The sequence below is a fragment of the Flavobacterium sp. 1355 genome (assembly GCF_017833415.1).
GTDB lineage: Bacteria > Bacteroidota > Bacteroidia > Flavobacteriales > Flavobacteriaceae > Flavobacterium.
The window spans coordinates 115,344-155,975 of sequence record NZ_JAFICC010000015.1; the positions used below are offsets into that span (position 1 = coordinate 115,344).

A 40,632-nucleotide genomic window follows, 5' to 3' on the forward strand; every position below is an offset into this window, starting at 1 on the left:
CCGATCTGCATTTGCAGATTATTCCGGGTTCGGATATTATTCTGTACCACGCCATTGCAAAACGCATTATCGAAAAAGGCTACGTAGATCATGACTTTGTAAAAAACAATGCCGAAAATTTCAAACCATATAAAGATCTTGTTTTAGGAACTTCTTTAGAAAAAGCTTCCAAACTCTGTGGTATTTCGGTAAACGATATCAAACTCGCCGCAGACATTATCGGAAAAGCAAAAGGATTTATTTCGCTTTGGGCAATGGGATTAAATCAAAGTGCTGTCGGGGTAGATAAAAATACGGCTTTACTAAATTTATCTTTATTGACAGGACAAGTAGGAAAACCTGGCTCCGGCCCATTTTCCTTAACCGGTCAGCCAAACGCAATGGGTGGACGAGAAGTTGGCGGAATGGCAACTTTATTGGCCGCACACAAAGAAATTGCCAATCCGGAACACAGAAAAGAAGTTGCCGATTTTTGGGGAGTTGATGAAATTTCTGATAAACCGGGATTAACAGCAACCGAAATGTTTGATGCTTTGGAGTCTGGAAAAATGAAAGCGGTCTGGATTATCTGTACCAATCCTCTGGTAAGTTTGCCAGATTCCCGACGTATCGAAAAAGCACTTCAAAACGCTAAGTTTGTTGTCGTTCAGGATATTTCGCATAATGCCGACACGGCAAAATATGCTGATTTGTTATTACCTGCTGCCGGATGGTTAGAGAAAGAAGGAACCATGACCAACTCTGAGCGCCGTATTTCTTATCTTCCAAAAGGAATTAACGCGCCCGGAGAAGCACTTCCGGATATTGAAATTTTAATTCGCTTTGCTAAAAAAATGAATTTCAATGGATTCAATTTTAACAGTGCCGAAGAAATTTACAAAGAGCATTGTGCGCTTACCAAAAACACCAATATTGATATTTCTTTCTTAAACTATCATCGTTTAAGAAATGAAGGAACTTTTCAATGGCCGGTTCCTGATTATGGGCATCCGGGCACTCCGAGATTATTTACCGATAAAAAATTCTATACCCCATCAGGAAAAGCGATTTTTAATCTGCCCGTTTCTATTGAAAATACATCTGTTCAGCCCAATGCTGAATTTCCTTTTATTTTAACCACCGGAAGAATTCGAGATCAATGGCATACAATGACCAAAACCGGAAAAGTATCGCGATTATTAACGCATATTCCGAGCCCGGTTTTAGAAATAAATCCAATTGATGCTTTCAAAAATGAAATAAAAAATGGTGACATTGTTACCGTTAAAAGCAAAAATGGTGAAGTTCGTGTAAAAGCAAAAGTAACCGATTCTATAAAAGAAAAAGTAGTTTTTCTGCCTATGCACTGGGGCAAACAGCTTGAAAATGACTTAAACCGAACCAATAATTTAACCAATACGGTTGTTGACCCAATCTCAAAAGAACCAGATTTTAAATACACCACTGTTTCGATTACCAAATATGTAAAACCATTTCAGAAAATTGCAATTGTGGGTGCCGGAGCAGCGTCTTTCAGGTTTATACAAAATTACAGAGAATTCAACTCAACCGATGAAATCATTGTTTTTTCGAATGAAATAAACCCATTTTACAATCGCGTTCTGCTTCCTGAATATATGACAGGAGAATTTAGCTGGGAACAGCTTTTAAAAGTAAAAGATGGCGAGGCTTTCAATAAATTAAAAATTACCATGAAAGCCGGAGTAGCAATTGATAAAATTGATGCAAACCAAAAAACAATCGTCGACAGCCTGGGTGAAATTCACACTTTTGATTCGTTGATTTTAGCCACCGGAAGCCGTCCTTTTATCCCCGAAAATGCACAGCTTCATCTTCCCGGCCGATTTACCGTTAGAAGAAAAGAAGATGCTGACCGCTTAAAAAAACACCTCGACAGTACCAATCTTCCGCCAGAAGAGCAGCATGTTGTGATTATCGGAGGAGGTCTGCTAGGCTTGGAACTGGCTGCAGCATTAAAACACAAAAAAGTTAAAACAACAATCGTTCAGAGAGCTTCGCGCTTAATGGAAAGACAGCTGGATCTTATTTCGAGTAAATTACTGGCCGAGGAAGTACAGCTCAGGGATATTCAGATTTATTTTGATAATGAAGTGAGTACCGTCTTTGATACCGATAATCCAAACGAAATAGAAATCGCTCTGAAAAGCGGAAAAATAATAACAGCAAATGCTATTGTTTATACAATAGGAACGATTCCGAATATAGAAATTGCACGCGAAACAGGTCTTGCCTGCGGACGTGGCGTAAAAGTAAACCAATATCTGCAATCATCCCATCCTGATATATTTGCAATTGGTGAGATTGCAGAATTCAATAATAAACTTTTTGGAATTACCTCTGCAGCCGAAGAACAGGCTGATATTCTGGCCAACTTTTTGGCAGGCGACATCAGCAGTTATTATAAAGGTTCTATTTTAATGAATATTCTAAAACTGGAAGATATTAATCTATGCAGCATTGGGGATATCGAAATTCCCGAAAATGATGATTCTTATGAGGAAATTGTTTTTACCGATTTAAAACAGCGCTATTACAAAAAATGTATCGTAAAGAATGATTTGTTGGTCGGTGCTATTTTAATGGGCGATAAAAATGAATTTGCCGAATTTAAAACAATGATTGAAAGTAAAATCGAATTATCGGACAAACGAAATTCATTGCTAAGAGGAAGTTCAACAGCCAAACCGGTTTTAGGAAAATTAGTGTGCTCCTGCAGTCAGGTTGGAGCCGGAAATATAGAAGAGACCATAAAAAGCGGTGTAAATAATTTTACCGATTTGTGCAAAAATACAGGCGCAGGCCTGGGATGCGGCAGTTGCAAAACAGAGGTTAAAGAGATACTGGCAAAGTGTAAAGTTTAAAATTTTGTTCCAGGTTTTCTTTGTTTCAAGTTTCAGGTTAACCCCTTGCGCATAAACTTGAAACGTGAAACATGAAACTAAAAAACTAAAGAAAATGGAATTGACAAGACTTATAGTAAAAGGCGGCGTGATTTCGCCGGGAGAACTTAGAGAAATTGTAAACATCGCAACAGATCAGGGGCTGGATTCTATTTCTTTTGGATCCAGACAGGATATTATTTTTCCTAAAGGTTTTAAATCTTTTCATGAAGAAGATTTTGGAAAACATCACTTTGTTTACCCCGACCAAAAGAGCGGAAATAATATTGTTTCGTCTTATGTTTCCACTGATATTTTTAGAAATACAAACTGGCTCACCGGAACCCGCTTCTTGTATATTTTAGAAGAATTTAAAGAACACCCAAAACTAAAAGTCAATATCACAGATCCTAAGCAGCAATTGGTTCCTTTGTTTACGGGACACCTTAATTTTGTTGCATCAGAGCATGAAGATTACTGGTATTTGTACATTCGTTTGCCAAAATGGGAACAGATGGAAGTTTATCCGGTTTTGGTTTACAGCTGGGATCTGGCCAAAATATATTATGAAATAGAAAAAATTGTTGAAGAAGAGTCTGTTGGTATCGAAATGCTTTTTACGCTGGTCAGCGAAGCTTTAGACACTAATAACAGAACAATTGACAAACCGCTGAATGTTCCTTTTTATCCATTTCCGTATTATGAAGGAATGAATAGAATGGGCATCGATCAATATTGGCTTGGTCTTTACTGGAGAAATAATCTGTATGATCTGGATTTTTTAAAAGAAATGTGTGATTTATGTTTTGAATGTAAAATTGGAAAGATCTGCATCACGCCCTGGAAATCTTTTATCATAAAAGGAATTCCAAAAGACCGAAAACTCGAATGGGAAAAATTTCTGGGAAAAAAAGGAATAAACGTTCGCCATTCCCTGCTGGAATTAAACTGGCATTTGCCTGTTGCCACAGATTGGTCTTTGAACCTTAAAACTTTTTTGGTTCGTACCCTCGATCAATTTGACATCAGTACTTACGGACTTAATTTCGGAATTTCAGAATACAATCGCGACGGGCACTATTTTACATCGATCGTAATTGAAAAAAATGAGCTTCCGGCTGCTTTGGAATCCATTAAAATAAGGGATACTTATAATGTCTTATTTGCAAAAAATTTCGACCCGAATACACGCGAATATATTGTGCATTCACAAGACATCGACAAACTCGAACTGCCTACAATCTTAATTGAACTGAGCCGAAAATATTTTGAAGAGCTCGGAAACTCAATTCCCGAAATAGAAAGTCCACAGAAAAAAGAAAAACCTCAATTGGATATCTACCAATGCCAGGAATGTTTAACGCTTTACAATTCGGAATATGGAGATGAAAGCCAGGAAATTCCGAAAGGTATTTTATTTGAAAACCTGCCCGAAACATTTTGCTGCTCTTTATGCGAGGCACCAAAAAGCAATTTCAGAATTTTGGACACGAGCGATAGCGAACTGACGAAGTAAATTGTAGAAAATTAATCTCATAGGATAAATTATTAGGAGCTATTTCCCGCTATCCGTTCCAATCTTTTGTGTCTCGTTAAAGAAACGAGACACAAAAGGATTTCCACTTCTATCGGGGCTAGGGCACTCGTATTCAATAACACCCTTTTCATAAAATTAGATTTCTTTTTATTTAGACAGCAATTTCTTCTGTTTTTTCATGTAGAATTGTTAAGAGATTTTAGTTTTGAATTTTACTTAAAAAACTAATATTTTAGAATTCAGCGCATTAACGTTAAATTCTCTTCAAAAACTTAACATTGCAAAGCTTGTTTTATAACTATCTTTACTTAACTGAAACTTAACAATTTGGTTACATTGTTATAAATATACTCATCTAAATCACATTTATATGGAAAACAAAAATGACGAAACTACTCCTGAGAAAATCGATTCTCCAACTACAGAAAATGTAAATTCGGCTACAGAAAATACGCCTCCTGCAAAAACACCAGTTCGCAAAACTACAACTGCAAAACCTGCAGCTTCAGCAACCGCAAAACCGGCTGCAGCGAAACCAGCTGTAAAATCAGCAACTCCGACAGCCACGGTAAAACCAACTGTACGCAGAACCCCGGCAAAAAAAGTAACGGCTCCTGTAGTAAAACCAGTAGTGATAGAACCAATATCTGAATTAAAAAACGAAAATATATCTGAGGTTTCGGAAACAGAAGAAACTGTAAAAGATAAATCTAATAAAAAGAAGAAAAAAGTGAAAGACAAAGAAAAGGACAAAGCGAAAAAGAAATTAGCCAAGAAAAAAGAAGAAGCTAAAAAAGACAAAAAGAAAGAAAAAGCGAAAAAAGCAAAACTAAAAGCTGCCGCTAAGAAAAAAGAGAAAGCAAAAAAAGCAAAGGATAAAGCCAAAGCAAAAAAAATTGCCAAAAAGAAAGCGAAGTCCAAGAAAAAAGCAAAAGCTAAAAAGAAAAAATAATATTAAGAAGGTTTGACTTGAAAAAGTCAGACCTTTTTTTTTGTCATCCTGAGCGAAGTCGAAGGACCACACCAGAAACTCGACAAAGTAATTCGACAAAGAAACGCACCTAAGAAATGCACCAATCTATGCGGAGTTTCTGGTGTGGTCCTTCGACTTCGCTCAGGATGACAAAACTTTGCGGTTATCTTTGTCAAAGTTTCAAACTTTGACAAAGATTTCTTAACCCCTACCCCCCAATCGCAATCATACTGCGATTATCAAAATGCTTTTTAGGATCATCCATTTCATCAATGGTTACCATTCCGGCTCTAACTTTCTTTTTACTTTGAATAGAAGAAGAAATTAAATCCGTAATCGACTCGCCATTTCTAAAAGGCGTTAAGAGATCGGTTTCAGCATTAGAGAAAAGACAGTTTTTGATTTTTCCGTCGGCAGTGAGGCGAATGCGGTTACAGCTGTCGCAAAACGGATTCGTAATCGAACTTATGATTCCGAAATCGCCCTGAAAATCTTTTATTTTATAAGTTCTCGCAGTGAAGTTTTTTTCGTCTTCCAGTTTTATAATTTCTCCTGCAGTAAAAGTATTCCCAACCAAAGATAAAATCTCATTTTGCGAAACCATTTTGCTTCTGTCCCACTCGTTTCCGGCAAATGGCATAAACTCAATAAAGCGAACAGAAATCGGTAAAAACTGCGTTAGTTTGACAAAATCGACAATTTCGTTATCATTAAAACCTTTCATCAAAACCACATTTACCTTTACATGAAAATCGTGATTCAAAAGCAAATGCAAATTATCGATTACTTTCTGAAACTGATTTCTAAGCGTAATGGTATGAAATTTAGACGCAACCAAAGTATCTAAACTCAAATTGATCTTTTTAATTTTAAATTGCTTTAAAACATCGATATGACGGTCAATTAAAATTCCGTTTGTAGTGATCGAAAGTGAAATATCAAGAGAAGCCAGTTTGGAAATGATTTCGGGGAAATCTTTTCTCAAAAGCGGTTCTCCGCCTGTCAGTCTAATTTTGTCTACACCATTTTGTGCGAAAGTCTGAGCGATACCAAAAATCTCGTCGGCCGTCATTAAACTGGCTTTTGGAGAAAGCGCAATTCCGTCTGCCGGCATGCAATACGTGCAGCGCAAATTGCATTTTTCCAGCAACGAAATGCGTAAATAATTGTGTTTACGCCCAAAACCATCCGTCAAAATAGTGTTAGAGGCTGTCATGATTTTTTCCTTTTAAAATGTGAAATACGTGCATTACATGCGGAAAAACAGCATCCATAGATTCGCTTGCTCCGTTTGTTGAGCCCGGCAATGCCAAAACCAGACTTTTACCCAAAGTTCCGGCAACAGTTCTGGACAGCATCGCATAAGGCATTCTTTGTTGACCGTAATCGCGAATCGCTTCTTCAATTCCCGGAATTCGGCTTTCTAATAATGGCGCCAAAGCTTCCGGCGTAACATCTCTTGGAGATAATCCGGTTCCGCCCGTAAAAATCACCAATTGGTTTTCTCCGGCAAAAGCCTTAGTTCTTTCCTGAATAATGTCAAATTCATCCGGAATGATTTCGTAATGCGATGTTTCTACTCCGTATGAATTTAATTTCTCGACTATAATTTTTCCGGAACGATCTTCTTTATCGCCGGCAAAAATAGAATCGGAACATACAAAAACAGCTGCTTTAATCGTATTTGGAAATTTATTTTTGAAAGAAGATTTTCCGCCTTCCTTATTGATTAATTTGATAGTCGAAATTTCAATTTCTTTATCAATCGGTTTCAGCATATCGTACATGGTCAATGCCACAATCGACGCGCCATGCATCGCCTCAACCTCAACTCCGGTTTTGTAAACAGTTTTGACATTGAAGATAATATGAATCTCCAAACCTTCAATCTTATACTCTACCGAAGTATATTCAATTGGAAGCGGGTGACAATCCGGAATGGATAAATGCGTATTTTTAACAGCAAACAATCCAGCCGTTTTGGCCATTTCGAGCACATTTCCTTTTGGAACCAAATTATTCACCACAGCGTCAATTGTTTCCTGTCTGCTGACTTTTACAATTGCAGTTGCGGTTGCTTTTCTTAACGTGCTTATTTTATGCGTAATATCTACCATTATATTTTTTAGGTATTTTGTTTCCAGGTGAAAGTATCGTTTTCAAACATTTCTTTGCCAAAAATCGGCACATCGGTTTTAATCCAGTTTACAATGGCTTCTGTGGCTTCATAAACTTGCTTGCGTCGTGTTGCCGAAACAAAAACAAACAGACAAATTTCGCCTGCCTTTACAACGCCCAAACTGTGGTAAATGTGCATGCAGGTTAAGTCAAATTTAGCAAATGCTTTTTCACGAATCGCATGCAAGGCTTCATTTGCCATGTCTGTGTAAGCAGAATAATCAATTGCCACCACGGTATTGTCATGAATTACATCGGCACGAACTTGTCCCAGAAAAATATTATGTGCGCCAATCGTGTGTTTCGATTGGTGTTTAGCGATTGACTCAGCTATAAATTCAGGAGCTATTGGCCCTTCTACAAATACATTTTTACTCATTGTTTTATATTTTTTGCCACAGATTAAAAGGATTTTTTTCTTACGCCACGAATTACACTAATTTCCGCGAATTAATTTTTGTTTTTTTTGAATAATAATTTGTGAAAATTAGTGTAATTCGTGGCAAAAAATTTTACACAAGTAATTCAAAAATCATTTTAATCATTTTAATCTGTGGCTATAAATTTATCTCAGTTGCTACTAATGGTTTCATTTCTAAAGCACCGCCAACGATACTTCTCACGTTTTTAAATTGATGTTTTTGAAGCAATTCTACCGCGATTTTACTTCTAATTCCGGATTGACAGAAAACATAAATTGTTTGGTTATTATTCAGTTTTTTGATTTGATTTTCCAGATGCAAAAGCGGAATCTGAATTTTATTTTTTAGACTTATTTCCGGAACTTCATCTTCATTTCTGACATCCAAAAACAAAACTTCATCATTATTTATTTGATCCAAAACAGCTTCAAATTTTATCTCCTGAACCTGATATTCAATTGTATAGTATTTTTCGTCGAAAGTTTCCTTGTTCATTAAAGCAACATCACTTTTATCGAAATCATATTTTTGCTGTTCGTTATTCAGGATATTATAAACCAGAATCTTACCACTTAAAACTTCGCCAATTCCCAGAATCATTTTTAAAACTTCGTTCGCCTGGAGCATTCCGATAATGCCAACCGAAATACCTATTACTCCGGCATCTTCGCAATTTAAGGCATTATTATTTTGATCGGGATACAAACATCTGTATGTGGGCCCATTTTGATAATTGAAAACCGAAACCTGTCCCTGAAACCTGAAAATCGATCCGTAAACCATTGGTTTATTTGTTACTAAACAGGCATCATTGATCAAATATTTAATAAAAATATTATCTGTTGCATCAACAACAATATCATATTTTTCAAATAACGAAATGGCATTTTTCCCTGATAATTTCTGCGGAATTGCATTGACTTTTACCAGCGGATTCAATTCTGAAATCATTAATTTGGCTTCTTCCACTTTTGATTTTCCAACAGCCGAACTTTTGTAAATTACCTGACGGTGCAAATTGGAAATCTCAATAACATCATCATCAACAATTCCGATTTCGCCCACTCCGGCCGACGCCAAATAAGGCAAAATTGCCGCACCTAAGCCTCCGGCACCCACAACCAAAACTTTAGCTTTCAGTAATTTGTACTGACCTTCATCTCCTATTTCAGGCAGTATCATTTGTCGATTGTATCGGTTTGATGTATCCATAAATTCTTTTTATCCTCCGGCAAACGGCGGCAATAAAGCCACAATATCACTAGTATGTAATTGATAATTTGCTGCTTTTGAAACTATTTTTTGATTTACAGCTACGCTAAAAGAAAGCGATTCAAACTGGTATTTTTCGTCTAAATCACGCAGCAAATCCTGCAGCGAAACTTCGGCGAAAGCCACTTTTTCGAACTCACATTTGGTCTTTTCGGCAACAGCTCCAAAATATTTAACCTCAATCATTTTTATAAATTTAAATTCTGAAATATAAATTCATCTTCAAAATGTTCCTGAAAATAGGAAATCCATGTTGAAGTTGTTCGCACCACTTCACCAATCACAATAATCGCCGGTGAGGATATGTTTTTTTCAGCAACCAATTTAGTAATTGTACTTACGGTTCCAACCACTTTTTGTTCTGAATTCTTTGTTCCGTTTTGAATAATAGCAATAGGCAAATCATCATTTCTATTGGTTTCATAAATAGAAATAATCTCACCCAATTTATGCATTCCCATTAAAATGACCACCGTAGCAGACGATTTTGAAGCCAAATGAATGTCTTTGGATAATTTATGATCGGAAGTTGTGCCGGTAATGACCCAAAAACTTTCGGCTACTTTACGTTGCGTTAAACTAATTCCAACCGAAGCCGGCACCCCTAAAGCCGATGAAATTCCGGGAACAATCGCAGTTTCAATTCCGAATTGTTCTGCGTATTCAATTTCTTCGCTTCCACGACCAAAAACAAAAGGATCTCCGCCTTTTAAACGTACCACATGTCCATGCTTTTTTGCCATAGAAACGATCAAATCGTTAATCTGGTCTTGTGTATAAGCGTGGCAGCCTAATCGTTTACCAACAAAAACAATTTCTGCATTTGCGGCATATTCCAATAATTCTTCGTTGACCAAAGCATCATACAAAACTACATCTGCATTTTGCAAAGCTTTGATGGCTTTCATCGTAATTAGTTCAACGTCGCCAGGACCTGCTCCTACAATCGTCAATTTTGGTGTTTTTAAGTTTCGCATAATCTTTAACTTAAATTGATATTCAGATCGTTTAATTCGTCTGTCGAATTAATATTGGTTAACGGAAAGTTTTCACTTTCTTCGATTTTGATAATCTGATGTGGCGTTTTCGCCAGTAAATCCATCATCTTTAACTCATTCGCTTCAATTGCTTCCTTCACTATCGGAAGAATATTTTTTGAATAAATACCAATTAACGGATGAATTCTGCTTTCGGTTGCAAAAACCGTAATTCCGGCTTCTTTTGTATGTTTCGAAATTAATTCTTTCAATAATTCACTTGAAATCAGCGGAATATCACAGCTTAAAATCAAATTGAATTCGGTCTCAGAATAGGTTAATGCTGTGTAAATACCTCCTAATGGCCCTCTGTCTGAAATAATATCTGCTATTTTTTCATACGGCAGATAATCGTATTCTTTAGATGCCGTGATTAGTTTTATTTGATCTGTTACAGGCAAAATCGCCTGAATGATATGTTCTATAAATGGCTTTTCCTGAAACAAAACCAATCCTTTCTCAGATTCCATTCGAGAACTTTTTCCACCGCAAAGAATAAATACTGTTAATTTTTCCATGTGTTTTTTTGTTTCAGGTTTCAGGTTGAAATGAGAAAAAATTTTACCGCAAAGTGCGCTAAGTTTTTTATTCATTTAGTATGCTGTGCTTTTAAATTAAGTTCGCAAAGCTTTGCGAACTTAACTTTACTATTTCTATAAACCGCTTTTACAAAACCTTGCGCACTTTGCGGTTAATTCTAATTATTACTTTCAAGGAAAAATCAATTTAATACTTGCCATTAAAATCACTGTTCCTAAAACCATTTTTAATGTTTTGTTAGAGAAAGAACCGCTTCCGTAATAGCCTCCCAGCATTCCTCCAATAACTGCAATCGGAACCAGATAGAAACTCTCCATCGGGATTGTTTTTCCTCCTAAAAGAAATCCTAACATTCCGGCAAATGAATTCACAAAAATGAACAAACTCGAAATTGCTGCGGATTCTTTTACTGATGCCCATCCTAAAAACAATAAAATCGGACTCAGGATAATTCCGCCGCCAATGCCTAACATTCCCGACAATAATCCGATTGCAAAACCGATTATTAAGGCAAACGGAAGATTGATTTTTACTTCTTCTTTTTCTTTAAAATTGAAAATTCCGAACAATCTCAAAGCGGCAAAAACCAGCACAATTCCCAAAATTATTTTATAAACCGTATTATCTAAAGTTACAAATCCGCCAATAAATGCAGCCGGAATTGAGGCTATTGCAAATGGATAAAACAGCTTGGGTTTGAAATAATTTTTTCGATAATAAAACAAAAACGAAATACTCGAAACAAACAGATTTAGTAATAAAGCCGATGGTTTCATTATCGAAATTGGAAAAGCAAAAATACTCATCAAAGCCAAATATCCCGAAGCCCCGCCGTGCCCAACACTCGAATATAAAAATGCGATTACAATTAATGCAAAACTAAATAAGACTATATTTTCGGAACTTAGAAGATTCATTTTTATGTTTTTGTTTCAGGTTTTATGTTTTTGTTTCAGGTTTTATTCTTTTGTTTCAGGTTTCAGGTTCTTAGCTATATGTTTTTATTTACACACTGCTTTTTATCACTAATATCAAAATCTATTTTCTTTATTCTATTCTCTTTATTCTCTTTCTTCTTTGTTCTTTCCTCTTTCTTCTTGCCTCTTGCCTCTAAAAAACTCTAATCTATCGGTAATAACGTCACAAGCTGATCTTTCTTATATTCTTCAACATCCTGTGGTACAATCAGTAAACTGTTAGCTACGGCAAATGTATTGAGCATGGCAGAACTTTGACCGTCCAGAACGGTAACATTGGTTTCGTCGTATTTTGCTTTTAGAAACAATGTTTTTCCTGTATTATTTTTAATATCAGAATTTAATTTTCGAACGAGTTTTGTTTTATGAATTTCCGAGAATCCTAATCTGTGTTTGATTGCGGGTGCAACATAAATGTAAAAATTGGTGAGCGACGAAGCCGGATTTCCGGGCAATGCAAAAACCAAAGTTTCATTTTTAGAGCCAAAAAACATTGGTTTTCCGGGTCTTTGATTGATTTTATAGAAAAGCTCTTCAACGCCGTTTTGCAATAATGCTTCTTTTACAAAATCATAATCTCCAACAGAAATTCCGCCGGAAATTAAAACCACATCATTTTTTTTCAGAATGCTTTTCAGTGCTTTTTTTGTCGCTTTAAGATTGTCTTTAACTCGGTAAACTTTCGTTTTTTTGATTCCGATTGTTTCCAAAGCCGCTTCTAGCATAATGGAATTACTTTCGAATATTTTTCCCTTTTTTAGTTTCTTTCCCGGTGCCAAAAGTTCGTTTCCTGTCACTAAAATAGCGACTTTTGGTTTTTTATAAACCTCAACTTCGGTGATTCCCAAGCAGGCTAAAAATCCAATTGCAGCGGGTGTAATCAAGGTATTGGCTTCAAAAACAATGTCATCTTTACCAATTTGCTCTCCTTTTGGACGAACGTTGGCGTTTTTCTCCGGCATGGTTGCGATCAAAATAGAATCTTTGCTGGCCATTACATGTTCCTGCATCACTACAGTATCTGCATGATCGGGTACAAAAGCACCTGTAAAAATTCGAATGGCTTCGTTGGGTTTCAATTTTATATTCGAATGATCACCCGCCTGAGAAGTCCCAATTATATCGTACTGATGTCTTATACTGTGCGTAAAAGCGTATCCGTCCATAGCCGATTGACGAAACGGCGGCATGTGAATTGGCGAAATCACGCTTTCTGCCAAAACATAACCCAGTGCTTTCCTTACGGGAATTAACTGCGTGGGCATTTTTGCGCTGTTCGCTTCAATAATTGCTATGGCTTCTTCTACTTTAATCATTAGGGCTTTTTTGTTATAAGCAAAAAAATACTTATTACAAATATAAGTATTTTTACTTAGTTTAAAACATTAGTATTTAAATATTATTTAAAAATATAAATTTAGCGTAATTCTTTTAAATACTTCCATAAAAGTCCGATAGCTTTTTAAGTTGCCATGATTATCTTTATTTTTTGTTTATTTTTTTCGGAAATTCCCCTTTGGAAGATAATACAGCCAGGAAAACCCGATAAGAAATAAAATAGCAGAAGCGATAAAGGCGGGAATTAAAATTTCTTTATTGTTTTCTAATGCATTGTTGAGAGATGCATACAAAAGCCATATCTGAATGCTGACATTTAGGATTAATATAAAAATAAGTGTCGACAGGATATTGTTTAGTTTATTAGGGTTGGCGCGATTCTGGCTTCTTCTAAATGTACTCATAAGTTTAAATTTAAGTGATAAAAACTAGCTGTCTTTTTTGGCTATGAATGCTTTTACAAAAATAGCATTTTCTTTGAACACAACTTCTAATTGCGGCAAAGCTCTTGGCGGCGGTCCGGCAATTACATCTCCCGTTTTAGCATCAAAAGAACCTTCGTGACAAGGACAATGAATGATTCCGGTTCCGGGTTTGTAAAACACAGAACACGAAAGGTGCGTACATTTTTGCTCGTAGGCTCTAAATTCTCCACTTTCTAAATGAATTAAAATATACGGAATTGTACTTCCTTCCAATACAAAACCTCTTGTTCCGCCAACGGGAACATCTTCTTTATTACAGATAAAATGTTCGCCCTGTACTTCTTCTTTTGGTAATAAAAAGGCTTTTGCAGTTACGAATCCGCTTCCTACCATTAATCCGCCGGAAACAAAAGTGAGGAATTTGGCAAAATCGCGTCGGCTGACCTGAGTCGATTCCTGTTTCTTTATAGGGAAATCTTTTTTCCAGTTTTGATTTAAATTATCTTCTTTTGACATGATTCTGGTTTAATAAATTCTTAATTCTGTACTGCCTTTTGGCATCATAATATTGACTTTTGTTTTGACTTTTTCCTGTCCAAAAATAAAATTATTGATTGGGGTACTATTGGGTCTCATTTCTTCGATTTCTGCCCTTGTTCCGTAAAACAAAGCTCCACTCGGGCAAACTGTGGCACACATTGGTTTTTTGCCCACACTTGTTCTGTCGTAGCACATGGTGCATTTCATCATCAAATCGTATTCTTCGACTTTTTTAGGAACTCCAAATGGGCAGGCCATTACACAATTCGAACAGCCAATACATCTTTCTGTACTTGCGGTATGCACTACGCCAAATTCATCCTGCGAAATTGCATCGGCAGGGCAAACATTGGCACAAACCGGATCTTCGCAATGCATGCAAACCTGTACGGTGGTCTGAATTGTTGCCGCACGATCGACGTAGTTTACGCTTATTAACGTTTGCTGCCCGTTGGTTTCACATTCGGCGCACGCCATTTCGCAGGCTTTACAGCCAATACAGCGCTGCATGTCTACAAAAAACTCTTCGTTTGTATTAAAATTAGTCAAATTCATAAGCTTTCTTTTTATAGATTAAACACTTGCATAGGCTTCTGATTCCTTTGATGGCGGTGCTATTTTGCCCAACGGATCTAATAAACAGGCACAGACTTTAAACTCGGGTATTTTTGAAATAGGGTCTAATGTGCCTGGCGTTAACTGATTGGCAGATTTGCTTCCCGGCCAGTGATACGGAATAAAAACGGTATCTTTTCTAATTGTTTCTACAATATTTGCCGGAAAAATTCCTTCTCCTCTTCGGGTTGCGACTCGTACTAATTCTCTTTGTTTGATACCGTATTGTGCTGCCAGTTCCGGATGAATTTCTAACATTGGTTCCGGAAACTGATCGACTAATTTCCCAATTCGGCGTGTTTGGGTTCCGCTTAAATATTGAGAAACGACACGGCCTGTTGTTAACGTTATCGGATATTCATCATTGGTGATTTCACCCGGCAATCGGTAGGGTGCGGGATTAAAATGTGCTTTTCCGTCTGGCGTTTTAAACTTTTTATCTTCCCATAATCTTGGCGTTCCAGGATGATCGTCTGTTGGGCACGGCCAGAAAACACCCATATTATCTTCGACTTTTTTATAAGAAATTCCGAAATAATCTGCCGTTCCTCCTTTAGAAGCTACGCGCAATTCGTTAAAAATTTCTTCGCTGCTGTTATAGGTAAATTTATCTTCTTCGCCCAGTCTTTTGGCGATTTCCAATAATATAGAAGTATCTGTTCTGGCTTCTCCCGGAGGCGTCACGGCTTGTCTGATTCTGATTACTCTGCCTTCTGCCGAAGTTGTTGTTCCCTCTTCTTCTTCCTGAAGAGATCCTGCCAATACAATATCTGCATGACGGGCCGTTTCATTCAAAAAGAAATCGATACAAACATAAAATTCTAATTTTTCTAGTGCTGCCCGCACGTAATTATTGTTGGGAAGCGAAACCAGCGGATTGAAACAAATGGAAATTAATCCTTTGATTTCGTCTCTGTGAATGGCTTCTATAATTTCATACGCCGTGAGTCCTTTTCCGGGCATGTCTTTTTCATCGATACCCCAAACTTCAGAAATGTATTTTCGATGTTCCGGGTTTTCAATATCTCTGTTTCCGGGCAATTGATCGCATTTGTGTCCGTGTTCTCTTCCACCCTGACCGTTTCCCTGTCCGGTTATAGTGCCATAACCACAATAGGGTCTCCCGATTCTTCCGGTTGCCAAAACGAGATTGATACAGCCCAAAACGTTATCCACTCCTTTTGAATGGTGTTCGATTCCTCTGGCGTGCAGTAAAAAACTCGTTTTTGCTTTTCCCCATAATTCGGCAGCCGCTTGTATTTTTTCCTTATCAATTCTGGTTACTTCTTCCGCCCACTCGAGTGTATAGTCTTTTACGGCGTCAATCGTTTCCTGAAATCCTGAGGTATAATTATCAATAAAATCATGGTCGAGCATGTCGTGGTCTACGAGATATTTGAGCATCGCTCCATATAAGGCAGAATCGGTTCCGGGTTTTACATCCAGATGAATATCAGCCGTTCTCGCCAGTGGAATAATCCTAGGATCGATTACAATTAATTTGGCTCCGCGGTCTCTGGCTTTCCAAATCCAATGGGTTAAGGTTGGAAAAGTTTCACTAATATTGGCTCCCGCTACAATGATCACTTCGGCATATTCCAAATCAGAATAATTGTTTGAAGCCCGGTCTAAACCAAATGCTTTTTTATTTCCTGCTCCGGCGCTTACCATACAAAGTCTTCCGTTGTAATCGAGATTTCTTGTTTTTAAGGCTACCCGGGCAAATTTCCCAACCAGATAACTTTTTTCGTTGGTTAAGGAAACTCCCGATAACATTGAGAAAGCATGTTTTCCGTATTTCTCCTGAATGCGTTTTATTTCAGAAACAGTTTTATCCATTGCCTCATCCCACGAAACTTTTTCAAACCCTTTTCCTTCTACTCTTTGTATGGGATACAAAAGTCGGTCGGGATGATTGTTTTGAAGATATCTCTGCACTCCTTTTGGGCATAAACGACCTTCATTAAAAGGAAACTCCATCCAGGGTTCAAATCCTACTACTTTATTTTCTTTGACCAATAATTGAATACCGCATTGCATGCCGCAAAAACAGCAATGTGTTTTTACAACTTCATCTGGTTCATCTCGTCCGTCATACCCGTCGACAGGTGCATAATTTAAATGCGGACCAAAAGCTTCAATTATTTTTTCGGTTGATGTAGGTAGTTTTGCCATTTTTGTTTTTTTGTTTTTTTTTGTTTCAGGTTTCAAGTTTCAGGTTGCTTACAGAACGTGAAACCTGAAACAATAAAAACCTGAAACTCTTATAAATTATCCAAATAAATTTCCGCCTTCGAGTCTGGCTTTTAAATGTGCTTGTGCTAAGCGGGATCTTTTGCCTTCCGGACTTAAATCTAGGTGTGATGTTCCGTCTTCGTGGGTAAAATCAAAACCTAATTCTTTGGTTACAATTTTTAAATCGTTGATATGAAGCTGGGTTGCAAATTCTTCTCCGGTGTGCGGGCAAATGGCCATTCCTTGTTTCATTCCTTCTTTTTTGTAAATATGTGCACCAATTTGTGCGGGACGCTGAATGATATGGAAGAATTTTCCAAACGGAATCCAAAGCAAAAACATAATTACGGTTACGGCGTGAATTACGGCTAAGAAATCATATGCAAACCCTTTCATGAATTGGTACGAATAGGTTAAGCATAAACCTGTAACCGATATGGCGATTAATAAGATCAATGGTAATAAATCACCTTCAAAAGTCTGTGTTGCAATAAGTCCCGGATTGGTCAATCTTCGTCTTAAATAATAAACCGAACCTATAATTACCAGCCACGAAGACCAGTTTAAGGCATGGAAAATTAAGAAAGCCATCACAGAACCAATTTGAAAATCCATCATTTTAAAGCCGAAGAAATGTGCTTCGTAAATAGAAATGGAATTGGGCGCCAATGTAAAATGAATCCACCCAAAGGTTAGCGGAATAGTTATCGCAAAAGCTGACATACAACCCAAAGCAATACAGAAGTGAGCAAACCAACGCCATTTGCTTCTTGGATATATGAATTTCTGAACAACGATATTCCCGACAGATTCTTTTCCTAAAAACCATAAGTGCGAAAAAACTTTTCCGGTAAAAAGGAATTTTAGGCTTCTTTTAAAATACATCCAGGTGGGCGGTCTCTGAAGCCAGACAGTATATCGATAAACGATTCCGAAGAAAGCGAATACGGTACCAAATAAATAGGTAACCAGCGCTGCATCAAAATTCTGCAGTTTTCTGGAGCCATAAAAAACGAGTACGATGGTGAGTATCGAAACCAGAGAAGCAACTAGTAATGCTTTGGTATTAAAGGTTTTATCTTTCATCCTTAATTTAAATTAAATGATTACTTATTTAACTTGGTTTCTCACAATTTTTACGATTGTAGCACCACCAATTGATACCTGTAGCTAATATAGTGAAAAAACAAACACCAATAAAGAATTGATTTACAGTACCATTAGCAGAAATATTATTTCCTATTAGCTTCGAAAATATAAAAGGTCCAAAAGCGGCTATCGCAGCTGTCCAGCCAATAACTCCTGCTGCCTGACGTGGATTTTCTTTAAATATGATAGGATATTGTCTAAAGGTTCCTGCATTTCCAATTCCGGTAAAAAAGAACATGGCCAAAATTACGGCTACAAAAAGAGGAAACTGATCCATACTGGTTGGTGCTACCAGCCCCTGAGTTACTAATATAATCGCTCCCGCTAAAATTCCTAGACCTGTAATGGTTGTTAAGATGGCGCCACCCACTTTGTCGGCTACAAAACCAAAGACAATACGGCTTGCAGAACCAATTAGCGGTCCGTAAAATGCATAAACCAATGGATCTGGCGCATTGGAAAAATCTCCGTAAAGAAATTTAATCATTAACGGAAAAGCGGCCGATAAACCGGCAAAAGTTCCAAATGTCATGACATAAGTTATGGTACAATACCAGGTATGTTTGTTAGAAAAGATATCCAATTGTTCTTTTATCGACGCTTTCATTGGTATACTTTTTAGATAAAACCAACTAATAATCGACATAATAATGAGGAAAGGAACAAACCAAAATGCGGCAGACTGCAGGAATATGGGTTTGTTTGTGACTGCTGTATTTTCGGGATTAATTTGATTTATAATTTTCTCTGCTAATTTTGGGTTTGCGTTTGCAATTGCTTTGGCCTTAGTTTTAACAGGAAGCGAAGCAAAAACAATCACTTTATCTGTAGTCTTTACGGCAGCAGTTACAGAATCGAGTACATTTTTCTTTACGTTTGAAAGTATTTTGGTCTGTACGTCAGCATCTAAGGCTGAAAAAACTTCTTTTTGTTTTTCTATAGAAGAAGTCTGAAAAACAGCTACAGTTTCTTTTGGATCTATACTTGTAAAACCAGCTGCGGCTCCATAAATTCCGACGCTAATAATAAGCGGTGTAACAAATTGTGCGATCGAAACACCAAAATTTCCAATTCCGGCCTGTATTCCCAATGCCGTTCCTTTTAGTCGTTGCGGAAAAAACAAACTGGTACTGGGCATGTAAGAAGAGAAATCTCCGCCTCCAAAACCTGTTGTAAAAGCTAATACAGCAAAAACCCAAAAAGGGGTATTGATGTTCATGATGGCAAAACCAATTCCGATTACGGGAATTAATTTTATTGCTGTGGCAAAGGATATTACATGTCGCGTTCCAAAAATCGGGAGGATAAAAGTGTGAATAATTCGCAGTAATCCTGCTGCTAATCCGGGAATTGCGGTTAACCAGAAAAGCTGGTCTTTAGAAAAATTAAATCCTAATCCCGGTAATTTAACTGCTATTACGCTCATCATAAACCAAGAGGCAAAGGACAATATTAAGGTTAAGGTTGTAATTGTTAAAGTTCTCCATGCGATCTTACTTCCGCCAGCATTCCAATACGCTTCATCTTCCGGGTTCCATTTGTCTAACCAAGTTTTCATCTTATTTGTATTTAATTTATTTATTGTCTTCTATTTCTCTGGTAAAATTTGGCGATTTGCTTCTCATAGCATTGATAATGGTTCTGTGCATCCATAAAAGACAGAGCACGGAAACTATAAAAATGAAGATCCAGGAACTGGTCCAGAGTCCGGTGTAATTGAGCAGGTAACCAAATATAATGGGTCCGAAAAATCCGCCTAACCCACCTATTAAGCCTACCATTCCGCCGACAACTCCAACTTCATTTGGAAAATATTCGGGTATGTGTTTATAAACGGCTGCTTTTCCTATTCCCCATGAGATTCCGATAAGTATGACCAAAACCACATAAACCCAAAGATTCGCGCTGAATTTAATTTGTGTAATGCCCTGCGCTAATAATTCTTTCTTTTTAACTTCCTGATTTTGTTTGACTATAATTTCCTGCCAGGAGTTTTTTACAGGAAAAACAGCATTATCGCTATTGTCTGTTATTTGTTTTGAATTAATTTGATGTGTTTTATCATTCACTACAACCTTATCTGCCGTTATAGCGGTGACGGTTCCATTGTTTGTCGCCATCACTCCGGGACCGGCGGTTAAGATTTCCATTTTTGGAAACATCAATAAAAAGCTGATTACGATTGAAGATCCCAAAACCCAATACATGACTTTTCTGGCTCCAAATTTATCTGAGAGGTAACCTCCAAATGCCCTTATAATTCCAGACGGTAAACTGAACATTGTCGCAAACATGCCGCCCATGACCAATGTGGTGTGGTAAACGTTCATAAAATTGGGAAGCAACCATTGTGAGTAGGCAACAAAAAAACCAAATACTAAAAAGTAATACGCTCCAAAACGCCATACACGTATATTTTTGAGCGGAGACATCAACTCGCCCATTGTTTTCGAGACACCCTGATTGGTTTTATTTTTGGCGAAAACAATAAAAAGCAAACCTATAATCACCAATGTTCCAGCGTATATAACAGGAAGTGTTTTCCAGCCGTTTATGGGATCTTGTTCTGATAAATAATTGAGTAAAGTAGGCGCGATAAAGGTGGTTATGGCAGCACCTGCATTTCCCATTCCGAAGATACCCAATGCTCTTCCCTGCCATTCTTTTGGGTACCAGATTGAAGTATATCCGATTCCGACTGCGAAACTCGTACCTACTAATCCGAAGAAGAAACTTAAAACGGCAAAAGTCCAGAAGGAACTCGCAAACGGAAGTAAAAAAAGCGGAACGGAGCACAATAACAACAAGGTTGAAAATATAATTTTACCGCCATATTTGTCTGTTAAAATTCCGATTGGGAGTCTAAAAACAGAACCTGATAAAATCGGAATCCCTAATAACCAACCCGTTTCTACCACTGTAAAATTAAAAATTCCTTTATCGACCAAATAGGTTATTAAAACCCCATTTAATGTCCAGCATGCAAAACATATGGTAAAGGCGAGTGTATTAAGAAATAAAATTCGGTGAGATTGAGATAAAGTACTCATAAAAGACTTTTAAGATTTTACTTGATATCAAGAGCATTCAACTCTTATTACTAAGCAAAATTAAAGCCTTACCTTCTGCTAAAAAATGACATATGTCATATTAAAGACAATATTATCTTTAATAAAATATTAAATAGATTTTTAAAGGATATTATTTGAAAATTAAAGTGTTACTATTGCAATTTGAGATATACCTGACGTTTTTTGAGTTATTTTTAATCAGAGTAAATAATTGCAGACAAGCAATTTAAATGTAAAATACTACAATTTCAATCCTTATCTCAATGTCAATTTAACATTTTATAAATTAACACTAAACACCTATATTACTGTTAATCAAATGTTTAAATAAAATATTTTATACTATAAAACCGCCCTAGGCCATCTTTTTTAAAAAAAGTGTAACATTTTTTTGGTTTTTATTATATTAAAATTAACTTTGTCTATAGGATTAGTAGAGTTTAAAACCATAAAAAACTATATTTTGAAAACAACCGAAAGAAATACGTCTTACATTCTTTTTAAAAATTACACTTATAGCACTTCTTGTTATATGTGTATGTGTTGTTAGTTTTCCTTATCCTAAATTCGTTTTAGTTTGACTACCGAAAACTTACATACAAAAACGAATCTTTTTAAAATTCACCACCAGAATTTATTTATTGAATTACAAAAGTCTATTGAATACATGATTTGTATTGAATTGATTGTTGAAATACTACCTATAATCCAAAAAAAAATTAATAACTAAAAAAAACTAAAATGAAAAAAATGCATAGCTGCTGTTGCAGATAAAAAAAAAGCCATTTCTGCGGCAACAGAAATGGCGAGGCTTAAAACATTTATCGTGAAATAAAGGAACAAAAAATAGAGAGTTGAAAAATCAACCCTCAGGACTCCTTGTTAATTATTTAAACCATTACAAAGAAATGAAAAAAATATTAAATATATACTCATTGCTTTTTCTGCTGTTTTTTTCGGCAGGGATTAATGCCCAGAATACAACCCCTCTTATACAATCAAAACTTGACGGAACGGTCGTTGATGATATTACAAATCAGCCAATTATAGGAGCATCTATTACAATTAAAGGAACAACGCACGGCGTTGTGACAGATGCAGAAGGAAAATTTTATTTTCAGACCGGTCAGAAATTTCCCTATACACTTATAGTTAGCTATATCGGATACAAAAAAGCTGAAGTAATAGTAGATAAAAACCCGGTAATTATTCACTTAAAAGAAGAAAGACAGGAACTTGACGAATTGGTAGTGGTGGGTTACGGAACTCAAAAGAGAAAAGATATTACAGGTTCTGTAGCGTCTGTTCCAAAAGCAAATTTATCTCAGGTTACCTCATCGGCAGATAATTTATTGAGAGGAGCAGTTGCCGGAGTTGTTGTTACTCAAAGTTCGGGACGACCAGGGGCTTCTTCCAGCGTACGTATCAGAGGAGGAAACTCCATTACTGCCGGTAATGAGCCACTGTATGTTGTAGACGGAATTTTAATTTATAATGATAACAGTAATAGTTCTGCCGGAGTTTCTTTTGCAGGAGCAAGTTTAAACGTATTATCGACTATTAATCCTGCTGACATAGAATCTATTGAGGTATTGAAAGATGCATCGGCAACTGCAATCTATGGTTCACGCGGGGCAAATGGTGTGGTAATTATTACAACCAAAAAAGGAACAAAGGGACAGGATAATATTTCGTACCAGGGTTATTTTGGGTTTCAGAATATTTCAAAAAAACTTGATTTAATGAATGCCAGCCAATGGGCTAGATTACGAAATGATGTTCAGGCCAGTATTGGTCAGGCTCCCTCTTTTTCTGAAGCACAAATTGAGGCTTTTAAAACTTCGGGAAATTATGACTGGCAGTCTGCTGCTTTTAGGACTGCTGCTCCGGTTCAAAATCATCAGCTTTCTTTTTCGGGTGGTGACGAAAGATCGAGATATGCAATTTCTGCAGGATATTTTGATCAGGAAGGTATTGTCTTAGGATCAGATTTTAAGCGTATCTCACTTCGGGTGAACTATGAGAAAAACTATTCTCAAACCTTTAAGTTTGGCGTTAATGCCAATTACAGTAATTCTGTTTCGAATGGTGTTGGAACAACCGGAAACGGAAGAACTCCAAATCCGTTGGTTAGTGCCGTATTGACAGCACCGGTAGTTCCTATTAAAAATGAAGACGGAAGTTATAATGTTACCAATAACATCTACGCAACTTCTGTTAATGGTTATGTTCCAAACCCAATTAATGATTTAGAAAATACTACCAATGAGACTAAAATCAACAGAATTTTAACGAGCTTATTTGGTGAATATAAAATCTCAAAGAAATTAACGGCCAAAGTGGCTGTAAGTGGCGATGTTATAAATACAAAACAAAACTATTATGCACCCTCTCATACTACTACAGGTGCAGGAACAAAAGGTTTAGCTTCTGTAGGTGATCGTTTGGTGAGTTCTGTTTTAAATGAAAATACACTGAACTACAATACCACTTTTGGCGAAAATCATAAATTCTCAGCACTGGGAGGTTACACGCTTCAATACACTCAGGGTGAAATCGTAAATGCGGGTGCAAATACTTTTATAAATGATAATAATACGTCTGATGCCCTTCAGGATGGTGTTGCCGTAAAACCCTATAGTGAAGCTTATGAAAGTGTATTAAAATCATGGCTTGCAAGAGTAAATTATTCTTACAGAGGAAAATATAACCTGACATTGTCTGCCCGTGCAGATGGTTCTTCGAGGTTTGGTTCTGAATCGCTTTGGGGTTATTTTCCTTCCGCCGGATTTTCATGGAATATTACCGATGAGGAATTTGCTAATAATATTAAAGGAGTAACCGAAGCAAAACTTAGAATTACTGCGGGAACAACAGGAAACCAGGAAATTGGAAATTATCTTTCGCTGGCTTCAATGGGTTCTGTAAATTATTCTTTTGGAGGCACATTATACACAGGTCTTGCCCCTACCCGATTGGCCAACCCGGATTTGAAATGGGAAAAAACAGATCAGTATAATGTTGGATTGGATTTATCATTATTGGACAGAAAAATCAATTTTGTTTTTGATGTGTATTACAAAAAAACAAACGACTTGTTGATCAGTGTTCCTGTGCCACTTACTTCTGGTTATGCCACCGTGCTTCAAAATATTGGAGGTGTAGAAAACAAAGGGATCGAGATTGGTCTGACCACTGAAAATGTAAAAACAGAAAACTTTTCGTGGAATTCAAATATTGTGTTTTCTGCCAACAGAAATAAGGTGGTGTCTATTGGTAATGGAGTTAACCAATTTTTTCCTGTAGTCCCAAATGGCTCTTTGCTGCAACAACAACCGGTAACTGTAAAAGTAGGATTGCCTTTGGGAACTTTCTGGGGATACCGAACAAATGGCATTTTCCAGACTCAGGAAGAAATCAATACACAACCAAAAATTAACAGTCTGGCCAATACAAAAGTCGGGGACAGAAAATATGTTGATACAAATGGAGATGGTGTAATTACTGCTCTTGACAAAGGAGATTTGGGGTCTTCGCAGCCAAAATTTGTGGGAAGTTTCAGCAATACGATTTCTTATAATGACTTCGATTTGAATTTCTCTTTTCAGGGATCGTATGGCGGGAAAATATTTAACGCCTTAAACCAGCAATTGGAAATTTCTACTCTTGGAACAAATGCTGCTGCCACTCTTGAAGACCGATGGACACCAACAAACCCAAGTAATGAAGTGCCGAGAGCATCGAGCTCTCCGTTAGGAATAGTTTCTGAAAGATATGTAGAAGATGCTTCTTTCTTACGATTAAAATTAATCACTCTGGGGTACACATTGCCAAAAAGTGTTTCTAAAAAACTGGGAACAAAAAGTGTGAAATTTTATGTTTCTGCAGAAAACTTAATTACATGGACAAAATATACTGGGTACGATCCAGAGGTAAGTTCTTATGAACAAAATAACTTATATCCGGGAATTGATTTTGGTTCTTATCCAAATTCCAAAACATTCATTTCTGGTCTGAACGTAACTTTCTAAGAAAAAAAATATAAAAATGAAAAAGATAATCATAACATTACTGCTAAGTGCCGGCTTATTTGCATCGTGCACCGACCTGGAGGTAACACCAACCTCGTTTACTACTGAAAATAATTACTTTAAAACACAGGATGATGCTGTTGCGAGTGTAACTGCGGTTTATGCTTCTTTGAGTATTGATCCCGGAGAGCAGAGTTTGTTTGGAAGAAATCTTTATTTCTTAACCGATATGGCTTCTGATTATGCTTCGGCCGGAGTTTCAGCTACAAATCCTCAGGTAAGAGCATTGAGCAGTTTGACACACGATGCGACTTCTGATCGTGTTCAGGTAGCATGGAGACAAATCTATGCTGGAATCAACAGAGCCAATGTTTCTATTGATAATATTCCGAAAGTATCAGGCTCAGAAGTGGTAAAAACAAGATTAATCAACGAAGCTAAATTCATCAGAGGATTACTTTACTTTCAGGCAGTTCGCCTTTGGGGCGGAATTCCGATTGTTTTGCATGAGCCAACAACAATTGAACTTGAAAGCCTGAAAACGAAAAGAAGAACGGCAGACGAAGTTTATGCTCAGATTATTTCTGACCTGACAGCTGCTGAAGCCTTACCTCCTGCTTATGGGGCTGCAGACGCAGGAAGAGCAACATCGGGTGCTGCAAAAGCAATTTTAGCAAAAGTTTATCTGACCAGAAAAGACTGGCCAAATGCCATTCTAAAAGCAAGAGAGGTAATTAACGGCGGTTACGGATATGCGCTTTTCGAAAACTTTCAGGACATCTTTACCAAAACAAAAAAGAACGGAAAGGAACATATTTTTTCTGTTCAGTTTGAGCCAAACCAAGCCGGAAACGGATCTAGCGGAAGTACTTTTCAGGCCACCTCATTTACGGGGTTTACAGCAACAGAACCTGCCGATATAATCTCAGATGTTGCCTTGTTCTATGATATTTATGAAGCCGGAGATACAAGAAGAGATGTTAGTTATGCCAAACAATTGCTTAACCCGGTAACAGGAACGCTGTATACATTTCCAAAACCAATCTTCAGGAAATATCTGGATTTGAGCAATCTGGCAACTCCCGGAAACGTGGCAATCAATTTTCCACTAATTCGCTATGCGGACATTTTATTGTCTTTAGCGGAAGCGATAAATGAACAGGGAACTCCAACTCCGGAAGCATTTGAACTGCTTAATCAGGTTCGAAGAAGAGCATACGGAAAACCAATTACCACACCAGACGCAACAGTAGATTTGGTTGGTTTAGACCAAACTGCTTTTAGAGCGGCCATACAGGAAGAACGCAAAAAAGAATTTGTTCAGGAAGGACAAAGATGGTTCGACTTAGTGCGCTGGGGAACTTTGGTTACCGAAATAAAAAAAGTAACTGCTAAAAATTCAGTTTCAGAAAAAAATAATCTTTATCCGATTCCGCAAAGCGAAAGAAATATTGACCCGGTTGGTTTGCCACAAAACCCTGGATACGGAAATTAATAAAGGCTTACAAGTAAATAAAATGATTAAAATAAAATTTATCCTTGCCCTATTGGTTGTTGTACAATTTCAGGTATTTGCACAAAAAAAACAACCTAATATCATCGTCATTCTGGCAGATGATTTAGGTTTCTCAGATATTGGTGCTTTTGGCTCAGAAATAAAAACCCCAAACCTGGATAAGCTCGCTAAAAACGGTCTTATTCTAAAGCAGTTTTACAATGCCGGGCGTTGTTGTCCTTCGCGCGCTTCCTTACTTACGGGTTTGTATCCTCATCAGGCAGGGGTTGGTGATATGGTTCAGGACAAGGGTTTTCCTGCCTATCAGGGATATCTAAACGAGCATTGCATCACGATTGGTCAAGCACTCAAACAGGCGGGATATAACACCATTGTTTCCGGAAAATGGCATGTTGGTTTAGTACCATCAGCCTTGGCAGTGAATCGGGGATTTGATGACTCTTTTACTCTGCAAAATAATGGGAGCAGTTATTTCAACTCAGAACCTTTATATAACGACGGCAGAAAAGTTACTTTTTTGAAAGGAGATCAGGAAATTATTCGCACAGATTCTTCTGCTTATCTCACACAGGAAATTACCAATTTCGCCATTAATTCTTTAGAAAAACAGCGAAAACAGCAACAGCCTTTTTTTCTGTATGTTGCTTATAATGCCCCACATTGGCCCATTCAGGCATTGCCGAAAGATATTGCAAAATATAAAGGCAAATATCTGGATGGCTGGGATAAAGTGAGAGCAAAACGTTTTGAAAAATTAAAAGAACAGGGAATTATTGATAAAAATTGGAATTTATCAGAGCGTTTTGAAAAAGTGCCGGATTGGGAAAAACTAAGTGCAGAAGAAAAAGATAAATGGGATAACCGAATGGCAATTTATGCTGCCATGATTGACCGAATGGATGCCGGAATTGGAGAAATCCTACAGAAAGTAAAGTCTTTGGGAGAGGAAGATAATACCCTTGTTCTTTTTCTTTCGGATAATGGCGGAAGTGCCGATGATGTAAAAAAATGGAATTATGTTACACAAAAAAATGGAACACCCGGTTCGGCTGCGTCAATTGACAGTTACGAAAGCCCGTGGGGAAATGTGAGCAACACGCCTTTTCAATTATTTAAAAAGAACACCCACGAAGGCGGTATTGCGTCACCTTTTATTGCTTATTACCCAAACCAAATTAAGGCGGGTACACTGAGCGGCAGAGTAACCCATTTGATTGATATTTTTCCGACTCTTCTGGAGTATGCCGGTTTTCAATATCCTGATTCCTTTCAGGGAAAAAAACTTATTCCCTTAGAAGGAATTAGCTTAAAAAAAGAATTTGAAGGACAACAATCTGATGCACATGAAGCCTTATTCTGGGAACACGAAGGCAGCAAAGCAGTAAGAAATGGCAAGTGGAAAGCGGTAGCCGAAAACAATCAGCCTTGGGAATTGTACAATCTTGCTGCAGACAGAACAGAGACAAAAAACATGGCAAAATCAGAACCAAAATTACTCCAGACCCTAATTGAATTACATCAACAGTGGTCGGCAAAAGTAGGAGTTAAAGATTGGAATAAAATAGTAAAGTAAATACGGTTACATATCAAAACGCCAGATACAAAAGGAAAATATATTCAGCAATTATTGACCAAAATAAACAAGTAAAACTATTAATTATGAAAAATTTTAAAAATAATTCAGCAATCATAAGTCCAAAAACCGGGCTTTTGATTACAGCATTCCTGATTACCCAATTGGGTTTTGCACAAGAAAAATCAGAATTTAAGGGAACTATTGGCAAGACTCTGGCCGATTCTAAAGAATACTGGCCAGAACCTGTAAAAGCTCCTAAGGGTGCTCCGAATATCGTTTGGATTTTATTAGATGATGTTGGATTTGGAGCGGCGAGTACTTTTGGAGGTTTAATCAGCACTCCGACTTTTGATAATCTGGCTAATAACGGATTACGTTACACCAATTTTCACACTACTGCTATTTGTGCTCCAACGCGTGCTGCATTACTAACCGGGAGAAATTCAGGAAGAGTTCACGTAAGCGGATTTTCTCACACTATTCTATCTGCCGGATTTCCGGGATGGGATGGCAGGATTCCATCGGATAAAGGAACAATTGCGGAGATTTTGCGTGAAAATGGGTATAACACTTTTGCCGTTGGTAAATATGGTGTAACACCTGATGAAGATGCTACAGATGCAGGTCCGTTTGACAGATGGCCAACCGGAAAAGGTTTTGATCATTTCTATGGTTTCTTAGGTTCACAAACCGATCAGTACAATCCTGATTTAGTTGAAGATCAGGCTCATGTTAAACCTGATGGACGTCATTTAAATGAATTGATTACTGACAAAGCCATCAACTATATTAAAACGCAGCAAAAAGCAGCACCTGGTAAACCATTCTTTTTATATTATGCGCCGGGAGCTGTTCACGCCCCGCATCAGGTAGCAGAAAAATGGAGTGATCAATACAAAGGCAAATTTGATGAAGGCTATGATGTTTACCGCGAAAAAGTATTGGCAAACCAAAAGAAATTGGGACTCTTCCCTGACAATGCAGGATTACCGGAAAGAAATCCGTTGATTACAGAATGGAAAAAACTGACTCCGGAACAAAAGAAAGTGTACGCAAGGTTTATGGAAGTGTACGCCGGTTTCTTAACTTATACAGATTATGAAATTGGACGCGTTGTTGATTATTTAAAAGAAAGCGGTCAGCTTGATAACACGTTGATTTTTCTTGCAATTGGAGATAACGGAGCCAGTAAAGAAGGAACTCTGCAGGGAACCATCAACCAAAGTTTATTTTCGCAAGGCTCAAGTGATGAACAAAATCTTCAGAGTAACTTAAATAATATTGGCGAAATCGGAACAGCAAAGGGATTAAATACCAACTTCCCTTTAGGATGGGCACAGGCTACCAATGCTCCTTTTAAAAACTGGAAACAAGATGCACATTCAGAAGGTGGAACACGTAACCCATTGATTGTGTTTTATCCAAAAGGAATTAAAGAAAAAGGCGGCATCAGAACTCAATACAGCCACGTAACAGATATTCTACCGACAACTTTGGATATTGTAGGAATCACTGCTCCCGAATATATCAAAGAAGTTAAGCAGGATATTATTCAGGGATCTACATTCAAAGCTTCTTTGGATAATCCAAAAGCTGAGTCGTTACACAAAGTGCAATACTATTACATTTTTGGAAACAGAGGAATTTATAAGGATGGATGGAAAGCGGGCGCCGCACACTTGCCTGATTCATTTGCTGTAAAAAAATCTTTAGGCAAAAATGAAAAACCGGCTGAAGCCAATTTTGATAACGATGTTTGGGAATTATACAATCTAAATGAAGATTTTAATGAGCGTAATAACCTGGCAAAAAAATACCCTGAAAAACTGGCCGAGCTTCAAAAATTATTTGACGAACAGGCAAAAGAAAACAATCTATACCCCTTGATTGACTGGCAGGATGTTTACAACAGAAGAATTCATAATACAGGCGCTGACAAAGGAAAAACAGTTTCTGATTTAATTAAACAAGCAACCAAACCAGGAAGTACTAATTAATGACTAATTAGCCTGCAAGGTTTAAAAGCTTTGCAGGTTAACCAATTAAATTATTAACATAAAACAATCCATATGAAACGAGTAGATTATGAAATTATCGGAAAAAAGATTGTCGTTGGAATAATCTTGTTTTTAGTTCCGCTGGCAGTTTTGGCCGGAGGATTAACATTAATTAATCAATTTTTAAAATAAGAAATCATGGCAGTAGTTCAAAATTCAAAACTGACAAGAGATTTAAGTATAAGTCTTTTTATTTATGCATTGCCTGTGCTGGCAATTTACCTTTATTTTAAACTGGGCAATGGCCTTGTGAGTGAATCACATGTTACATTACCCTCATTTTTAGAATTTGTGCAACCGGTTTTTGCCAACATAAGAACCTGGGGTTTAACCGTGTTTATGATTGTTTTGGGACTTATCGAATTTGGAGCCGGTTTATACGATGACCAATGGACGGGAGAAGAACGCAAAATTGATATTGTTTCATTTCTTGCTCCAAAATTAATTTTACCTCCGGTTATTGCTTTTTTCAGCTTAACGGCTTTACCTTATTTGCTTCCTAATTTGGCCAATACATTATCATGGGTTCCGTTTTGGGGAGGTTTTTTTCTAATTGCAATTGCGGATGATTTAACGCAGTACTGGTATCACAGGCTTCATCATCAGGTTCCTTTTTTATGGCGTTTTCACAGAACACACCATTCTGCTCCGTATATGGGAATGGCGATGGCTTCGAGACAAAATTTTATTTATACAATTTTCTTTTCTCAAATTTACCTGACTGCAACTTTAACTTATTTAGGCTTAGGGTTACCGGCTCTTTTTGTTTTGGTAATCAAAAGTTTTATCACTTTGGGAGCACATTCAAGTATTGCATGGGACAAACCATTTTACAAATACAGAGTTTTACATCCTATTGCATGGGTTCTGGAAAGATTAATTTCTACTCCTGCCACTCATCATGCCCATCATGCCGATACAAGCGGAGATGGTGTCGGGCACTTTAAAGGTAATTTCGGGAACATGTTTTTTATTTGGGATATTATTTTCGGCACGGGATTGATCACTCGTAAATTCCCTAAATCATACGGAATGAAATCATACAAACAAGAAGAATGGTACGCACAATTCTTATGGCCAATATTTAAGTCTAAAAAAGAAGGAAGTGCGCTGGCAGATGGAGTTTTATCAGTTCCTGCAAAAACAAAAGCAGAAGTTCCGGAACCAAGTCCGGCTTTATATGAACAAGTTCAATCTTAAAGATCATGAAAAAAAATAAAACAATCAAAAACAGTATTACAATTGTAGTACTGTTTTTATCTATCATTGGTTTTGCTCAAAATAAAAGTTCAAATACGATTTCATTAGCTGCTTATTACAGCAAAATTCAGGCTGAAAAAAATCCGCAAATTATTGATGCAAGAGGCGCAGAAGAATTTGCGTTGAACCATATTAACGGAGCAGTAAATTTTAATCTCGAGTCTAAAGATTATGAACAGCAGGTTGCAAAATTAGACAAAACAAAACCGGTATTTACTTACTCGATTGGCGCAGGAAGAAGTGTATGGCTGGCAGACGATTTATTAAAAAAAGGGTTTAAAGAAGCCTACAGTCTGGAAGGCGGAATCGCTAACTGGATTGGAAACGGAAAACCTTTTTATACCAATTCTAAAAGTAAATTAACACTGGACGAATACAACAAAATTGTCGCCGATAATAAGACTGTTTTGGTCGATATTGGATCAAAATATTGTAGTGCCTGTACGAAAGTAAAACCTGTTTTAGAAACTTTAAGAGCGCAATATGGTGAAAATTTAAAAATCGTGGAAATTGATTTAGAAACAAGCCCTCAGGTAATTGCAGATTTAAAAAATGTAAAGGTCTTCCCTACTTTAATCTTGTATCAAAATGGTAAAATCATTTTCAAAAAAGATGGTTTAGGAGATTTAAAAAATGATGTTAATGTTGCTTTGGCTTCTAAATAATAATTTATTTTTCTAACACGCTTTTTTGTCATCCTGAGCGAAGTCGAAGGATCACACAAGCAACTCGATAAAGATTAACGTCAAACCATCTCAACAAAGATTGCAGAAATACTTTGCGGAGCTACTTGTGTGATCCTTCGACTTCGCTCAGGATGACAAGAGTGTGTATATTTTTAAAATTCAAAAGTAAAACATGGCATTATCAAAAATAAAAAAAGTTATTCTTTCAACAGCAATTGTCCTTTTTCTGCTCATTGTGTTTTTATTCTGGCCCCTCAATACTGACAGAACCTTAATACAGCCAGACAAAAAACTGGCCGAAGGAAAAACTGCATTTCTGGCACAACAAGACACTTCTAAAACCATCGAAAAAAAACCAAATATTATTATTTTGCTTGCCGATGATTTAGGCAAATATGATATTTCGTTATACGGAGGTAAATCAACACCAACGCCTCAAATTGATTCTTTGGCAGCATCGGGCGTGACTTTTACAGATGGCTATGTTTCTTCTTCTATTTGTTCGCCTTCACGCGCAGGATTAATTACAGGGCGATATCAGGAACGTTTTGGTCACGAATTCCAACCCGGAGATCGTTATCCAAAAAACAATTTAGAATATTATGCTTTTCGGTATTTAATCAATACCGATAGCTGGAGGATTAATCCAAAAATTAAATATCCAAATGATGCTTCAATAGCAACACAGGGTTTACCACAATCTGAAATAACTTTTGCAGATTTAGCCAAAAGAAAGGGATATAGTACGGCAATTATCGGAAAATGGCATTTAGGCCACAATAAAGGATTTTTTCCTTTGGATCGTGGTTTCGATTATCATTACGGATTTTATCAGGCATTTTCGCTTTTTGCTCCTGAAGATGACAATCCGGATATCATCAATCATCATCATAAAGATTTTACCGATAAAGTGATTTGGGGCAATGGCCGTGTCGGTATCGGAAAAATTCGCCGCGATACTACAGTTATTGATGAAAAGGAATATCTTACTGAAAAATTTGCAGACGAGGCTGAATCGTTTATAGATAAAAATAAAACTAAGCCTTTCTTGTTGTATGTTCCGTTTAATGCGCCACACACTCCTTTTCAGGTGCGCAAAAAATATTACGATCGTTTTCCTAATGTAAAAGATGAAAATAAACGCGTGTATTTTGCGATGATTAGTGCACTGGACGATGCAATTGGACGAATTGTAGCCAAGGTAAAAAAAGAAGGTCTCGAAGAAAATACCTTAATTATTTTTGCCAGTGACAATGGTGGTGCCGATTATACTTTTGCTACAACAAACGCACCACTAAAAGGTGGAAAATTTTCTCATTTTGAAGGTGGTGTCAATGTTCCGTTTGCACTTTCGTGGAAAGGAAAAATTAAACCTCACACCGTTTACAGAAATCCCGTAAGTTCCCTTGATATTTTTAGCACAATTGCTTCTGCCATTCATTCTGATCTTCCAAAAGACCGCATTTACGATGGTGTTGATCTTATTGATGTTGTCAATAATAACAAGCAGGCACACAAAAATTTATACTGGCGCTCGGGTGATGCAAAAGCAATCAGAAGCGGTGACTGGAAATTAATCATCAGTGGGAAAACGCATGAAACCTGGTTGTACGATTTAGCGAAAGATAAATCTGAAACGACAGATTTAGCTGCTAAAAATCCTGAAAAAGTAAAAGAACTCAAAACTGCTTTGCAAACCTGGGAAAAAGGACTTGTAAAACCTTTGTGGCCAAATCTAATGCATTATCAATTTGATTTTGGAAAGCAAAAATATTTTGTTGATCTGTAATTTTCAATCTAATCTTCCATATCCTAACAGGTTTCAAAAACCTGTTAGGTATTATTTTAAGCTAAAAGACAACAAAATAAAAATATTCGGCTAAAGTCCTTTTTCATCAACAACCTGATGTCGCGGGCTAAAGTTGGAAGTAATTAAAAAAAGATTAAAAAACCATAACTAATCCCTAACAGGTTTTAAAAACCTGTTAGGAAAATAAAATAACAATGTCAACCTCAGCAAAACAATTTACTATTCACGAAGACTGGACAGTCGTAATTCTGGGATTTTTAATAATCGGGATTTCCCTTTTTATTTTTCTTCCCGAAGTGCCTGTTTTTGGTTGGTCTGGCACTTCCGATTTAACAACTAAAGTTTTTAGTCCGGAAAACCTGAAAGTTCTTCTAATTCAATTTTTATATCTAATTTCTATCGGAGGCATAGGTGCTTTCTTAATTGGGAAATCAGTAAAATATTTCCTGTTTACTTTTCCTATAGTCTATCTTTTAACATTGATTGCGCTTATTCTGGCAGGAAATTCTGCAATAAAATCTATCAATTTAGAAGCCGTAATTTTTAGCCTGATTATTGGTTTGGCAATTGGAAATTTTTTCAAACTTCCGGAATGGTTTCGCTCCGCACTTTCTACAGAAGTTTTTGTAAAAATCGGATTGGTTTTATTGGGAACGAGTGTTATTTTTTCAGACATTTTAAAAGCAGGTTCATTGGGATTAATTCAGGCTTTAATTGTCGTTTTATCCGTTTGGTATTTTGCTTTTTGGCTTTGCCGAAAATTAAAAGTTGATGACGAATTGACGATGATGATTTCGAGTGCAGTTTCTATCTGCGGAGTTTCTGCAGCCATTGCTACCTCTGGAGCAATCAAGGGAGATTCAAAAAAATTGTCGTATGTCATTTCGATTATTTTGGTAACAGCAATCCCGATGATGATTTTTATGCCAATCATTGCTAAATATTTCCATTTTCCGGAAGAAGTAACCGGCGCCTGGCTTGGAGGCAGTATTGACACTTCGGGTGCTGTTGTGGCATCCGGAACTTTAGTTGGAGAAACTGCCTTAAAAATCAGCACTATTGTCAAGTTTTCGCAGAATGTTTTATTAGGATTAGCGGCTTTTGCAATTTCTGTTTATTGGACTTACACGCATAATAAATCTTCAGAAGTTGTTGCTTCCAAACCAACCTTAAAAGTTATTTGGGAGCGTTTTCCAAAATTTGTAATCGGATTTATTGCTGCTTCATTAATTTTTTCGTTTTTAATTGTACCCGAAATCAGAGATGAAGTAAAAGACAGTTTAAAGAATCTGCAGGGAATTTGGTTTGCATTGGCTTTTACCAGTATCGGACTCGAAACCAATTTTAAGGACTTGTTCAGCAATAGCAGCAAAAAACCATTATATGCTTTTTTAATAGCACAATTCTTCAATATTATCATTACACTCCTAATTGCTTTTTTGCTTTTCGGCAATTAAAGGATTTAGAAACAATTGCTTTTTTTGATATTTTAAGCAATTAAAAAAAGGCGATTTGCATAACAGCAATCGCCTTTTTGAATTATAAAGTAAGTTGAATTAATTTATCTAAAGTCATTAAGTGATTTCTCGATAATCTCAAGGCATTCCTGAATCTGCTCTTCAGTCATTACCAATGGCGGTGCCAGTCTGATTTTATTACCATGAGTTGGTTTCGCCAACAATCCGTTATCCCTGAATTTCAAGCAGATTTCCCAGGCCAGATCAGAATCTTCTCCGCTATTGATTACAATTGCATTCAACAATCCTTTTCCACGAACCAGAGTAATCAGGTTGTTGCGCTCAGCGATTTCGTTTAATCCTTTTCTTAAAATTATTCCAAGACGTTCTGCATTTTCTGCTAATTTTTCGTCTTTTACAACTTCAAGAGCGGCAATAGCGACAGCAGCGGCAACAGGATTTCCACCAAAAGTAGATCCGTGCTGTCCCGGTCTTATAACGTTCATAATTTCGTTATTGGCCAAAACCGCAGAAACCGGGTATACTCCTCCTGAAATTGCTTTTCCAAGAATTAAAATATCCGGTTGTACATTTTCGTGATGAACAGCCAATAATTTCCCGGTACGCGCAATTCCGGTTTGCACCTCGTCTGCAATAAACAAAACATTATGTTTCTCACAAAGTGCTTTTGCTTTTGCCAAATATCCTTCAGAAGGAACATAAACTCCGGCTTCACCCTGAATTGGTTCTACAAGAAAACCTGCGATATTTTTTGATGATTCCAAAGCTTTTTCAAGAGCATCCAGATTATCATATTCAATTTTTAAAAATCCGTCTGTAAAAGGGCCAAAGTTTTTACGGGCACTTTCATCATTAGAAAAAGAAATAATGGTTGTTGTTCTTCCATGAAAATTATTTTCACAAACAATAATCTGCGCCAGATCTTCATGAATTCCTTTTACTTCATAAGCCCATTTTCTGCACAGTTTCAGAGCCGTTTCAACTGCTTCTGCACCGGTATTCATTGGCAGTACTTTATCAAAACCAAAGTAATTGGTAATGTACTCTTCATAGTTCCCCAATTTGTCATTGTAGAAAGCACGTGACGTCAGAGCAAGTTTCTGTGCCTGACTGATCATTGCACCAACAATTTTAGGATGGCAATGTCCTTGGTTTACTGCAGAATAAGCAGATAAAAAGTCATAATATTTTTTACCATCTACGTCCCACACGTACACACCTTCTCCTTTTTCTAAAACTACCGGAAGCGGATGATAATTATGAGCTCCGTATTTATTTTCTTTTTCAATCAAAACCTCAGATTTTGACGAAAGAATTTCCTGCTTATGTCCCATGATATTTATTTTTTAATAAAACAAAAATATAAAATTTATTTATTTACAGCTATGAAATAGTTATTTTTAACTTCAAAATACTGTTTAAAGTTTAATATAACTTTATTTATAGCAAAAATAAGTCATTTTAAACTTAACTATTTATCAGAAGTAAATAGAGTTATTTTTATCTTTACAAAATCACAAGAAAAAAGTTGCATGGATATTTTAGATGAATTTGACATAAAAATCATAAAGGAATTAGAAAAAGACGGGAGGATTGCCTACTCTACGATCGCAACTAATTTAAAAATTTCAAATACAATGGTGCATCAACGTATCAACCGTTTATTTGAACAGGGTATTATTACGGGAATTAAACCCATATTAAACGAAAAACAAATTGGCTATGACTGGGCTTCGTTTACAGGAATTACATTAAATAAAGATTCTGATTCAGACAGGATTATCGAAGCCTTAAAAGAAATTCCTGAAATTACAGAATGCTATTTTGTAACGGGATCTTTTACCTTATATCTCAAGATTACAGCAAAGAACCATGAACATATGCGTAGAATATTATATGAAAAAATTGATAATATTCCCGGTATTGCCAAAACAGATTCTATGGTGGAACTGGGATGTGCCTTTAAACGAAATGTTAGCCTGTAATTATCTTATTTTTAAACAATTGACATATAAAATTATCATATTCTTAAACCTCGAAAGAAATATCTTTCGAGGTTTTTTTGTAACATATTATTTCTGATATTTGTTTTAAAATTGTAAATTATGAAAAACTCAGCTCTTCTTCTCTTTGCTTCTATACTGTTTTCTAACACTATAAATGCACAATTAAAAACTGTAAAATATGCTGACGGCAATCAGGCTTTAAATGGTTTGTTTATAAAATCTGCAAAAAAAAGCAGTAATAATCCGGGTATTTTACTTTTACCGGCCTGGTTCGGAATTGATAATGCATCAAAAGCGATGGCCGAAAAATTATCAAAATTAGGCTATCATGTTTTTATTGCTGATATATATGGTGAAGGAAATTATCCGAAAAATACCTCAGAAGCGGGAAAACAAGCTGGTTATTATAAAACCAACTTCGCAGAATACCAAAAAAGAATCAATATAGCTTTGCAGGAATTAATCAAATCAGGTGCAAATGCTGATAATATTGCAGCAATCGGATATTGTTTTGGAGGGACTGGAGTTCTTGAGGCGGCACGCGCGCATTTAAATTTAAAAGGAGTAGCTTCTTTTCATGGAGGTTTAGGCAAAGATGCCGCACGAACAGTTGAGCCTATTACAACAAAAGTTTTAGTATGTCATGGAGCCGATGATCCGTTTGTATCAAAAGAAGAAATTGCGGCTTTTCAACAAGAAATGCGCGATTCTAAGGCAGACTGGCAAATGATTTATTATGCGAATGCCGTACACGCATTTACGCATGAAGATGCAGGAAACGATAATTCTAAAGGCGCGGCTTACAATGCGGTTGCAGCAAAAAGATCTTTTGAGCATTTACAACTTTTCCTGAATGAAGTTTTAAAGAAATAAAAACAAATATTTAAACTACCCAAAACCAAACCAGTTAATAATCAATGTCACATAGCAAAATTAGAGAAGATAAAACCTGCTTAAACTGCAGACATGTTGTAGAACAAAAATTCTGTCCAAATTGCGGTCAGGAAAACACCGATTCAAGAAAAACATTTCATCATTTATTCATTCATTTTTTTGAAGACTTAACGCACTATGAAAATGCGTTCTGGAAAACCATCAGGAATTTACTTTTTAAGCCTTCTACATTAACCAAAGAATATCTATCGGGAAAAAGGCTGTCTTATCTGGCCCCCGTTCGTCTGTATATTTTTATCAGTTTTATTACTTTTTTTCTAATTGCCATATTCCCGAGCAAAGTTGGAGAAGGCATTGATAAAAGCGAAAAAGCCCTGTCTAAAGAAATCGCAAAAACAAAAAAAGAAGCACATGTGGAGTCTGAAAGCAAGTATTTTAAAATGAAGTCGATGAAAGAAATAGACTCAATTCAGAAATTCGGAAACGAAAAAGATAAACTTTCTGATTTTCAGTATTGGGCTTATGAAAAGGTGGTACATGTTACGGAACATAATACCCAAAGAGAAATTATTGAAAAATTTATTGAGTCTTTTTTTCATAATATCCCTAAAATCTTGTTCATAATAATGCCGTTTTTCGCCTTCTTTTTATGGATCTTTCATGATAAAAAGAAGTGGTATTATTTTGATCATGGCATTTTTACACTGCATTATTTCTCATTTCTACTGCTGATTTTTCTAATATTATTTGTTATAAACAGATTAGTTGGATTATTTGGAGAAGACAATCCGTTGACTTATGTGGCTGATATTATCACCTTTGTGGGAACACTCTGGATGTGTTATTATTTTTATCCCGCACATCACCGTTTTTATGGTGAATCCAGAGTAATCTCATTTGTTAAAAGTGTAACATTATTCATTATAAACTCGTTTTTTATTCTATTTTTACTAACTTTTTATGTTTTCTACATATTTATCAATTTACACTAAACTCAAAATGAGAAAATTTTTAATCTTATTATTAATTGCTTCCGCATTTTCATGTGAAAGTACACACCCTCTCGTATCTAGAGACAATTCTGATCCAACAAAATACATAGACGTTATTACTGAACAGGACCTGAAAACAATGTTATACGTTGTTGCTTCTGATGAGATGGAAGGCCGCGAAACTGGTTCAAAAGGACAGAAAAAAGCGGGTCTTTACATGATTGAGCAATACAAAAAAAATGGTATTTCGTTTCCTAAGGGGGCAAAAGACTACTATCAAACCGTTCCTGCTGCATTCTTAAATGCAAAGCGTAACGAAAACCTGCCTGATTCTGAAAATATCTGGGCCTACATTGAAGGTTCTGAAAAACCGGATGAAGTACTGGTGATCTCTGCTCATTATGATCATGTTGGAATTAAAAACGGAGATATCTACAACGGCGCAGATGATGATGGTTCTGGTACTGTAGCGGTTATGGAAATGGCGAAGGCATTTGCCAAAGCTAAAAAAGACGGTCATGGACCAAAACGTTCTATTTTATTTCTGCACGTAACCGGCGAAGAACACGGTTTGCATGGCTCTCGTTATTACTCTGAAAATCCGTTATTCCCAATCGCAAATACAATTGCCGACATCAATATTGATATGATAGGACGCCGTGATGTAGAGCACGCTCAAACCAACAATTATGTATATGTAATTGGTGCAGACCGATTATCATCAGATCTTCATAATGCGGTTGTGTCTCAAAACGAAAAATATACTAAAGTAGCTTTGGATTTTAAGTTTAATGATCCAAAAGATCCGAACCATTTTTATGAGCGTTCTGATCATTATAACTTTGCAAAACATGGTATTCCGGCTGTATTCTTCTTCAATGGAGTTCACGAAGATTATCATGGTAAAGGCGATGAGCCTCAAAAAATTGAATACGACGCTCTGACAAAAAGAACACAACTGGCATTTGTTGTTGCCTGGGATTTAGCAAATAGAGCTCAAAGACCTGTAGTTGATAAAAAATAGGTTCTGAGGTTCTGAGGTTCTGAGGTTCTGAGGTTCTGAGGTTCTGAGGTTCTGAGGTTCTGAGGTTCTGAGGTTCTGAGGTTCTGAGGTTCT

Annotated in this window: 32 protein-coding genes (1 of these 32 cut by a window edge); 15 read left to right on the top strand and 17 right to left on the bottom strand. The window is 36.7% G+C overall.

The genetic code is table 11. The annotated features are described in order from the left end of the window. The 3 genes from JOD96_RS18795 to JOD96_RS18805 all read left to right on the top strand — a co-directional run. Window positions 1-2,882, top strand: partial view of a nitrate reductase gene (locus JOD96_RS18795; protein WP_209565763.1) — the 3' portion only. The gene continues 637 nt to the left of window position 1, outside the view; 2,882 of the gene's 3,519 nt are visible here — the last part of the coding sequence; its start codon lies beyond the left edge, outside the window; it ends in the stop codon at window positions 2,880-2,882. Window positions 2,883-2,976: 94 nt separating this feature from the next. Beyond that, complete coding sequence (locus JOD96_RS18800) at window positions 2,977-4,416, top strand: rubredoxin (RefSeq protein ID WP_209565764.1); 1,440 nt, start codon at window positions 2,977-2,979, stop codon at window positions 4,414-4,416. 391 nt (window positions 4,417-4,807) lie between these two features. After that, window positions 4,808-5,389 carry a hypothetical protein gene (locus JOD96_RS18805; protein WP_209565765.1) on the top strand — a complete coding sequence of 194 codons (582 nt, stop codon included), beginning with the start codon at window positions 4,808-4,810 and terminating at the stop codon, window positions 5,387-5,389. Between the two features lie 229 nt (window positions 5,390-5,618). On the opposite strand, the gene moaA is transcribed toward JOD96_RS18805, so the two are convergent. The 16 genes from moaA to JOD96_RS18885 all read right to left on the bottom strand — a co-directional run bounded on the left by moaA (window position 5,619) and on the right by JOD96_RS18885 (window position 21,188). Then, window positions 5,619-6,626 carry a GTP 3',8-cyclase MoaA gene (moaA, locus tag JOD96_RS18810; RefSeq protein WP_209565766.1) on the bottom strand — a complete coding sequence of 336 codons (1,008 nt, stop codon included), beginning with the start codon at window positions 6,624-6,626 and terminating at the stop codon, window positions 5,619-5,621. Next, window positions 6,613-7,527 (bottom strand): bifunctional molybdenum cofactor biosynthesis protein MoaC/MoaB, encoded by a 915-nt coding sequence (gene moaCB, locus JOD96_RS18815; RefSeq protein WP_209565767.1) that lies wholly within the window; start codon window positions 7,525-7,527, stop codon window positions 6,613-6,615. The genes moaA and moaCB overlap by 14 nt, the downstream gene beginning before the upstream one ends. A gap of 8 nt (window positions 7,528-7,535) precedes the next feature. After that, window positions 7,536-7,967 (bottom strand): molybdenum cofactor biosynthesis protein MoaE, encoded by a 432-nt coding sequence (locus JOD96_RS18820; RefSeq protein ID WP_042563010.1) that lies wholly within the window; start codon window positions 7,965-7,967, stop codon window positions 7,536-7,538. 178 nt (window positions 7,968-8,145) lie between these two features. Further along, window positions 8,146-9,222 carry a HesA/MoeB/ThiF family protein gene (gene moeB / locus JOD96_RS18825; protein ID WP_209565768.1) on the bottom strand — a complete coding sequence of 359 codons (1,077 nt, stop codon included), beginning with the start codon at window positions 9,220-9,222 and terminating at the stop codon, window positions 8,146-8,148. A 9-nt stretch (window positions 9,223-9,231) separates the two neighbouring features. Next, the gene (locus JOD96_RS18830; RefSeq protein WP_209565769.1) at window positions 9,232-9,468 is read right to left on the bottom strand and encodes a MoaD/ThiS family protein; all 237 of its coding nucleotides are present in this window, start codon (window positions 9,466-9,468) and stop codon (window positions 9,232-9,234) included. A 2-nt stretch (window positions 9,469-9,470) separates the two neighbouring features. Next, the gene (gene cobA, locus JOD96_RS18835; protein WP_209565770.1) at window positions 9,471-10,259 is read right to left on the bottom strand and encodes a uroporphyrinogen-III C-methyltransferase; all 789 of its coding nucleotides are present in this window, start codon (window positions 10,257-10,259) and stop codon (window positions 9,471-9,473) included. Window positions 10,260-10,264: 5 nt separating this feature from the next. Next, window positions 10,265-10,837: a molybdenum cofactor guanylyltransferase gene (locus tag JOD96_RS18840; protein WP_209565771.1), complete on the bottom strand. Its 573-nt coding sequence runs from the start codon at window positions 10,835-10,837 to the stop codon at window positions 10,265-10,267. Window positions 10,838-11,029: 192 nt separating this feature from the next. Beyond that, entirely contained in the window at window positions 11,030-11,776 is a 747-nt protein-coding gene (locus JOD96_RS18845) for a sulfite exporter TauE/SafE family protein (RefSeq protein ID WP_209565772.1), read from the bottom strand. Window positions 11,777-11,979: 203 nt separating this feature from the next. Further along, a complete protein-coding gene (gene glp, locus JOD96_RS18850) occupies window positions 11,980-13,152 on the bottom strand; it encodes a gephyrin-like molybdotransferase Glp (RefSeq protein ID WP_209565773.1) in 1,173 nt (390 codons plus the stop codon). Between the two features lie 177 nt (window positions 13,153-13,329). Continuing rightward, window positions 13,330-13,578 (bottom strand): DUF6755 family protein, encoded by a 249-nt coding sequence (locus JOD96_RS18855; protein WP_209565774.1) that lies wholly within the window; start codon window positions 13,576-13,578, stop codon window positions 13,330-13,332. Window positions 13,579-13,602: 24 nt separating this feature from the next. Beyond that, entirely contained in the window at window positions 13,603-14,115 is a 513-nt protein-coding gene (locus JOD96_RS18860; protein WP_209565775.1) for a Rieske (2Fe-2S) protein, read from the bottom strand. Window positions 14,116-14,124: 9 nt separating this feature from the next. After that, on the bottom strand, window positions 14,125-14,694 hold the full coding sequence (locus JOD96_RS18865) for a 4Fe-4S dicluster domain-containing protein (protein WP_209565776.1): 570 nt from the start codon (window positions 14,692-14,694) through the stop codon (window positions 14,125-14,127). Between the two features lie 18 nt (window positions 14,695-14,712). Next, a complete protein-coding gene (locus JOD96_RS18870; protein ID WP_209565777.1) occupies window positions 14,713-16,929 on the bottom strand; it encodes a molybdopterin oxidoreductase family protein in 2,217 nt (738 codons plus the stop codon). A gap of 96 nt (window positions 16,930-17,025) precedes the next feature. Continuing rightward, the gene (locus JOD96_RS18875; RefSeq protein ID WP_209565778.1) at window positions 17,026-18,075 is read right to left on the bottom strand and encodes an MFS transporter; all 1,050 of its coding nucleotides are present in this window, start codon (window positions 18,073-18,075) and stop codon (window positions 17,026-17,028) included. Window positions 18,076-18,103: 28 nt separating this feature from the next. After that, entirely contained in the window at window positions 18,104-19,696 is a 1,593-nt protein-coding gene (locus JOD96_RS18880; protein WP_209565779.1) for a magnesium transporter MgtE N-terminal domain-containing protein, read from the bottom strand. A 16-nt stretch (window positions 19,697-19,712) separates the two neighbouring features. Continuing rightward, on the bottom strand, window positions 19,713-21,188 hold the full coding sequence (locus JOD96_RS18885) for an MFS transporter (protein ID WP_209565780.1): 1,476 nt from the start codon (window positions 21,186-21,188) through the stop codon (window positions 19,713-19,715). Between the two features lie 929 nt (window positions 21,189-22,117). Between JOD96_RS18885 and JOD96_RS18890 the strand changes: the two genes are divergently transcribed. The 8 genes from JOD96_RS18890 (at window position 22,118) to JOD96_RS18925 (ending at window position 35,602) form a co-directional block, all read left to right on the top strand. After that, window positions 22,118-25,240, top strand: coding sequence for a SusC/RagA family TonB-linked outer membrane protein (locus JOD96_RS18890; protein WP_209565781.1), 3,123 nt, complete (start codon window positions 22,118-22,120; stop codon window positions 25,238-25,240). Window positions 25,241-25,256: 16 nt separating this feature from the next. Continuing rightward, window positions 25,257-26,735, top strand: a complete 1,479-nt coding sequence (locus JOD96_RS18895) for a RagB/SusD family nutrient uptake outer membrane protein (protein WP_209565782.1) — start codon at window positions 25,257-25,259, stop codon at window positions 26,733-26,735. A gap of 22 nt (window positions 26,736-26,757) precedes the next feature. Next, window positions 26,758-28,329 carry an arylsulfatase gene (locus JOD96_RS18900; protein WP_209565783.1) on the top strand — a complete coding sequence of 524 codons (1,572 nt, stop codon included), beginning with the start codon at window positions 26,758-26,760 and terminating at the stop codon, window positions 28,327-28,329. 86 nt (window positions 28,330-28,415) lie between these two features. Further along, window positions 28,416-30,329 (top strand): arylsulfatase, encoded by a 1,914-nt coding sequence (locus JOD96_RS18905; RefSeq protein WP_209565784.1) that lies wholly within the window; start codon window positions 28,416-28,418, stop codon window positions 30,327-30,329. A 198-nt stretch (window positions 30,330-30,527) separates the two neighbouring features. Beyond that, window positions 30,528-31,589, top strand: a complete 1,062-nt coding sequence (locus JOD96_RS18910; protein ID WP_209565785.1) for a sterol desaturase family protein — start codon at window positions 30,528-30,530, stop codon at window positions 31,587-31,589. 5 nt (window positions 31,590-31,594) lie between these two features. After that, window positions 31,595-32,314, top strand: coding sequence for a thioredoxin domain-containing protein (locus JOD96_RS18915; RefSeq protein ID WP_209565786.1), 720 nt, complete (start codon window positions 31,595-31,597; stop codon window positions 32,312-32,314). A 193-nt stretch (window positions 32,315-32,507) separates the two neighbouring features. Next, window positions 32,508-34,124 (top strand): sulfatase-like hydrolase/transferase, encoded by a 1,617-nt coding sequence (locus JOD96_RS18920; RefSeq protein ID WP_209565787.1) that lies wholly within the window; start codon window positions 32,508-32,510, stop codon window positions 34,122-34,124. Window positions 34,125-34,339: 215 nt separating this feature from the next. Further along, window positions 34,340-35,602, top strand: coding sequence for a YeiH family protein (locus JOD96_RS18925; protein WP_209565788.1), 1,263 nt, complete (start codon window positions 34,340-34,342; stop codon window positions 35,600-35,602). 104 nt (window positions 35,603-35,706) lie between these two features. Here JOD96_RS18925 and rocD read toward each other — a convergent pair whose 3' ends face one another. Next, window positions 35,707-36,957, bottom strand: a complete 1,251-nt coding sequence (rocD, locus tag JOD96_RS18930; protein WP_209565789.1) for an ornithine--oxo-acid transaminase — start codon at window positions 36,955-36,957, stop codon at window positions 35,707-35,709. 198 nt (window positions 36,958-37,155) lie between these two features. On the opposite strand from rocD, the gene JOD96_RS18935 reads away from it, so the two are divergent. From JOD96_RS18935 to JOD96_RS18950, 4 genes are all read left to right on the top strand, one after another. Next, complete coding sequence (locus tag JOD96_RS18935) at window positions 37,156-37,608, top strand: Lrp/AsnC family transcriptional regulator (RefSeq protein ID WP_209565790.1); 453 nt, start codon at window positions 37,156-37,158, stop codon at window positions 37,606-37,608. A gap of 120 nt (window positions 37,609-37,728) precedes the next feature. Then, window positions 37,729-38,502, top strand: a complete 774-nt coding sequence (locus JOD96_RS18940; RefSeq protein ID WP_209565791.1) for a dienelactone hydrolase family protein — start codon at window positions 37,729-37,731, stop codon at window positions 38,500-38,502. Between the two features lie 44 nt (window positions 38,503-38,546). Next, complete coding sequence (locus tag JOD96_RS18945) at window positions 38,547-39,515, top strand: DUF3667 domain-containing protein (protein ID WP_209565792.1); 969 nt, start codon at window positions 38,547-38,549, stop codon at window positions 39,513-39,515. Window positions 39,516-39,522: 7 nt separating this feature from the next. Continuing rightward, the gene (locus JOD96_RS18950; RefSeq protein WP_209565793.1) at window positions 39,523-40,539 is read left to right on the top strand and encodes a M28 family peptidase; all 1,017 of its coding nucleotides are present in this window, start codon (window positions 39,523-39,525) and stop codon (window positions 40,537-40,539) included. Window positions 40,540-40,632: the final 93 nt, after the last annotated feature.

Bases quoted from the DNA above. Each gene is read 5' to 3' on its own strand.
- JOD96_RS18800 (WP_209565764.1), top strand. From the start codon at position 2,977: ATGGAATTGACAAGACTTATAGTAAAAGGCGGCGTGATTTCGCCGGGA.
- JOD96_RS18805 (WP_209565765.1), top strand. From the start codon at position 4,808: ATGGAAAACAAAAATGACGAAACTACTCCTGAGAAAATCGATTCTCCA.
- moaA (WP_209565766.1), bottom strand. From the start codon at position 6,626: ATGACAGCCTCTAACACTATTTTGACGGATGGTTTTGGGCGTAAACAC.
- moaCB (WP_209565767.1), bottom strand. From the start codon at position 7,527: ATGGTAGATATTACGCATAAAATAAGCACGTTAAGAAAAGCAACCGCA.
- JOD96_RS18820 (WP_042563010.1), bottom strand. From the start codon at position 7,967: ATGAGTAAAAATGTATTTGTAGAAGGGCCAATAGCTCCTGAATTTATA.
- moeB (WP_209565768.1), bottom strand. From the start codon at position 9,222: ATGGATACATCAAACCGATACAATCGACAAATGATACTGCCTGAAATA.
- JOD96_RS18830 (WP_209565769.1), bottom strand. From the start codon at position 9,468: ATGATTGAGGTTAAATATTTTGGAGCTGTTGCCGAAAAGACCAAATGT.
- cobA (WP_209565770.1), bottom strand. From the start codon at position 10,259: ATGCGAAACTTAAAAACACCAAAATTGACGATTGTAGGAGCAGGTCCT.
- JOD96_RS18840 (WP_209565771.1), bottom strand. From the start codon at position 10,837: ATGGAAAAATTAACAGTATTTATTCTTTGCGGTGGAAAAAGTTCTCGA.
- JOD96_RS18845 (WP_209565772.1), bottom strand. From the start codon at position 11,776: ATGAATCTTCTAAGTTCCGAAAATATAGTCTTATTTAGTTTTGCATTA.
- glp (WP_209565773.1), bottom strand. From the start codon at position 13,152: ATGATTAAAGTAGAAGAAGCCATAGCAATTATTGAAGCGAACAGCGCA.
- JOD96_RS18855 (WP_209565774.1), bottom strand. From the start codon at position 13,578: ATGAGTACATTTAGAAGAAGCCAGAATCGCGCCAACCCTAATAAACTA.
- JOD96_RS18860 (WP_209565775.1), bottom strand. From the start codon at position 14,115: ATGTCAAAAGAAGATAATTTAAATCAAAACTGGAAAAAAGATTTCCCT.
- JOD96_RS18865 (WP_209565776.1), bottom strand. From the start codon at position 14,694: ATGAATTTGACTAATTTTAATACAAACGAAGAGTTTTTTGTAGACATG.
- JOD96_RS18870 (WP_209565777.1), bottom strand. From the start codon at position 16,929: ATGGCAAAACTACCTACATCAACCGAAAAAATAATTGAAGCTTTTGGT.
- JOD96_RS18875 (WP_209565778.1), bottom strand. From the start codon at position 18,075: ATGAAAGATAAAACCTTTAATACCAAAGCATTACTAGTTGCTTCTCTG.
- JOD96_RS18880 (WP_209565779.1), bottom strand. From the start codon at position 19,696: ATGAAAACTTGGTTAGACAAATGGAACCCGGAAGATGAAGCGTATTGG.
- JOD96_RS18885 (WP_209565780.1), bottom strand. From the start codon at position 21,188: ATGAGTACTTTATCTCAATCTCACCGAATTTTATTTCTTAATACACTC.
- JOD96_RS18890 (WP_209565781.1), top strand. From the start codon at position 22,118: ATGAAAAAAATATTAAATATATACTCATTGCTTTTTCTGCTGTTTTTT.
- JOD96_RS18895 (WP_209565782.1), top strand. From the start codon at position 25,257: ATGAAAAAGATAATCATAACATTACTGCTAAGTGCCGGCTTATTTGCA.
- JOD96_RS18900 (WP_209565783.1), top strand. From the start codon at position 26,758: ATGATTAAAATAAAATTTATCCTTGCCCTATTGGTTGTTGTACAATTT.
- JOD96_RS18905 (WP_209565784.1), top strand. From the start codon at position 28,416: ATGAAAAATTTTAAAAATAATTCAGCAATCATAAGTCCAAAAACCGGG.
- JOD96_RS18910 (WP_209565785.1), top strand. From the start codon at position 30,528: ATGGCAGTAGTTCAAAATTCAAAACTGACAAGAGATTTAAGTATAAGT.
- JOD96_RS18915 (WP_209565786.1), top strand. From the start codon at position 31,595: ATGAAAAAAAATAAAACAATCAAAAACAGTATTACAATTGTAGTACTG.
- JOD96_RS18920 (WP_209565787.1), top strand. From the start codon at position 32,508: ATGGCATTATCAAAAATAAAAAAAGTTATTCTTTCAACAGCAATTGTC.
- JOD96_RS18925 (WP_209565788.1), top strand. From the start codon at position 34,340: ATGTCAACCTCAGCAAAACAATTTACTATTCACGAAGACTGGACAGTC.
- rocD (WP_209565789.1), bottom strand. From the start codon at position 36,957: ATGGGACATAAGCAGGAAATTCTTTCGTCAAAATCTGAGGTTTTGATT.
- JOD96_RS18935 (WP_209565790.1), top strand. From the start codon at position 37,156: ATGGATATTTTAGATGAATTTGACATAAAAATCATAAAGGAATTAGAA.
- JOD96_RS18940 (WP_209565791.1), top strand. From the start codon at position 37,729: ATGAAAAACTCAGCTCTTCTTCTCTTTGCTTCTATACTGTTTTCTAAC.
- JOD96_RS18945 (WP_209565792.1), top strand. From the start codon at position 38,547: ATGTCACATAGCAAAATTAGAGAAGATAAAACCTGCTTAAACTGCAGA.
- JOD96_RS18950 (WP_209565793.1), top strand. From the start codon at position 39,523: ATGAGAAAATTTTTAATCTTATTATTAATTGCTTCCGCATTTTCATGT.